A 57671-nucleotide genomic window follows, 5' to 3' on the forward strand; every position below is an offset into this window, starting at 1 on the left:
CCAACAGGTTGCTAACGTTTTAAGACGCGCAAACAAAAAAATCTTATTGGTTTCAAACAAAGTTGATAATACCTCTCGTATTCCTGATTCTAGTGTTTTTTACGGATTAGGTATAAGCGATGAAATATATAATGTATCTTCAGTTAGTGGAAGTGGAACAGGAGAATTACTAGACGAAGTCGTTAATAATTTGGAGGAAAAGCCTGAAGAAAATGATGACGATTTGTTAAGACTAGCAATTGTTGGACGTCCAAATGTTGGAAAATCATCTTTACTAAATGGTTTAATTGGTGTAGATAGAAATATTGTGACTAACATCGCAGGAACAACTAGAGATGCAATTTCAACTCGATATACAGCGTATGGTTTTGACATGAAGTTGATTGATACAGCTGGTCTTAGAAAGAAAGTAAAAGTAAATGAAGATTTAGAGTTTTATTCTGTGATGCGTACAATTCGCGCCATAGAAAACTCTGATGTTTGCCTATTAATGATTGAAGCTACCGAAGGTATCATGACTCAAGACATGAACATCTTTAGTTTGATTTTAAAAAATAAAAAAGGACTTGTTGTTCTTGTAAATAAGTGGGATTTAATAGATAAAGAAACGAACACTGCAAAAGAATTTGAAGCAGCTATTAGACAAAGAATGTCTCCATTTACAGATGTGCCTATTATATTTACTTCTGTAACCAATAAGCAACGTATTTTTAAAGCTTTAGAAGAGGTTGTAAAAGTTTATGAAAATAGAGTTAAAAAAATACCTACTTCAAAACTTAACGAAGTAATGTTAGATATAATAACAAGAAATCCACCACCAGCCGTAAAAGGAAAATACATTAAAATTAAGTTTGTAAGTCAACTACCTACTCACACTCCAACATTTGCTTTCTATTGTAATTTACCTCAATACATTAAAGAACCTTATAAACGGTTTTTAGAAAATAAATTGAGAGAAAATTTTGATTTTACTGGAGTTCCTATTCAGTTATTTATGAGGAAAAAATAAAAAAAGTCCAATCAAATGATTGGACTTTTTTTATGGAACCAGGTCTTAGTCTTTAATCACTTTTTTAGAAAATATAGAAAAATTAGTAGTAACCTGAAGAATATATATTCCTTTATTGAGTTCTGATATATCTATCGAATTTAAATTCCCAATTGCAGTTTTAATGAGTTTGCCTTGTAAATCGAATAATGAAATACTTTCTATCTCATCTTTAGCAGATATATTTAATAAAGCATTGGCAGGAATAGGATAAACCTTGAACTCTTCATAATTTGAATAGTTGTTTAATGAAGTAAAAATTCCACAATTATTTTCAAATTCAGCAACTGTATTAGGTTGGTTTGATGTGTTCGTTAAATTATTGGCTGCTTCATCATCGTTTTTGAATTCACTCAACATCCAGCTCACCAAAAAATGCCTAATTGTAGCTGTTGCATCGGCTCTCCCTATAGAACCAACGGGTTGGCTAGCTAGCACATAATCTCCAAATCCTCCGTGATCTAGACCATCGATATTTACATATGTTTTACAAGATGAACTCGAAAACTTATCCCATCCTTCTTTATTTGATGTTGGATCATTCTCTCCTGCAGCCATAGTTAATACTTTACCGGCATAATTGGAAACATTGTGAGCTCCCAAACCAAAAATACCTCCACTTGGATATGAATCCATAAAAACAATTCCACTTATTTCAGTAGGTCGGTTAACTAACAAAGCCGAAGCATTAACCCCTCCATTTGAATGGCCTCCAATAATAAGCGTTGTAGGATCTGCATAAGAACTAAGCCAATGACTTTGATTTGAAACTTCTGATTTAAACCAATCATGAGCAGCAGTAAAAGACCCTCCGTTTGGAAAACCCGCTTGAGAATCATCTATTACAATTACAACAAACCCATAAGAAGCTATATGCTTCATAAACAAGTCGTAAGTATGTCTATTAATAACTGAACTCCCAACTGAATTTGCTCCCAACTGAAACATAAATACAGGATAATTTCCTTGATTTTGAGGACGATATATTAATAAAGGTACTGAAATAGCCGTCATATCTGAATCTGATACAACTGTATAAGAACCATCAGCTAAATATGGGCTGCTTTGCGGGTTTATTTGGCCTTTTGAATTACTAAACCAAAAAGTAACGAGCATAATAATAAGTAAACATCTTTTCATCATTGAATATTTTTGAATTTAAACACCAATATTAAATATGTAAATACTCATAAAAAACGCTCGTATTTAGGCTTTAATCAGATAAAAAAACCAGCTTATTATCTCTTGACAGAAAGTGTTAATAATTGTCTGTATTGTAGTTTATAGTAATACTAAATTTTGGATTTGGCATCAACCCAAAAAATAAAACACACTAAAAAAATATAATCGAAACAATATTTTTTTGATTGGTGTCTATTAAGTTGTTAAATTTATCTGCTTTTAGCATATTTTAATTAAAAAAATATTCGTTCTTATGTTTAAAATTCTAATACCTATATTGTTACTTTTTACTTATTATACAAGTAATGCCCAAGAGATTGCTAAAGAAAGAGTTACAACTTACTCTTTTAACATTAACAAACTAAAAACTCAGGACCAAGTTACCGCTATTGAATCATCAGTTAAATTGCTGGACAACGTTACCAATTGCAATTTAGATTGGCTGAACTATAAAATGACTGTAAAAGTTTATGAGGGTGGAACAAAAGGATATTTTTCAATGGAAAAATTAAAAGCCATTCTACTTGAAAATAAAGCCGCTTTAAAATCATTCACTAAAGAATCTAAATAATTATGATAAAATATTTTACTCTTTTATCAATTGCGTTTTTATTCTCTATACTTCTATACTCACAATCAGACGAATGTTTAAATGCTGTTGTAATTAACCCTACTTTCACTACTTGTTCATTTCAAGCAGGCTCCTCTGCTAATGCAACTGAATCACTACCATCATGCTCTGGGGGAGGAAATGCAGATGATGATGTTTGGTATACGTTTGTTGCTAATAGTACAAACATGACTATTACAGTTGACCCTACTACAGGATATGACGCTGTAATTCAACTATATACTGGCACTTGTGGATCACTGACTTCAATTCAATGCGAAGATGTAAATGGCCCTAACGGAGATGAAGTTTTAAGTAATCAAACACTTACAATTGGAAACACATATTTTATTCGGGTTTATAATTATAGTGCAGGATGGGGCTCAGCAACCTTTAATATTTGTGTTACAGGACTAGCTCCTCCAATAAACGATACGCCATGTAATGCTTATGCTTTATCTACAGTTACACCTTCTTGTAATTTTGAAATTTACACCAATTCAGGAGCAGGTAATTCTTCAGTTCCAACTCCTTCTGGATGTGGAGGTTCAACTCCTTTTGATGGAGGTTATTTAGGAAGTGATGTTTGGTTCTCTGTTATAGTACCAGCAAGTGGAGAACTCGATATTCATACACTATCAGTTGATTTTGCAGACGGAGCAATGGCTTTATATTCTGGTGCTTGTGGTGCATTAACATTAGTAGAATGTGATGATGATGGCGAGCCTGGGGATGGCATTCTTATGCCTCATATTTATGCAACTGGATTAACCCCTGGAGCAACAATGTATATTCGCGTTTGGGAATATGACAACGATAATAATGGGCAGTTTGGTATTTGTGTATCAACTCCTGACAATGACGATTGTGCTAACTCTCAAGAGATTTGTGATTTAAATGGATATGGAGGAATTACAAGTAGTGCATATACAGTAGATTTTCCAAGTAACATGACTGGTACTGGTCAAAATGGTATTGCTAACTCCAATCCTACAGCTCCTTTCGGTCAAGGCTATGGAGGAGTTTCTCCAGTACAAATAGACAATAATAGTTGGTTAACTTTTACTGCTGATGCAACAACCGCTGAATTGTTTGTTCAAGTAAACTATTGCTCTAATGGAAATGGAATGCAAATGCAAATATTTAGCGGGACTAATTGTACCAATTTCACTGCAGTATCTACTTTTTTAGAAACAACAAATTCTCAAACTATTACAGCAAGTGGGTTAACTCCTGGCAACCAATATTATATTATGATTGATGGTTTTGCAGGAGACATCTGTTCATATACTATTTCCGCTACAAGCGGAGTACAAGTTGTCGAAATAACTTCAACAAAAACGAATATTTGTTTGGGAGATACTGCTTCACTTGATGCTGAAGTGACTGGTACTGGATCTTATACATATACATGGAGTTCAACTCCTGCTGGTTTAAGTAGTTCATCTCCCTCTGTTAACGTTAATCCTAGTCAAAACACGCTTTATACCGTTGACATTACAGGAGTTTGTGGCTCAGTTTCAACTGCAAATTTATATGTTACAGTAAACCCTTTACCTACTGTTAATATTACCGCTTCTGACACTGAAATATGTTTAAACCAAGTGATTAGTTTAAACGGAAATGTTTCGAGTGGAACAGCTCCTTTTACTCATCTTTGGTCAGGAAACGGACAACCTTTCTTAAATACATCATCAAGTGAAACGCCCAATTTTAATGGTAGTACCGATGGAGATTATACACTTTTATATGAATTAACCGACACAATTGGATGTACAACTTCGGATAGTATAATCCTAAAAGTAAATCCCATACCTTTTATTACTATTTCTGGTATAGATAGCATTTGTAATGGTGACACCACTTTACTTGTTGCTTCTGGCGGAACTTCATTTTTATGGAGCAACACCTCAACTAATGATTCTATTTTCGTGTCTCCAACAAGTGATACCAATTATAGTATAACTGTTACTGATAGTAATAGTTGTAATAATTCTGGCAATATTGACGTAATCGTAAATCCTTTACCAAATCCATCTATTTCAGGGACATTAATTATTTGCCAAGGAAATTCTACTTCATTAACTGCAAGTGGAGGAAATACTTACAGTTGGAGTACAGGAGATACTTCAGCTACTATAAATATTACTCCAATAACAGACAGCAGTTATACGGTTACAGCTATAAATGCAAATGGGTGTTTTGATACAACGAGCGTAACTGTTCAGGTTAATCCTAAACCAACAGCAAGCTTATCAGGTATTGATACGATTTGTATAGGAAATAGCACTACTCTATTTGCAAATGGTGGCAATTCTTATACTTGGAATAATGGTTCAACATTAGATTCTTTAATTGTTTCACCAACTAATGATTCAATTTTCTCAGTTGTTGCAAATATAAATAGCTGTTTAGATACGGCTTATTATACGGTTGTAGTAAATTCACTTCCTATTCCAATTATTACAGGAATTGATACGATTTGTAATGGCGAATTAACAACATTAACTGCTTCTGGCGGCATTTCTTATTCTTGGAATACAGGAAGTACAAATGATTCTATAATAGTTTCTCCATCTCTGGATTCTACTTATTCCGTTACAATTACTGATGTTAATAATTGTAGTAATTCTACCAATATCAATGTAGTTGTAAATACTTTACCAAATCCTACAATCAATGGCTCTTCATTAATTTGTAGTGGAAGCTCTACAACATTAACTGCATCAGGAGGAACTTCTTATTTATGGAATAATGGAGCTTCAACTCCAGACATTACAGTCTCTCCAATAATAGATTCAACGTATATAGTTACAGTTTCCAATGCAAACAATTGTTCTGATACGGTTTCTACAACAGTTCAAGTAGTAAGCAATCCTAACGGATTAATTACCTCAAGTAATGGTTCAAATTTCTTATGTATTGGAAATGCCACAACATTATCTGCTTCTGGTGGTGGAGCTTATACTTGGAACAATGGTTCTACACTCGATTCTTTAGTTGTTTCACCAATTTTAGATTCAACATACTCTGTAATAGTAAATATTGGTGGTTGTGTCGATACAGCTTATTTTGCAATAACTGTAAATTCATTACCTATAATTAATTTTAGTGGCGTTGATACTATTTGTGATGGTGAATCGACCACACTAACTGCTTCTGGAGGCACTTCTTATTTATGGAATACTGGAAGTACAAATGATTCCATAGTAGTTTCTCCAACAACAAATACAACTTATAATGTTGTTGCTACTGATGTAAACAATTGTTCAAATTCAGCGATTATTGATGTTGTTGTAAATAACTTACCGACAATAACTATTTCAAGCTCTCAAAACGATACCATTTGCGAAGGTCAAACTTCAACACTTGCAGCAAATGGTGCAAATAGTTATGAATGGAGTACAACAGAATTAACTCCATCAATAGATGTGAGTCCTACTGTAAATACAACTTATAATGTAGAGGGTACAAATACAAATGGGTGTAAAAACACTGCTAGTTTTACATTAAACGTAGCTACACAACCAACTGCTTCAATAATGGGTATAACAGAAATTTGTGAAAATGGAGAAACTACATTAACTGCTTCAGGAGGCTTAACCTATCTATGGAGTAACACTGAAATAACACCTTCAATAACTGTTTCTCCTTCAGATACGACTGTTTACTCGGTAGTTAGCATTATTAATTCATGTGTTAGTGATACTGCTAAAATCACAGTAAATGTAATTCTTAATCCTTCAATAAATGCTTATAGTGATACCCTGATTAATTTAGGTCAATCTGTACAACTATTAGTACAAGGAGATGCTCCTTTTTTATGGTCTCCTACAAATGATTTATCATGTATAACTTGTGAAAATCCAGTTGCTACACCAACAGAAACAACAGTTTATTGTGCTGAAGTTACTATAAATAATTGTTCTAGTTCAGCATGTGTAACGGTGGAAGTTGAAAATATTTGTGGGGAACTATTTGTACCAGATGCTTTTTCTCCTAATAATGATGGCAACAACGATTGCTTAAAAGTATATAGTAATTGTTTGGACGAAGTATTGTTTAGGGTATATTCTCGTTGGGGAGAATTAATTTATGAATCTACCGAAATTAATGGGTGCTGGGACGGAACATACCACGGCAAAGAATTAAATAGTGGTGCTTATGCATATACCGTAAAAGCTTTATTGGTTAATGGTGTGGAAGTTGATATTAAAGGAAATACAACATTATTTAAATAAGATGAGAAGGTTATTGGTGTTATGCATATTAATCTTTTCTTCTCAACTTATAGTTGGGCAAAATATTCCTTTTGATAAAAACAACTTCACTGATAAAGAAAGATTGAAAAGTGCTTTAAAAAACATACAAGAAGGAGATGCCTTTTATTTTTCTAATATCTATTCAAAAGCATTAGAAAAGTTTTCGGAAGCAAATACTTTTAACCCTAAAAATGCTGACTTAAACGCTAAAATAGGTGATTGTTATTTGCGCACTGGAGAATATAAAAAAGCACAACTTTCATTAGAAAAAGCATATCAATTAAATCCTGAAATGGATGGATATTTTCTCTATTTATTAGGAAAAACTTATCATATAAATAACAACTTTAAAAGTGCTATAGAGTTCTATAAAAAAGCAAAATCAAAAGGGTCAAACTTAAATTCATCTGCTATAGAAACAGCAGGTAAAAAAATAGAAGAATGTGAATTTGGAAAAGAGTTAGTGGCTTCATCTGTTAAAGTTGTAATTACAAATGTTGGCAACCTTATTAATAGTGCTGATCATGAATATGTTCCTGTAATTACTGCTGATGAATCGGAAATGTTTTTTACTTCTAGAAGAAAAAATACTACAGGAGGAAAAAGAGATTACTTAATTGACGACTACTACGAAGATATTTATTATTCAAAAAAAGAAAATGAGACTTGGAGTGAAGCTGTAAATATAAGCTCTCCAATTAATAGTGAATTTCATGATGCAACAGTTGGATTATCAATAGATGGACAGAAATTATTTATTTACAGAGACAATGCTAAAGGAGATGGAAATATCTTGGTAACAGAACGAACTGGTAATAGCTGGAGTGAACCTGAAGAACTTCCAAACCCAATAAATTCAAAACATCAAGAAACCTCTGCTTGTTTCTCTTATACTGGCAAAACAATTTATTTTGTTAGTGACAGACCAGGTGGATATGGAGGAAAAGACATTTATAAATCAGACTTAGATGAAAAAGGAAAATGGGGGAACGCACAAAACCTTGGAGCAACAATAAATACTCCTTTTGATGAAGACGCTATTTTTTTACATGCTGATGGCAAAACACTTTATTTTAGCTCAAAAGGACACCAAACTATGGGAGGGTATGATATTTTTAAAAGTGTTTTTGAAAAAAATAAATGGTCAACACCAATAAATCTAGGTTATCCTATAAATTCTGCAGATGATGATGTTTGCTTTGTATTATCTGCAAATGGAAAGTATGGTTATTACACTTCCGAAAAAGTAGAAGGACAAGGGAAAAAAGACATTTATAAATTAACTTTTGAAGTAAAAGATGATAAACCAAGACTTACATTATTGAAAGGGATTGTTTACGATAGTAAATCAAAAGAATTATTGAGCGCACAAATAGAAATTTTTGACAATACTGAAAACAAATTAGTTTCTACTTATCATTCAAACAGTGTTACAGGAAAATACATTGTTTCATTACCTGCAGGTCATGATTATGGAATTAGTGTTCGAAAAGAAGGTTATTTATTTTACTCTCAAAACATAAATATACCTGATACAGCAGCATTTCAAGAAATTAAAAAAGACATTGGTTTAGATAAAATTGAAGCTGGAAAGAAAGTGGTGTTAATGAATATTTTTTATGACTACAATAAATCTTCCTTAAGAACATCTTCTTTTAATGAATTAGATAAAGTTGTGGAATTATTAAACAAAAACCCTAAAATGAAAGTAGAACTAGGCGCACATTCTGATTCTAGAGGAAGCGATGGATATAATTTAAAACTGTCGCAAGACAGAGCTCAATCTTGTGTTGATTATTTAACCTCTAAAGGAATAGACAAAGTAAGACTAAACGCAAAAGGCTATGGGGAATCTAAACCAATAATTTTAGAAACCGAAATTAATAACCTTAAAACCGAAGATGAAAAAGAAAAAGCTCATCAACAAAACCGACGAACCGAATTTAAAATATTAGAACATTAATGAAAGTCAAACATCTATATATCATCCTTATTTTTAATATTCTTTCAGCATTCAGTCTAAATGCTCAAGATATTCATTTAACACAAACTAATATGACTCCACTATTAGTTAATCCTGCAAATGCTGGAGCAGAATATGAAATACGCGGAATACTAAATTACCGATCTCAATGGACAAGTTCTGATGCACCATTTAAAACTATGATGGCATCTTACGATATGAATTTTAAAAAAGGAAAACAATCTAAGTTTGGATATTTTGCAGGGGGTATTTATTTATTTAACGACAAAGCCGGCACAGCAAACATTACAACAAATCAAGCAAATTTAAGTATTGCTTACCATGTTAATCTTAATTCAAAAAACACACTTGGTGTTGGTATTCAAGGAGGTTATTTTCAACGCTCTACAAGTACTTCTGATTTAAAATGGGGAAGTCAATTTGATGGTTACTCTTATAACGCTGATTATTCAACTGGAGAAGCTGCAGGAGATAAATTTACTGTTGGTTCTACCGATTATAATACTGGATTAGTTTGGACTTATAGAAATGATGAAAAATATTTTTCTGGTGAAAAAATCATCATAACTTCAGGATTATCTTTTCACCATATAAATAAACCTAGCTATGAAAATCAAGGTTTAGTTACAGATAATCTATATAATAGATGGATTGGACACTCAAGTGCTACAATTGGTTTAAATACTAAAATATCTATACTTCCTTATATTTTTTATTCTTATCAAGGAGAAATTGATGAGGCTATGTTTGGATCTAATATGCTTTATTCTCTAAAAAATTCATCTACATACACCAATAATATTAAAGGAATGGCAATAGGTGGCGGGGCATTTTATAGATGGAATGATGCCGTAATTTTAACCATCCTTGCTCAATACTCTAATTATATGTTTGAGTTTAGTTACGACATAAACACCTCTTCTTACAGCAATGCAACAGGTGGTAACGGAGCTTTTGAACTATCAATACAATATGTTTATCCTAGTCCTTTTGGTGGTGTTAAAAGTAGATCAAGGTTCAATTAACTTATTGTATAATATTATGCTTTATTGCTTTTTGAACAGCTTCCATTTTGTTATGAACCTGTAATTTTTTATAAATATTCTCAATATGCTTACGAACTGTTGCTGGGCTAATAATTAAATTATCTGCTATTTGCTGGTAATTAAGTCCTTTTGACAATTGTTCTAAAATTTCTGTTTCACGACTGCTCAGCTTAATTTCTTCTTGCTGAACTTTGTCTCCTGTCATTTTCTCTGGATGACGTAAAATATTTAACGTTTTCAAAGCAACAGAAGGAGTCATAGCAGCCCCTCCCTCTAAAACATCTAAAATTGCTTTATGCAATTCTTCTGGATTGGTTTCTTTTAATAAATAACCATCTGCTCCTGCTTGTATTGCATTAAAAATATTATCATCATCATCATAAACAGTAAGCATTAATATTTTAATGTGAGGAAACTTATTTTTTACATATTCAGTAGTTGAAATACCATCCTTTTCTGGCATTTGAATATCCATTAAAATAACATCAACATTATGATCTTGTTCCAACTTACCTATAAACTCATTTCCATTTGCTCCTCTAAACTTAAATTTTAAGTCATCAAAAAAAGAAATTTTTTCTTCCACCGCTTTAGCTAAAAAGCCATTATCTTCTGCTACTGCTACTCTTATCATGTTTTTAGTTTTATGTTATTTCAAAGGTATTTAGCCTTTCAATAATAAACTATACGGCATTTGTCTTATTTCGTTCAATTAAATTCAGCTATAGGTATTTCTAAAATAATTTCTGTACCTTCTTTTGGTGTTGAGTTTATAGCGAAATTTGCATGAATAGCAGAAGCTCTATTTTTCATATTCTCCAATCCGTTTCCTAATTGTATTTCAGCCATTTTAAATCCAATTCCATCATCATTTATTGATAACACCAAAAAATCATTCTTTTCAGTGATTAATAAAGAAACATTTGTTGCTGCAGCATATTTCATCGCATTATTTATTGCTTCTTGCACAACCCGATATATACTAACTCCTTGAATTGAGTTTAAATGAAAATTATTACTCAACTCCACATTAAAGTTAAATACTGTTTGCTCTTGAGCTAGATTAGCATTTTCTATATACTTGTATAATCTAGACTTTAAATCTTCAAAAGAAATTTCATCTTTATTCAGTGCCCAAATGGTATCTCTCAATTGAGTAATTGTTGTCCTAGAGAAATTTGCAACATCAGTTAATTTGTCTGTTAATTTTTCATCAGCCGATTTAAAAAAGTGTTTCATGTTGTCAACTGATGAAATAATAAAAGTTAATTGAGCCCCAATATTATCATGTAAATCTCTAGATATTTTAAGTCGCTCTTCATGTAATTTACTTTGCAAAGTAATTTGAGCCAATTGGTCTTTTAATCTGTTTTCTTCAAAAAGTCGTTGTTGCTTTTGTTTTTGCTGTTTGTATATAAATGAAGCTATAACAAAAAATAATAATACGATTAACCCCAAAACAAGCATCATGTAATTTCGTTGCTTCACCTTTAGCTCTTGTGCCGATATTTCTGCTTTTTGTTCAGCAATTTCTTTTTCCTTTTTTTCGGTGTCAAACTGTACTTCTAATTTTGCAATAGCATTATTTGTTGATTCATTTAACAATGAATCTTTTAATGCTTGTTGAATTTTTAAAAATTTGACCGTATTTAAATTATCTCCTATTTTCTCATAACAAATTGCAGCATGCTCTGCAGCATATTGTCCTAAATGAATATATTTATTTGGTATGGCTTCATAGTAACACATTACAAACCATTTTAAAGCCTCTTTATAATTTTCTTGAGCATAATAAAAATCAGCATACAACACTAAACATTCTGCTATCCCATAGGTATCGTTTCGTTTTTTACGAATAGCATACGATTCATCTAAGTATTCTTTTGATTTATTATAGTCTTTTTTAACTAAATAAGCTCCCGATAAATGTCCTAACGCGAAAGGAATACCTATGCTATCGTTTTGATTTCTTTTTAAATCTAGTGCCATATTGTAATAATAAATTGCAGAGTCAACATTTCCTGCGATCTCTTGAACAATACCATAATTATCGTACACCGAATTTAAAGCTACCTCATCATTTATTTCTTTTAATAAATGAACCCCTTTTTGCATATATTCAATTGCTTTATCAATGTCCCTTCTTTTCATTGCAAAACCTAATTCGGCATAAGTTATCCCTGCATTAGATTTGTTATTGGTAGCTTCATAAATTTTAATGGCTTTTAAATTAAAATCTAATCGTTTATCATTATTTCCTAAAAAAGCATTTATTAAAGCCAATTGGTTATAAATATCTGCTTCTGCTTCTTTGTCCTTTAATTGTTTTGCTTGACCTAATGCGTCTAAATAGAGTTTTTCGGCAACAGAAGTGTTTGCAACCACCTTATCATAAGGAATAGCTAATAATAGTTCTATTTGCTGTTCTTCTGTATAATTTTGAATTGAAGAGGCAATACTGTCAATATAATTTTGTGCAGACATTACTATTGACGACGATAGAAGTACTACTAAAATTATATTTTTTAAAATTAAGCGCATAAAAAAAGTCCCGATAAAACGGGACTTTAAAAATAGTGTTTTTAAATCTTTTCTATATTAAAAAGCTGATTTAAACTGTTCCAAAAATCGAATATCCCCTTCAGAATACAAGCGCAAATCATTTACTTTATATTTTAACATAGCTATACGCTCAACTCCCATTCCAAATGCAAAACCTGAATATTTTTTGCTATCTATTCCACAATTTTCAAGCACACTTGGATCAACCATTCCACAGCCTAAAATTTCAAGAAAACCTGTGTATTTACATACATTGCACCCTTTACTATTACAAACTGAACATGAAACATCCATCTCAGCACTTGGCTCTGTGAATGGGAAATACGAAGGTCTTAATCTTATCTCTGTTTTTTCTCCAAACATTTCTTTTGCAAAGTATAATAGTGTTTGTTTTAAATCGGCAAACGAAACTTTCTCCGCGATGTATAAACCTTCTACTTGATGAAAAAAGCAATGCGCACGAGCAGAAATTGCTTCATTACGATAAACTCTTCCTGGCGACAATGTTCTAATTGGAGGTTTTGAATTTTCCATAATACGAACCTGAACAGAAGATGTATGCGTTCTTAATGCCATCTCCTTATCATCAGACTTAACAAAGAATGTATCTTGCATGTCTCTTGCAGGATGTTCTGGTGGAAAGTTCAATGCTGAAAAATTATGCCAATCGTCTTCAATTTCTGGTCCTTCAGAAACTGTAAAACCAATTCGAGAAAAAATATCTATTATTTCTTTTCTTACCAATGAAATTGGGTGACGACTACCTAATGGTGTTGGATAACCTGGTCTAGATAAATCAATATCATCAACTTTATCATTAGTAGTTATTAAATTACTTTTTAACTCATTAATTTTTTCTTGAGCTTTTTCTTTTAACTCGTTAATTAACTGCCCTACTTCTTTTTTTTGCTCATTAGGAACAATTTTAAAATCAGCAAACAAGTCTTTTAATACTCCTTTACTACCTAATATCTTAATTCTAAAAGCCTCAATTTGTTCTTGATTGTCGGCATTAAAATTTTCAACTTCATTTAAGAGTTCTGCTATCTTTCCTTTCATCTTATTTCTTAACTATTTTAATAGTCATTTTAATATCTTTTACAGGCCTATTTCTTTTATCTTTTTCAACCACAGCAATTTTCTCAACCACATCTAAGCCTTCTAAAACTTCTCCAAAAACAGTATAATCCATATCTAAAGATGGATAGCCCCCAATAGTTTCGTATGTTTTATATTGTTCTTCGGTATAAACTATCGGCTCTTTTCTTCGAGCATTTTTACCTTTTAGCATCTTGTCTATTTCTGCTCTTGTAAACGTTCTTCCTTCCACAATATAAAACTGGCAACCTGATGATGCTTTTGAGGGATTTATATTGTCTGGCTCACGAGCAGCGGCTAGCACTCCCTTTTTGTGAATAAGTGTAGAATTAAATTCTTCGGGAATAGTATAGCCAACATCTCCATCACCCAACATCGCTCCTGCTGGAGCAGTTTTAGAGTCAGGATCTCCTCCTTGAATCATAAAATCATTAATAACTCGATGAAACAATGTGCCATCATACATACCTTCTTTTACTAATTTTATAAAATTGTCTCGATGTTTAGGAGTTTCATTGTATAAAGCAATTTTAATATCCCCAAATTCAGTTGAAATTAAAACTTTAGCTTGCTTCGATTTATTCTGACCAACCACAACTCCGCTAAGTAACAGCGATACAGCAAATAAGGTTGTATAAAATAATTTCTTAATCAACATTTTATTATTATATTTGTTAATTACAAAACTAACAAATTAAACGAATAGCTTTTTTGAGATTCTAAAATTTTAACCCATGGTACGCAATTTTAACTTTAAAATAGTATTGTTTTTATCTTTCGTGATTGTTGCATTTTCATGTGCAAAAGAACGAACTCCTACCTTAAACATAACTGTGGTTGATGAGCAAGGTGTTCCTGCTCCTGGGGCTATTGTTCATGCTTGGCCAAGTGATGATGCAAGTGCTACAGGATCTACAGTAAATGAAATTGAAATGGATAAAACTGGAAGTACTGATGCTCTAGGTCAAATTAGTTTTGATTTTAAATTCTCGGCTGTTTTAGATGTAGATGTAAAATACTATAAAACTACTCAAGTATCAGATGGTATGGGTGGACTTACAACTCAAACAGATTCATTAAGTGGACATAAAGTTGTTAAAATAGAAACTGTAAGACAACGAAGTAAAGATAATGACTACAACGAATTAGTTGAAGTAAAATAACTACAAATCAAAATACTTTATAATTGCTCTTTTCATGAGTAATTCTTGTTCTTCTCCAACCATTGTGTTGGAGATTTTTTTTATGTTTTTGAAGTGTGGCCATCCTTCATTATCTAAGCCAATTTTTTTATAATAACCAAAAGGTAAAAGAACAGTGCAAACACCAATATGCATTATATCTAATTTTTGTTCTTTTTTAAACTCTTGGTAATTCATTCCCAACTCTTGTAAACCAATAATAAATAAAATGGATTGAATGTCTAATATTTCATCAAACTTCTTTCGTACCATTAACTGCACTTTTACCCATTCAATATTTAAGTCTATATCCATAATGCAAAACTAACAAGATTATTTATGGTATAAACATTTCATTTTTAATAAATATATCATGTCTGTTTGCTTGCCAACAAATAACTCAAGTAGATTTGAATAATGAATTATTTTGACATCATATTTATCATTCCTTTACTTTGGGGAGCTTACAAGGGCTATTCAAAAGGTTTTGTAATTGAAATTGCATCATTTATTGCATTGGGACTTGGTATTTGGGGTGGAGTAAAATTCTCTTCAGTATCTGCTGAATATTTAAGTCAACTTTTTGATATCTCAGAAAAATTAATGCCTTTAATTTCTTTTGCTGTAACATTTATTGTTATTGTAATAGCTGTATTTACAATCGCAAAACTACTACAAAGGGTTATAAAAATGGTAGCCTTGGGATTTGTAAATCGAATTGCAGGCTTATTGTTTGGTTGTTTAAAATTTGGACTTATTCTAAGTGTTGTAGTTAATTTAGTTGGTGTAATAAACGAGCAAGTTCCTTTTATTGATAAAGAAATGCAAAACTCTTCCCTTTTGTACAATCCAATTAAAAAAGTCGCTCAAATTTTTATTCCCGGATTAAAAGACTTACACATCAATACCGACGAGGTAACTAAAAGAATACTAAGTAATTAAATTTAATTGATGTAATTTGTTACCTTTATGAGAATGAAGTGTTTTTCTACATTTATACTTTTCATATTTATCTTTAGCTGCTCACCTAAAGGACCACAAACTTATTCCAGCCCATTTGTTGGAAAATCAAAAAATCAATTGATTGCTGAAAAAGGTATTGCAAAAACAATTAAGGTTTATGCTGATTATGAAATCTATATTTATACAATTAGAGAAGAATATTTTGGCGAAAAAAATCCAGAAATAAACAAAAGCACTACACCTAAGAAAGTATTTGATATTGAGCATATCTATTACATAGACTCCAGTCAAACGGTTTATAAATACCAAGTTTGGAAGAAAAAAGTATCTTATAAATAATTTTTTAGTTAATTTTTCGTTAAAATGTATAAACATTAGATGTATATACATATATTTGTATTGAATTTAAAATTTACAAAAATGAAAAAGATATTATTAAGTATTACAACTTTAGCTATTAGTTGTTTAACTGTTAGTGCACACAATCATGGTGAAAAGAAAATTAACACAAAAGTAAGTTCTGTTGAATGGATAGGTAAAAAAGTTACTGGCCAACACGAAGGTACAATTGCAATAAAAGAAGGTAATCTTTCTTTTCATGATGGAAATTTAGATAAAGGAACAATTGTAATTGATATGGCAAGTATTGCTGTTACAGATTTAGAAGGAGAATGGGCAGACAAACTAAAAGGCCACTTAGAAAGTGAAGATTTTTTTAATGTTGCAAAACACACTTCAGCAACATTTACTATCAAAAAAGTTACTGCAGAAGGAAATGGTAAATCAAAAGTTTCAGGTGATTTAACTATTAAAGGTATTACTCATCCAATTGAATTTACATCAACTAATGAAATGAAAGATGGAAAATTTGCAGCTTTTGCAGAAGTTAATATAGACAGAACTTTATATGATATTAAATACGGTTCAGGTAAGTTTTTTGAAGGATTAGGAGATAAAATGATTAGTGATGAATTCACAATTAAGTTTAAAATTGCTGCCGAATAGTATCAATAATATAAGACATTAAAAAAAGAGCCTCAAAATTGAGGCTCTTTTTTTAATTTATAACTACTTTTTTTGCAATGGAATTTTTGTCTGTTTTATACTTAAATATATATATTCCTTGAGGTAAATCTTTAACTATAATTTCTTTGGTATTTATTTGCTCATTTGAAAATTGATTAACCAGCACCCCATTAATAGCGTAAACAAATAATTCCTCATTTTTGGAAGTATTTTCGTTAAACTTCACTTTTACATCATCTGATGATGGATTAGGATAAACAATAAAATTAGTTGACAAATCATTCTCAGTAATAGTAGTTGTCATATCCCATTTATCTTGAGCAACCGTTCCGTTCCATATAATAGTTGCTAAATAAGGATTATCAATAAAAGGGTTTCTGTTTCCTTGTAGTCCTTCTAAAATATTATTACGATTTGTTTCATAAGCAGATACTGTATCTTCAGCATTCCAATCCAAAAAAAGTGTTATCATTGCTGGATCTATTGCTACAGAAGTACCAACACCAACATTGTTTGGCAAACATTGAGAAGGATATCTCAAATACATATACATCATCATTCTAGCAACATCTCCCTTCCACTCGTCACCAGGATACCAATTTAATCCGGTATTTCCGGCATTTCCAGAACCGGCAGCAAACAAACGGTTCCCTCTATTTCCATTCATTTGCACATCCGAAGCTCTTAAATGGTGGGCATCAGTTCCTGCATTTGGAGTTGAAGTATTCATCCCAGGTGTAGCTAAAGATTGAGCATAAGTATGCTCTCTATTCCAATCGCCTACAGCTCCTCCTGTACTATTTTTATTTCGAGTTCTATCGGTAATCGGATCACCATCACCATCATTATATCCATATAAAAGTAGCACGTTACTAGGGTTAGTTAGATCTAAATCTGTTTGTTGTAAAGCCGTCCATACTTCAGAATAATTTAACTCATTAGTGTGAGTAACGGTAATTTTATTAGCTAGTTCGGCTTTTAATAACATTCCAGTAAGAGTCAAATTAACATCGTTATAGTAAGTTGGTATCTGACCAAATACAGACACCACAAATAGTGTACATATTATCGAAAAAAGTCCTTTCATTTCATAAATTTTATCTGGTAAAACTAATTAAAATTGAATATAATAGTTGTTAAATGTTTTTAATAACTATATGTTATTCTATATTAAGGATGTAACTGTTTTTTATTACATTCGCTAATTATGAAATTAACAAAATATTTTTACTTTTTTTTGTCATTGCTACCACTTTTAAGTTGTTCAGACGAAACTAAAAATTCTTCAAGCCTTCTTGTTGAAGGTAATTGGCATCTAGAATTACAAATATCCGAAGAGAATTTTTTGCCTGTCGATTTCATATTAAATAAAAATGACTCTTCATTTTTAATAGATATTGTAAATGCAGAAGAAGTAATAAAAATTACAGATATAGAAATAAAAGGTTCCAAAATTATTTTTAAAGACCCTATTTTTAATTCATGGTTTGAGGGTAAAATTCTAAGTCCTACTAAAATAAATGGTTTTTGGTTTAAAGAAGATAAAAATTACAAAATACCATTTAAAGCAGAATATGGGATAAAAGACCGTTTTCCTGAACCCAAAAACCTGAATAATCATCAGGTAAATATTACTGGAAAATGGGAGGTCGATTTTAGTAAGGGAACGGATGAACACTACAAAGCAATTGGACAGTTCCAGCAAGTAGATAATTATGTTACAGGAACCTTTATGACAGAAACAGGTGATTATAGATTCTTAGAAGGAAATATGTATAATAACAATTTATACCTTTCTACATTTGATGGTACTCATGCTTTTTTATTTAAAGCTTCAATTATTAATGGTAACTTAGAAGGTGTTTTCTGGTCTGGAACACACTGGCAAGAGCCTTGGGTTGCTGTAAAAAATGAATCTTTTGAATTAACAAACCCCGATTCACTTACATATATAAAAAAAGGTTATGAAGGGTTAGCTTTTACATTCCCAAATATAAATGGCGATAGCATCTCATTAACCGATGAGAAATACACAAGCAAAGTTGTAATAGTTAACATTATGGGGCCTTGGTGTCCAAACTGTAAAGACGAAACTAAATACTTAGTTGAGCTTTACAATAAATACAACAAAGATGGACTTGAGGTAATTGCATTGTCTTTTGATAAAACAGATGATTTTGAGAAATCAAAAGAATCTATTTTAAGGGTAGCAGAATTTTATAACGCTAAATATGATTTTTTAATTGCTGGTTCAGCTAATAAAATTAATGCTGCTCAAGCGCTACCAATGTTAAATCAAATTATGTCATATCCTACCACTATTTTTATAGATAGAAAGGGTAAAATCAGAAAAATTAGAACTGGTTTTTATGGCCCTGGAACTGGAAATTACTATACAAGATATACTACTGAAACTAATATCTTTATTGAAAAATTGTTAGCTGAAAAAACAGATTAATTTAATTTTATTGATAAAATATAAGCTTCTAATTCTCTTAGGTATTCTCGCTTATCAAATCTTGGGCAATAAACATATCCATCGATTGTAATTACTTGATTGCGTTTTTCATCTACAAACGTGTAATTAATAAATGGACCACCCATAAAATCTCCTTTTACATGCCATAAACCACGCAATTCTTTTGCGTACATCCCATCTAAATTAATCTCTCTTTCTTTTGGAATAAACTCAACATAGCTTTGCATAAAAGTCCCTTCTGATGTTCCTTGTACATTTTTTGTGAATTCATTCCTTTTCTCTACCAAATTAGCAACCTCAAAAGTTGAGTCACTAACATAAGGGTAAGTATAAATAATTAAGCCCTGACTAACTGGATGCTCCCCAACCAATTTCTCCTTTCTTATCCATAAAAAATCATCTGTACGCTTAGCAACTCGATATAAATCATCAATTTTTAAATCGAAATGAAATTGTGTTTTAATTTGTTTTGAAACTGGATTAGGTTTGTTTTGACTATACTTTAACTGAAGCCTTTCGTTTTCTTTACTGTTAAAGTAATCTAATAGTGCAGTACTATTTTTACGAATTGTTTCAGCTGCTATACTATCATTTGGTGCTTCTATAGAAACAATTAATTGATCTTTTGACCAAACATCTGTATTTATAGCTAATTTATTTTTATACTCTGGTTTTATATCTACAATAACGATATTTCTATTTGTTTTAAATATTTGAGCAAAAGAGCGATGAGGCAAATGTATTATATTAAAAAGAGGTTCTTGTTGTGGCAAACCCTCTTGTGTTTGAGTAAAAGTTTCTTTTATTGCATCCCCTGTTTTGTTATTGAAGTAAACAGAATCAGAAACAATTATCATTTCTCCTGATTTACCTGAAGCTCTTGGTAAAACAGTTTCATTCATTTCGGCTATTTCTTCACATGAAAAAAGAGAAACTGAAACAATTAGTATGAGTATTTGTATTATTCTAGCCAACTGGTTTTATTTTAATTTTAGTTCCTAATTTTAAATTCTTTGTATCAACATCTTGATTGAGTTGCATAATTTGATCGATACTAACTCCATCATATTTATTTGCAATATCCCACAAATTATCACCCTCTTTTATTGTATAATAAACGTATTTATTATCAGAAATTGTGTTAGGTGATTTTTTTTCGGCATCAACTTCGGCTTTCTTTTTATTTTGAGCAGCATAACTTGGCTTAGCGTAGATGTATAATTTCTGACCAATATTAAGTCTATCACTATGTAAGTTATTCCAATCCTTAATTTGGCTGACTCTACAATGATATTTTGCTGCAATTTTCCCTAGTACATCCCCGCTTTTTACTCGATAAACAATAGCATTTCCTGGAGTTGGCTCAACAAACTTATTTTGAGCAACAGCAATACTATCTTTAATATCTTGTGCTGTTTTATGAGCATAAATTTCTTGTTCATTCGTCAAAAAATCACCCATCTTATCATAAGGCAAACACAATGTCATAGCCCCATCTGTTGCGGGTATAAATTTGTTTTTATAAGTAGGGTTCAAATACTCCAAATACTCCATTGGAATTTCGAGTGTTTCAGAAAGTTGAGCAAAAGACAAATGTTCTTTAACCCCAACCGTATCAACTTTAAAACAACTAATATCTGGTTTAACAGGGCTAATATTATGCTCGGCAGCATAATTCATCACATAATTTACAGCAATAAAAGCAGGAACATAGCCTCTTGTTTCTCTTGGTAAAAAATTTCTTATTTCCCAATATGATGTTTTTCCACCTGACCTTCTAATTGCTTTATTTACATTACCTGGACCACAATTATAAGCTGCTAAAGCTAAATCCCAATCATCGTACATACTGTGTAGCTTCTTTAAATACTGACAGGCTGCGTCGGTAGATTTATAAACGTCGCTTCTTTCATCATAATAAGAGGTAACTTCCAATCCATACATTTTTCCTGTTTGATACATAAACTGCCATAAACCTGTTGCTCCAACTCTAGATTTTGCTTTAGGATTTAATGCAGATTCTACAATAGCTAAATATTTCAACTCTAGTGGCAAATTGTATTTGTCTAGGTTTTCTTCAAATATGGGAAAATAAACAGGTGCTAATCCCAACATTTTAGCGGTAGTTTTTTTTCTTCGTTTTGCATATAAATTAACATAACCCTTTATATAAGAGTTATAAACTAAACTAAACGGTGAATTTGCATTTAATTTTGCAAATCGAGTAGCGTAGGTTAAACTATCAAATTCAGGAACTGAATCGATAGCATAATCGTAAATATTAGATTTTTCAAAATGATCGTGTAAACCCAATGTTTCAAAATAACCCGAAACAGTAATACTGTCAATCATTACTAAAACAGGGTCGTCATCTTGCAGCTCAAATTCTTGATTTTGTAACCTCTCATTAATTAAGCTATCTGATTGTGCAGACAGTAAAAAAGAAAAAAATAAGAACGTGATTAAGATATTAAATTTCATATGAAACAAAAAGGTTGTTTTGGAGAATAGTTTTATCCAAAAAAGGTAATTTGAAAATTTATTCAAAAACAAAAATGCTGATTTAGAATCAGCATTTTTGATACAATAGCAATTTAAAAACTATTTAATTTTATCTTGTTCTTTAGTATCGGCAGCTTCTTCACCCTCTTTCATTCCGTCTTTAAACTCTTTAATACCAGAACCCATTCCTCTCATTAATTGAGGTATTTTTTTTGCACCAAATAACAAAATTACAACTATAGCGATAATTATAATTTCTTGTGTTCCGAACATTCCCAATAATACTGTATTCATCTTATTTATTTTTACCCCAACAGTAGGGTTTAATTGATTGTAAAGTTACAAAAGATTTTAATTAATTGCCTGTTTCTATTTTTTGTGTATTAAGCTTCTTAAAAAGAAAAATTCCAACAGCGACTAAAATAAAACTTATTATGGTTGGCAACCATGTTTTACCATCTTCATTAAATACATTCAGTTCTGTATTTTCCATTAGCTCGGGATAAAAATAACTTAAAACAACAACACTCCCATTATTAATAAAGTGACCTAATATTGGCAACCATAATGAGCCAGTCCAAACCAATAAGTATCCAAAAAAAACACCCAACAGCATACGTGGTAAAAACCCATAAAACTGCATGTGTAATGCACTAAATAAAATAGCTGTTACCCATATCGCAATATGATGATTGTTTGTCCAGTTTGTAAATATTTTTTGAATAACCCCTCTAAACAATAACTCTTCTCCAATTGCAGGTACAACTGCCACAATTAATAAGATATAAAATAAACTAGCTAAGCCATTAAAACTAATAAATGCTTTAGTAAGCACTTCTGCACTAGCCTCGCTTTGTTTCATCCAATCTTCAATAGATGACATAAAACTAGGTAAAGACATTTGAGCGTTGACCTCAACCACCCAAGCCATTATTGGTGAAGCAACTACCATAATAAACAAAACCAACACCCAATTTATTGGTTTTGAAACCTGATTTAAATTTAATGCTGGTAATATTGATTTAGATGTAATTAAAGCATAAACAATCGGAGGTACAATAAATAATCCAATAGAGCTTAAAAGTTGGAATAGTTTTAATCCTTCAATTGTATTTGGATTTGAATAATCGTAAAAACTACTTATATCAAACCCATAAAATAAAATAACAGCCAACCCTCCCATCAAAGAAAAAATAAGTGCCGAAACTAAACACAACGCAACAATTAAAAACAATTGCATTGAAGGTTGATTAAAAACACTCGAATTAGATGTCATTTTAAATCTTAATTTTGAATTTCTAAAAATTACAATGGTAAAGATAGGAAATATAGAATTAGGTGAGTTCCCTTTGTTACTTGCTCCTATGGAAGACGTAAGCGATCCTCCATTTAGAGCTTTATGCAAAAAGCATGGAGCTGATTTAATGTATACCGAGTTTATTTCTTCTGAAGGGTTAATCCGCGATGCTGCTAAAAGTGTTAAAAAACTCGATATTTTTGAATACGAGCGACCAGTAGGAATACAAATTTTTGGAAACAACATTGAGTCGATGAAAGAAGCTACAGAAATTACTGCTCAAGCTAACCCTGATATAATTGATATAAATTACGGTTGCCCAGTAAAAAAAGTAGCTTGTAAGGGTGCTGGATCAGGTATTTTACAAGATATTCCAAAAATGGTAAGGATGACTGCCGAAATTGTAAAGTCAACTGATTTGCCCGTTACCGTAAAAACAAGATTAGGCTGGGATGAAAACACCAAATATATTGTTGAAGTTGCTGAACGCTTACAAGATGTTGGAATAAAAGCCATATCTATTCATGGAAGAACTCGTAAACAAATGTATAAAGGTGAAGCTGATTGGAGTTTAATTGCCGATGTAAAAAACAATCCAAGAATGCATATTCCTGTTTTTGGAAATGGAGATGTAACAACCCCTGAAAAAGCAAAAGAAAATAAAGAGCGATTTGGAGTTGATGGAATAATGATTGGTCGAGCGAGCATTGGATATCCATGGATTTTTAATGAAATGAAACATTTTTTAAAAACTGGTGAACATCTAGCTCCTCCATCTTTACAGGATAAATTTGACGCTGCTAAGGAGCACCTTATGATGTCAGTTGAATGGAAAGGAGAAAAACTAGGAGTTTTAGAAATGAGAAGACATTATACCAATTACTTTAAAGGTATTTCTCACTTTAAAGACCATAGAATGAAATTAGTTACTTCCGACCATCTTGAAGATTTACTAAAAGCTTTTGATGAGATAGAAGATAAGTTTATTTAAAGAAAACCCCCAAACATGTTTATGTTTGGGGGTTTTCTTTTTTTTGTAATGAATCTCTTATTATAATCTTCCTATTAATTCAACATACAATGCAGTTAATTGAGGTTCTGCAACTGCAGCTGCAGCTAAAATTTCAGATAGTGCTACAGGTGCTAAATTTTCTGGATCACATTCATCTGTTAAAACAGAAATTGCACAACACGGTAATCCCATATGGTTAGACACAATAACTTCTGGCACAGTACTCATTCCTACAGCATCTCCACCTAGTTTTGCTATCATTCTGTATTCTGCTCGCGTTTCTAAATTTGGACCTGTTACTGGCACATAAACTCCTTCATTCAGTAATATTCCTTTTTCTTTAGCAATTGCTCTTAACTCATTACTTAATTTATGAGAATAAGGCTCACTCATATCTGGAAATCTTGGCCCTAAATCTTCATAATTTTTACCAATTAATGGGTTTGCAGGGAACATATTAATATGATCAGTAATCAACATCAGCGTGCTTTTTTTGTAGTTTAGTTTAACTGCTCCAGCAGCGTTAGAAATCAATAAATTTTTAACACCTAAAAATTTCATTACACGAATAGGAAAAGTAATCTGCTCCATACTATAGCCTTCATAATAATGAAAACGACCTTGCATTGCCACTACATTTTTCCCTTTTACGGTTCCAAAAATTAATTTTCCATGATGAGATTCTACTGTAGAAACTGGGAAATGAGGAATTTTTCCATAATCCAATTCATATTTCACATCTATTTCAGAGACTAACCCTCCTAATCCTGTTCCTAATACAATTCCTACTTCTGGCAAATCTACTCCTTGGGATTTTATATAATTTACCGCTTCATTAATTTTTGCTATCATATTTTAAAACTAAAAAAAGGAGGTTATAAAACCTCCTTCAGTGCATTTTTTATTAATTGAATTATACTTTTCTACCTTTAACTTTAGTACTCGATTTTTTGTAATCTTTAATTTTTTTCATTTCAAATTTCAAATAAGCTCCAGCTCCTCCTGGCATAATATAATAAACTTTATCTCCGTAGTTAATTTTACCTCTTCCGTTGTTCCATTCTGCACCCATTATCTCATATCGACCTCTATTATTAGGGTCTCCAAATACTAAATACTTATTATCATCAGAAGGATCGAAACTAATTTTTAATTTATTACCAGGTAAAACACCTACACAAACTCCAGGAGTTTTAGCATCAATTGCAATATTGTCTAAACTTGCCGAAGTAGATACAATTAACTTACCATCTTCATCCAATTCTTGAGATTCTCCTGAACTTTCTCCTCTTTGAAGAGTTACTTCTTTTGAAATGTAATATTGTAATTTTTTTAACTTAGCCTCATCAAAATTATACTTTGTTCGTTCTACATTCGTAAAAGGAATTAACTTTTGACAAGAAGTTAATAGTGTTACAGAACCAATTAAGGCAATAACAAATAGTTTAGTTAAGTTTTTTATTTTCATCATAGTATGTTTTAAATCGTGCTTCGATTTACTCAAAAATCGAACCAAACAAAAATATTTATTTGTTAGCTGATTAACAAATTACAACCTCGTAAATCGCTGTTGTCAAATCTACCCAAAATTTCAAAGGTATTATCGTTATTTTTTTTACCTAAATCTTGTGTAGAAATAAAAGCACAAGAATCAATATTTGCAAGATCTATAACGTTTACTCCTCCAGTTTTTTCAGTGGGTAAAAATGTAAATGGATCGTTAATATCTCTTATCAATATCTTCATCCATTTTGGTGATTGATAAACACCTTCTCTAAAAGAATATGCTTGAGATAATAATTCTGTCATCCCATACTCAGAATGAATAGCTGTAACATTAAAGCTATCCTTGTATATCTGATGCAATTCTGCTCGAGTTAATTCTTTCCGCCTTCCTTTCATACCACCCGTTTCCATAATTATAACATCAGATAAGTCAACTTGATGTTTTTCAGCAAAATCTAATAATGCAAAAGAAACTCCCAATAAAATTATTTTTTGGTTCGTTTTCTTTAGTTGCTGTATAGTTTGAATTAATTTATCATATTCATCCAAATAAAATCCACTTAAAGAATTTTTGGAATGCTTGACCAAATATTCAGTCATATAAATTAGAGAAGAGCCTTCTCTTTCCATATATGATGGTAATAATGCTAAAAAACAATAATCTGATATCTCTCCATAAAATTGATTAAACCCTTTCACAAAACTCTCTTCATATACTTTTAAATCTTTAACCAAATGTTTACTCTGGTTTTGACCAGTTGTGCCACTACTTAAAAATGTTTGTGCAGGATTAAATTCACCAGTAATAACTTGATCGGTTTTAAATAATTCGATAGGTAAAAATGGAATCTTTTCAATGCTCGTAATTTCAGTTGTTTTAATGTTTAATAAATCACAAAATTTACGGTAAATTTTATTTTCATTATACTGTAAATGAAATACTTGGAGCGCTATTTGTGTAAACTCCTCGTCTGATTGAATTTTAAATATTTGTTTAATCAGGCTCATTTAAAATTATTGGTAATTTTAACTAATGAAAAAGTTTACAAACTTACTCATATTATCTGCCTTAGCATTATTTGCTTGCAAGAAAGAAGACAAGACTCCAGAGCCTCCTGTACTTACTTTTGTAAACGCTAGTTTATCGAGTGATAAAAGCTACGCTATTGTAAATTTTGAATTCTTTGATAATGATGGTGATTTAGGTCTTCGACAAAATGAATCAACTGGCGAACAGGAATATAATCTGTTTGTAGAATATTATGAAAAATTAAACGGCAGTTGGGCGAAAAAATCTCCAATTATTACTTACAATAGTGGAACTAACGAATACGACACTACTGTTTTTCATTTAAGAGTACCTTTTATAGAAAACGAAGCAGGAAAATCATTAAAAGGAGAAACTAATGTTCTTCTGCTATACAATCCGTTTACATTGTCTGATACTATTCGATATGAATTAATGTTAAAAGATAGGGCTTTGCGCTCAAGCAATGTTATTACTACTTCTGAAATCATTCTGAATTAGAACCAGAGGTTTAATAACTCACAATTCAATTACTTTAATGAAAAAACAACGCTATATTCCATTTATCTATTTAATAATTGGAGTCGTTATTCTTTTATTTTTAGAGTTATTCCCTCATCTTTTTTACTCTACTAGCTTTAATATAAAAGCTTTTAATGCTGTTTTACACCAAAAAGAAACTATTGCATTAAACAAGCTTAATGAACTTAAATCAGAACAAGACAACTTTTCATCTTTCAAAAATTTTAACTCTTTCGAAGAACAAGGAATTAGTTTTTATGTGTTAAAAGATGACAATATTGTCTTTTGGACAAGTGCCACAACTCCAATAGATAGTTTATCAAAATTTAGCGATGATGAAGGAATTATTCATTTAAAAAATGGATGGTATCATTATATTAAATCCAAAAATAAACAACACACTTATTTGGCATTAATATTAATTAAACATCAATATTCCATCTCAAATAATTACCTCTCTCCTTCCTTTCATAAAAGCTTTAATTTACACAGTGATATAGAATTATTATTTCATGAAGATTCAGAAGCACATAAAATATACTCACTAAAAGGGAAGTTTTTATTTGCTTTAAATGAACTTCAATTTAATTACAAATCAAGTAATTGGATAATGGTTTTACTCTTTTTGAGTGCATATGTCTTGCTCATTCTTTTTGTTTATTACTTTTCGCAACAAGTAAATTCTTTAAAAAAATATAATGCCATAATCGCTGCTATTTATGTTGCTTTAAGCTACTTCTTATTTACATTTTATAGTTTCCCGACAACTCTTTACCTACAAAAAATATTTAGCCCAAGTGTATATGCTCATTCTGCCATTTTACCTTCATTAGGTAATTTTTTATTGGCTGCAATTACACTTTTTGCCTTTTGCCTTTTTCTGATTAAATTGATTAAAATACAGCCTAAAAAAAATAAACTTTACCCACTTTTATATCTAATTCTAACCTCAACAATTTCTTTAGTAATCTCAAATTGGTTTGTTGGGTTAATTAACAATTCTAATATTAATTTCGATGTAAATTATATCCTCGAATTAAGTGCTTTTAGCTTTATTGGAATTTTCATTGTTATCCTTTTATTTATAAGTATTGTAGTTTTAATTAAAGCCACGATAGATTCTTTTAGGAACACATCTTTTACGCACAACCAGCTAGTTTCTATTTATTGGTGTATTGGCTTAATTACTGTAATTATAGGCGATTTTCTTTTTCAAATCGACTGGACAATAAGTTCTTGGTTTTTAATTTTAATCCTTATTTTTTCTGCATTTAAAACTAAAAAATATTCCCTCTACCAAAGCACTGTTGTAATTGCATTAATTGCTCTTTCAATTTCTTATGGATTTATAAAGTATAATGGGGAGAAAAACGAAACTACTAAAGTTTCATTGCTAAAAAAACTAGCTCAAGAAAAAGACCCTGTAACAGAATATTTATATGAAAATTTAAAACTAAAAATTGAGGCAGATACTGTTTTAACAAATTGGGCTGGTAATTATTGGGAAAATAAAAATGAACTTGATAAATATATCATTGATAAATACTTTAATGGATACTGGTCAAAATACGATGTAAATACTTACCTGTGTCAAAACGAAGACACATTAATCATTGAAGGTGAAAATGTTCAAGTTAGCTGTATCGATTTTTTTAATGAAAAAATAGAAGCGGAAAATAATTTCTCAGCTAATAAAGATATCACATTTCTTTACTCAGGAGAAAATATAAGCAGTTATTTAGCTAAAGCAACAATCAAATTAAACGGTTCTTTAATCGCCAATTTATTTATAGAACTATTACCTAAAGTACTTTCAAACACAGAAGGTTATCCTGAATTATTGTTAAACAAAAAAGAAATTGACATCTCTGTAAATTTAAATAAACAGTCTTTTGCAAAATATAAACAAGGGCAATTAACCAATCACGTCGGTAGGTTTAATTATAACACCTCAATAGTTGATAATAATTTTAGATTTAATGATGATGGAATTTTCGTTACAGAATCAGAAGGTTTTCATCATTTGTATTATCAAAGCAACAAAAACACTATCGTTGTGTTGAGTTCACCTATTAAAACATTGTTTAACCACGTTACTACCTTCTCTTACTTTTTCTTACTTACAGGTTTTATTGCTTTGTTAATTGGTTTATTATTTAACCTTGCTCCTTTTAATTGGCAAATTACGTCAACCAGTTTTAGTACTAAAGTTCAGTTATTTGTAACCATATCCACTTTTATCTCTTTTCTTCTTTTCGGTTGGGGAACTTCATACTACATCAAACAACAATATTCAGATAAAAATATAAAATCGATAAAAGAAAAAGTTCAATCTGTTTTAATTGAGCTAGAAAACAGTTTTGGTAATGAAGAAAAACTTGGAACGAACTTGACTGAATTTATTAATTATCAACTGATTAAATTTTCAAACATTTTTTATGTTGACATTAATTTATACGACATAAAAGGAAATTTAATTTCTACCTCTCGACCAGAAATTATTGAGCGAGGATTAATAAGCGATAAAATTAATCCTGATGCTTATTATGCATTAAACAACGAAAAAAAATCTGTGTTTATTCATGATGAAACGATTAGTTCATTAAATTATTTATCTGCCTATGTTCCTTTTAGAAACAAAAAAAACAAAATAATTGCCTACTTAAATCTGCCTTATTTTTCTAAACAAAACGAATTAGAAACTGAATTTTCAAGCTTCTTTACAACCTTAATAAATAGTTATACCCTCTTATTTTTAATTTCTGCGATAATTGCATTTGTTTTTGCAAATTACATTTCAGAACCTGTTCGATTAATTAAAGAAAAAATAAGTGCTTTACAGTTTGGTAAAACGAATGACCTTATTGATTGGCAATCAAATGATGAAATTGGGTCTTTAGTTCATGAATATAATAACAAAGTGCTAGAACTTGAAAAAAGTGCAAATTTATTAGCAAAATCGGAAAGAGAAAGTGCTTGGCGAGAAATGGCAAAACAAGTTGCTCATGAAATAAAAAACCCTTTAACACCAATGAAGTTAAGTATTCAGCACCTAGAACGGTCGATTACAGATAACCCTGATGATGTTGCAGAGCGTGTTAAAAGAACTGCAAAAACTTTAATTGAACAAATAGATACTTTGACAAATATTGCGAATGAATTTTCAAATTTTGCTAAAATGCCGACAGCAAAACAAGAAAAGGTAAACCTTTCGGAAATAATAGAAACTTGTATTGATTTATACCAAGATAAAAAAACTACAATTAGCTACATAAACAATATTAACCAAGCAATTATTGTAAATGCAGATAAAGACCAAATGAATAGAGCATTTTCTAACTTAATTAAAAATGCTATTCAAGCTATTCCTTTGGATAGAGATGGTGTTATTGAAATAATTTCTACTGAAAATACAAATATCTTCAAGCTTGAAATTAAAGATAATGGCAAGGGTATTCCTGAAGATGAACAAGGTAAAATATTCACTCCTAATTTTACAACTAAATCAACCGGAATGGGGTTAGGGTTGGCTATGGTTAAAAATATAATAGAAAATGCTAATGGTACAATTACATTTAATACAATCGAAAATGTTGGCACTTCATTTTTTATAGAACTTCCCAAAGTATAAAAAGCTTCCATTTAGCTTATTTTGAACCATTCTGAATTGCATCAAATTTAGTACATTTGGGTTTTTAATAAAATTATTGAATGTACGGATTAAAGGATTACGTAAGTAGGGCTAAAAAATTTGCCAACAATAAATCAAATATTGGGCCTAGAAAATTAGCTACTTTAATGATATATGCAACTGATCTTTGTGATTCACGTTGCAAGCATTGTAATATTTGGGCAAAACGACCTGTAAAATATCTTTCGTTTGAAAAGATAAAAGAAATAATGAAAAGCAAAGCAATATCTAAAGATACAGCTATTGGGCTTGAAGGGGGAGAGTTTTTACTTCATCCAGAAGCTTTGCAAATCATGGAATGGTTTACTAAAAATCACCCTAATTTCGATTTACTTTCTAATTGTTTAAAGCCAGACAATTTAATTGAAGCCGTTAAAAAATTCCCTCCAAAGCGTTTATACATTTCATTAGATGGAGATGTTGAAACATACAAACACATGAGAGGTAAAGATGGATATGATAGAGTAATAAAAGTAATTCAATCTTTAAAAGATGTTGTGCCAATTTCTACAATGTTTACGTTATCGCCTTACAACAACTTTGACGACATGAGACACGTTGCTGAAGTATGTAAAAGAGAAGGCGTTGATATGCGCGTTGGGGTATATAATGACATGAGCTTTTTTGATACTGATGATAAAGCACATGAAACAGGAATTGCTACAAAAACAGCTGAAAAGCAAGTTCCAAATTATGTAGATGGCGATACTGCTCTTGAAGTAAAGGAAGAAATTCACAGACCATTATCTACTGACTTAAAAGACGAACATTTTAAAGATAAAATACCAGCTATTATTAAAGAATTTAAAGAGAATTATGATTTCTTAGTATTATACGATGAATGGCGTAAGGGCGATTTAAAAATGTCGTGTAATAGTATTATCGATTCATTAAGTATTTTACCAAATGGAGATGTTCCGTTATGCCAAAATTTAGATGTAAAAATTGGAAACCTTTTTGAACGCTCTTTAGATGAGATCATAAACGATAAAGAAACTCAAAAAACTCAAAAACATTACCAACACAATTGTAATGGCTGTTGGGTAAACTTCCACAGAAAATATGATGTAGTTTTACATCGTATGTTTGAGAAGTACTTTGGTAAAGGAATTACAGGTAAAATGTTTGGTAACTACCAGTGGGAAGCCGATAAGAAAACCACTTATAAAGAATACATGAAAAGAGCAGATGAAATTGTATTGAAATAAATACTAAATATATAAAGCAAAGAAGCCCTTCAAATTTGAAGGGCCTCTTTGTTTTAATTAATTCCAGTTCTAATCCTTATAAGTTTTTAAACGAGCCTTAACCTCTTCTAAGCGAGCTTTTTTATTGTCTCTGCGTAATTCTATTGCTGTTTTGGTAAAATACCTGTGCTGCTCTAAAAACTTAACCTGAAGCTCATCCCATTGTTTGTCGGTTTGAACCATATCTCTTTCCATTAATTCTCTTTTTAACTTATCAGCAATTAAATGAAAATCATCACCGCCCAAATAATCTAAATCAGCATCACAAATAATTTCTTCTAATTTATTTTTAGGCTGCTGAGGAACCTTTGTAGCATTAATCAACTGATGAATTACTTCTATTTGCTCATCAGTATAACCAAATCGAGGTAAAACTTCTTTGGCTAAAGCGGCACCAATTTCTTCATTTTTGGAATATTGCTTTACAAATCCTGCATCGTGATATAAAGCTGCGGTTTTAAGCAAGAAAATATCATCTCCTTCAACACCTTCCATTAACGCAATACGTTCTACTGCAGCACAAACATCCAACGTGTGTCTTAAATCATGGTAATGTAAATTATCAGGCAACTCTTTTTCTAATCGATTCACAATATACTTTTCTGCTTTACGGTAATTAATTCCGCTATAAATATGTAAATCGACATACTTCTGGAAAAGTTCGTTTGGCTCATTTCCCTCTCCATTTATTGATAATTCTTTTCGAATTCGATGTACAAAATACATGTCAATTGTACCCTTATTTTTCGCTTTTACCTTTCCTCTATACTCACACTCAAAAAACTCTTTAACTAAATTATATGTAGCTCCCGAAATATTAACCATTCCTACTCCACTAGACGCTTCTACTCTACTTGCTATATTTACACTATCACCCCAAATATCATAAGCAAAACGTTTAATCCCCACTACTCCAGCAATAATTTCACCAGTGTGTATTCCTATTCTAAGACCCCAAGACTTTTCTCCAATTGCTTCCTTATCAATATGATCTTGGGCAACAAATCGTTGTATTTCTAACCCAGCTAAAACAATATCAATAGGATTACTCTTATTTCTTATCGGAATACCTCCAGCACACATATAAGAGTCTCCAATTGTTTTTATTTTTTCAATATCATACTTTTCAATAATCTCATCAAACTTAATAAAGTAACGATCTAACTCCGCAACAAGTTCTTGAGGATCAATTTTTTCAGCAATTTTAGTAAAGCTCTTAAAATCAGTAAACATAATGGAAGCTAATCGATACTGCCTAGCAGTAGCTTTTCCTTTTGCTTTTAGCTCTTCAACAGTTTCTTCAGGCAAAATATTTAAAAGTAATTTTTCTGCCTTTTCTTTCTCAATTTCAATTAGTTGCTTTTGACTTTCAATTTCTTCTTTTTGCTTGATTACTTCATAAGTACGCTCTCTAACCTGAACTTCTAGTAATAATTTTTGAGCTTTAACCCTATTAATTTTTGTGATATAATAAGCATAAATTATCGCTAAAATAACTAATATGCCTATAGATCTAAACCACCAAGTTCCCCATATTGGAGGTAAAACAACAACTCGAATTTGAGCGGGAGTTTCATTCCACACACCATCACTATTTGCAACTTTTACTTTAAAAATATATTCTCCTGGATCGAGATTAGTATAGTTTGCTATTCTATTGTTTCCAATATATACCCAATCTTCATTAAAATTTTCCAACATATAGGCATGTTGATTTTTTAATGGATAAGCATAATGCAAGGATGCAAACTCAAAAGAAATAACATTTTCTTTATACTTTAAAGTGATTTCATCTAACTCTGAAATCTGTTTTTTTAATATAGAGTTTGGTCCAATACTAACTGGCTTATTAAATAAATAAAAATTTGTAATTAAAGGTTTTGGTAGTGATTTGTTTTTATGAACGTCTTCAGGATAAAAGGAATTATATCCATTTACTCCTCCAAAAAATATTTCTCCTAAACTATTTTTATAATAGGCTCCCGTATTAAACTCATTACTTTGAAGCCCATCACTTTCTTCATAGTTATAAAACGTTTTTGTTTCCAAATTAAAAGCAGAAACACCTTTATTTGTTGATATCCATAGATAATTCCTATCATCAGCTATAATACCATAAATTACATTGTTACTAAGCCCTTCTTTTTCTGTAAATCTAGTAAACTCTTCTGTTTTAGTATTAAATTTATTTAATCCTCCCCCAAAAGTTCCGACCCAAAGTATATCCTCTTTTCCTTCAATAATTACTAATACACTATTTTGACTTAAAGAGTTAAGATAAGCAGGATTGTTTAAATAGGATTTAAAATAAATGCTATCGTTTTCTTCAATAACTTTTACCAATCCCCCTCCATCAGAACCTAACCAAATATTTCCTTTAGAATCTTCTAAAACAGATCGAACAACATCATTTTTTAAATTATATTCTTGATTAGAAGATGTATATAATTTAAATGTTTTTCGGTCAGCGCTTACAACAACCAAACCTTCTTTTGTACCTAACCATAGGCGATGTCTTTTATCTTCTTTGATAGTATAGGTTCTACTTTTGTTTTCCCCATTTAAATATTTTATTGGTATTAATTTACCATCTGTATACGTTAACAAACCACCATCAGAACCTAAGTATATAGTGCCTGTATGGTCTTTAAACACAGAATAAATACTATTGTTTTTTTGAATGTTAGATTTAGAAAAATCTGGTGCTAATGAAATCATTTCACCAGTTTCTTTATCAAAGATATTGACCCCTTCATTTGTACCTACCCAAAGAGTTGATTTAAAAGCATCATCTTGAAATATACACCAAACCATATTACTATTTATAGTATGTGTAGTGTTTGGCCAATGCTGATAATGTTTAAAATATTGTTTTTGCTTATCAAACTTGTCCACACCAGATTGTGTTCCAATCCAGATAATCCCTGTGTTATCTTCGTAAATTGTATTTATTTTATTACTACTTAAGCTTGTTCCAATTGTAGCATTGTATGAATAATGATCAACATTTTCTAAAAATTTAAACTTATATAGCCCACTATTTTCTGTTCCTATCCATATAATTCCAGATTTATCTTCAAAGATTGTACTTACGCTTGCATTACTAATTCGTGCATTTAAAATAGCATGTCGAGATATTTTATCTGACTTAGTATTATAAATACAAATCCCTCTATTTGTCGCTATCCATATTTGATTTTCGGCATGCTTATAGAAATCAAAAGTTGTATTACTATTCAACCCACTATTTTCTGAATAATAGTGAGTCGAAGAATTGTCTTTTGTATTAAGCTTTATTATTCCATTACCTTCTGTAGCAATAAACAAAGTTGTTTTCTCAATAAACTTTATTTTTCTAATTTTTAGGTTTTTTGCATTTGTGCTTAATGACAAAGGTATTGGTGTTATTTTTTTTGTAGATTTTTCAATTTTAATTAATTGGTTCTCAACTCCTGCCCAAATGTATTTTTCATCTTCTGCTATAGACCATACATTATTTTTAGATTTACCTAAAGTGTTCTTAGCAATAATGTTTTCAAACGATTGCTCTTCTATATTGTATATGTTTAATCCATTTTCTGTTGCGAGCCAAAGTAATCCACTACTATCTTGATAAACTTGGTGAATGAAGCTATTTGAAATGGTTGTTGAATCTGTAATATCACTAGAAAACACCTTAAACTCAAACCCATTATATTGGTTTAATCCATCTTGTGTTCCAAACCACATTAACCCTTTTTTATCTTGTAAAATGGTTAATACTTCACTTTGCGAAAGACCATCTTTTAAAGTTAGATGTGAAAATTTGATATTAGTTTGTTGTGCTTTACAAAAGAAAGTAATAAGTAAACAAACAATAAATGAGAATAATTGCTTCAATTTTTAACGGCTCTTAATTATTTTAAATTCTGTTCGTCTATTTTTTGCTCTTCCAGAAGGATTATCAGTTCCATCTTCATTTTCATTAGCAGCTACTGGTTGAGTTTCTCCTAATCCTTTAGCCGTAATTCTATTACTGTTAACTCCTTTTTGTAAAATATATTCTCTTGCTTTTTGAGCTCTCTCATGAGAAAGTCTTAAGTTATAATCGTCACTCCCTTTTGAATCGGTATGAGAAGTTAATTCAACGTTAACTCCTTTATTTTTATTTAAAATAACAACTAATTTATCCAATTCTTTCGCCGCCATGGCATTAACATCAGAAGATTTATAGTCATAAAATATTTTTGAAATTACAAAATTTTCGTTTTCAGCAATTTTAATTACCTCATCAAGTTCATTAATAAGGGTAATCATATTTTGCTCACTGTTAAGCCTTACATATCTATATTTTCCATCAATTAAACGTTTAGCAGCCTCTAACACTCTCCCATTTTCATCAACAATAATTAAATTCAGTTCTGAATCATCTTCAGCTAACTTAAACAAGTATTGCTCATCAGGTGATAGCTTATCAAAAACAAACTTACCATCCTTATCTGTTTTAGCTTTTCCAATAATATTTCCTTCATCATCAACCACCCAAACTTCCATTCCTCCTGAATAATCACCAGGTAATTTTTGATATAATTGACCAAAAACGCTAACTGTTAACAAGCTTTCATCTTCTTCTTCCAATAGTGGCAATTCATCATATTTATCATAAGGTAAGGCCTGAAAGTTATATTTTCCTTTACCAATATCGTTTGCTAAGAGTACTTTTTCTCCATTAGAGTTCGTTAAATAAAGTTTTGCTTTATCCAATAAGCTTTCATCTTCTTCATTTATTTTTAAGAAATAACTCTCATCCATTTTCAACTTATTGAACTTAAATTTTCCATTTTCATCTGTTGTTACAGATTGTAATAACTCGTCATTTTCGTCATATAAAGAAACTTCAGTGTTAGAAGCAGGTAATTTATCATATTCTAATAAACCTGTCATTGATGTTTGCTGTTCTATACTTTGGTAGTTAAATTTATAAATATCATCACTACCCATTCCACCCTCTCTATCAGATGAGAAATAACCATTTTCATCGTCTGTAAAAAAGATTCCGAAATCGTCTTTTGAAGAATTTAAAGGTGTTTTTAGGTTTTTAGGATTAGTCCAATTATCTGTTGAAAAAACTGAAAAAATATCCATTCCTCCATAACCCGAAAGTCCGTCAGATGAAAAATATAATACATCTTTTCTATAATAAGGAAACACTTCATTCTCAGGTGTATTTACTTCCTTACCTAAGTTAATAGGTTCTCCCCAGTCATCTCCCTCTCTATTGCAAACATAAATATCCATTTTCCCTTGCCCTCCAGGCATATCAGATGCGAAAAACAGTTTAGTTCCATCTTCAGAAACCCAAGGATGAGCTACAGAATACTTATTGCTACTGTATTTAAATTCTTTAATGTTTTTCCATTTTTTTCCTTCTAAATCAGCAGTAAAAATTTTTATTTTATTACTATAATCTTTCCCTCTTTCTTCCTTTTCAGCTCTTGTAAAATAAATTGTTTTATTATCACTTGTAATAGAAACTGGGCCATCGTGATAAACAGAATTTAATTGATGAGAAAACTGTTTTGCTTTCTTATAAGAATTTGAAGCTTTGGCATAAAATATAGATAAATAAGGCTTATTGTTTGCTCCAAAATTATTTTCATTTACCAAGTCGGCTCCTCTTTCAGAAACAAACACAATTCCATCTTGATAAATTAAAGGGCAAAAATCTGCGTTTTCTGAATTAATATTTTCTACCGTTGAAACAGTAAATTCTTTTGGATCAACTTCCCAGTCTTTTATGTCTAAGCATGATTGAACCATTAATTCTCCTATTAAACTTGATGGGTTTTTTTCTAAAAACTTTTCAAATTGAATTTTGGCCTCTCTTACTTTCTCATTGTTTTTTAATGATTGACCATAATAGAGATAATTTGCGCTTTCATCAGGATTTAGCTCTACTGCTTTAGCATAATATGTTTCAGCATTTGTATAGTCTTTAAGCTTACGGTATGAAAAAGCTATATTTTCTGTAGCCTCAATGTTATTCGCATCCTTTTTTAATGTCTTTGCATAATATACAATAGCATCAGCATATTTACCTTCCTCAAAATAGGTGTTTGCTTTACTTAGCTGTCCAAAAGCATAGTTTCCAAAAAAGAAACTTATAACACCAAATATTAAAACGTACTTAAAATTTTTACTTCTCATTCTTCACTAAAAATATCTTGGCGAAATTACTTTTGATTTAAATAAACTTAGGTCATATCCTATAAAAATTTCATGCGAACCAGATCCAGCGGTGCTGGTTAAGTCACTAAAATTATGATCATAGGCATATCCTACTCTAAAGTTTTTATTGATATTAAACTCGGTAAGCACAATAATGCTATTTCGAGTAGTTAGGGTTAACCCTGCTAAAAATGTTTGTTTGATTAAAACACTTCCGTTTAAATCAATATTGCCATTTCCTTGTCCGTCTCCTCTAATTAAAGCAGATGATTTTAGCACTAGGTTAGAATTTAATACAAATGCTTTTCCGACAGTAGCTGTAAGGTGAGAATAAACCTTTGCCGGATTATCTTCTGTACTTAAGGATGATGAAACTTTATATTGAGCTTGGTTTAGATGGTCTATTGCTACTCCTGCGTAAAATGTATTTGTATTGTAATAAATACCGAAATCGAATGTTGGTATTATAAAACTACCTGCAGCATTATTTGGAATTTCATCTTGTTCATCTTTATATTCTATTTTAGCCCAATCGTAACTATAATTTTGTATTCCTCCTTTTAAACCAAAAGCTAACTTTCCTCTTCCAATTTTTAAGCGGTAAGCGTATGTTCCTGTTGCTGTTAGTACATTTCTAGGCCCTATTGCATCATTAATAATTTGCAAACCAACACCCATACTTTTATTTTTTAATGGACTATTAACTGCAAATGCTTGAGTTGTAGGTGCTCCATCAAAACCAACCCATTGACTTCTATGAATTAAAACCCCACTTAATACTTCTCGGCTACCTGCATATGCAGGATTTACACCTAGAGGGTTAAACATATACAAACTATAAACGGGGTCTTGCTGAGCAAAACTTTGTAAACTAGTTAGCAATGTTAGTATTAATACTATTTTTTTCATTCGTTTTAAATTATCTTGTTATTTCTACCCAGCCTTTATAAGTTTCTCCATCTATCGTTCCCACATAAAAATAGGTGCCATCAGGCAAATCATTTCCACTATTATTTTTACCATTCCACACAACGTCATCATTATTATATCCTGAAGCTTCCCATACAATACTTCCCCATCGGTTAAATATTTTAATTTCATTTTCAGGAAATTGTTCAATATTATCTACTATCCATAAATCATTATTACCATCTCCGTTAGGTGTAATCCCTGAGTAAAATTTGATTTTACAATCCTCTTCACTATCCAATCCAACAGTAATTAATTGAAAGAAATAACAACCATTTAGACCTATAATTTTAACATTATAAGTTCCTGCTGGAAGTTGTGCTGGATTATCTTGATCTGAAGAGTCTGTAACATTTTTGATTAATAAACTATAAGTTCCATCTGCTTTAGGCGCACATCCAAGAACACTATTGATAAAAATTGATCCATTTGATGCTCCATTACAACTTTCATTTATTACCTCGTAGGTAACAATTGAATCAACATTCATGCTAGGTTGTTGAAACCCTTGAGTTAATATTCCATTAACTGAAAATAAAGTTTGCACAGCTGGTTCTCCAACAGTTGAAGATAGTGACATTGTTGTTCCCACTTGATAGCTACCCGTACTCCCTATAACTTGACGCGATATAGTAACTTGAGCATTAACAGTAAAGCTAAAGAGTATAAATATATATAGTAATTTTTTCATTTGTTTTTTAGCTTTTAATTATCTGATCTTGACAACTCCATCCATTTTGAACCATTCCATATTAGAGTCATCGTGTCTCCAGTATACAATAATGCGTTTCCAGCTAAGTTAGCATTCGCTTTATCATCATTAATTGTTAAAAGATAACTTCCTACATTTTCAATGATTAACATTTGTCCAGCTCTAAGACCATTATCAATACCTAACATCGTTGCACCTCCAAAACTTGTAGTAACACGAATAAAACTTCTATCTCCAACAGGGAGTGTAAATGAAGTAGCTCCTGCTGCATATGTAGTAGGAGCATAAGTAACACCTCCGTTTACTTCTAATGAAGTTCCAGGATTAGATTGTTTAATACCCAAATTACCACCAAAATAATTATAGTCTTCACCAGAACTATAAACTCCAAATTTGGTTCCATTACCACTAGTTGCTAAGCGTAATCCATATTTGGCACCAGTATGAGTACCACCAGTTGTAATACGCATACCATAGTTTGTTCCAAAATTACCCGCTGCAGTAACATCAACACCATAATTTGTTCCTGTACTATTTCTAGCTACAGCATTTAATCCTCTATTAAATCCTGAACCACTACCTTCTGATGCAAAATATCCACCAGTAACATTACTAGATGTAGTACCTGTTGCTGATGCTTGAATACCTGTAACTGATTGAGTACCTCCTGCAGAAACAGTTATTCTAGCACCAAGAGAGCCTGACAATATACCCGGAGCTCCATCTGTTTCATTCTGTATTGCTAAAGAAACACCTCCGTCAGTAGGGTCAAGTATATAAACTTTAGAGACATTTGTTGCAATAGAGCCTATTGATAAATGATCCTTCATATATACATTACCGTTTGCAAAGTATCCACCCCAATTAGTAGTAGCTCCAGCCGCACTAAAATAACCCGCCATATTAATACTTGATGGTCCAGTATTGGTAACACTACTTCTTACACCATAAGCAGTATGAGTACTACCTACATTGGCTCCTGTACGATTAATATTAATCATGTGACTACTATTATTTGCTGTTCCATCAGTTGAATTAGACCCCATATAAAGTAATGAACCATTTTTCAATCCTTCATCTTGAATATATACAGTGCTACCATTTGCATTTCCTAAAACATGAAGCATTGATGAAGAAGCAGGAGCTGCAGTACCAATACCTACATTGTTTGCAATTGTAGTAGGGTAAATATTATTTCCTGATTGTGACCAAAAAGTAGCTGGAGCAGTTGGTAATGGTTGCCATTCAGCATTTCCTTGCGCATCCATACTAGTTAATACTGCGCCAACTGCAGGGGCTGTTACTGATAAATTATCTAACCTTAAAGTTCCATCTAAATGTAGTTTAGCAGAAGGGTATGTTCCAACACCAATATCTCCAGAATTAGTTATAATCATTCTTTCAGTAAAATTGGTATTAAAACGTATTGCATCATTTGCTGCAATTTGTAAATAATCACCCGATCCTGGAACAGATATAGATGCTTGAGAGTTAAAAGACCCAGCACTAGTGTTTCCTAACTCTAATGAAGGATAAGCCGCTGACGTAGTTTGTGAATCTTGAATAAATAACGTTGGACTATTTCCATAAACATGAAGATTCCCTGTTGGAGAAGCTGTTCCAACACCGACAAAATTTGATAAAGTTGAAGGGTATATTTTCCCGGCACTTTCAGTCCATAAGGATGTTGCTACAGTTGGTGTTTGCCATGTTGCATTACCCGCAGCATCAGAAGTTAGAACAAATCCATTAGAAGCACCGCTAGGTAGTGTTAATCCATTTTGAATATATACATCACCATCTGCAAAGTATCCCGCATAATTAGTGTTACCTCCAGCAGCTCTTGCATAAACACCGTAGTTTGTACTCCCTGTATTTGATACAGTACTACTAAAATAACCTCCGTAACCGCTTTGACTTACACTTCCTCCTCCATTAACTTGACTATAAACTCCATATCTTATACCACTAAATGCATTGTTGTTATAAACCTCAAGGCCATAAGCACTATTAGTTCCATTGTAAGCATTATCAATATACATCCCTTTTTCTCCAGTGGTTTGTAAATGAACTTTGAATTGAGCGTTTGGGGTTGTTAAACCAATTCCAATAGGTTTTGAAATATCTGTAGCATAAATTTCTGTAGCTGTTTCAGTCCATGGAGTTGAACCACTCAGTCCACTCAAATCAATAGTTCCTCCACCATTAGAAAGAGATAAGTTCGGATTCGCAAAAGATAAAGTTTGAATTTCGTTTGTAGAACTAGCATCTGCATCATCAACAACTAGGGTTACTGAATTTCCTCCCGAAATTGATAAATTTTGAGATCCAGAAACATAAGTTAAACTTTGGTTATCACTGTCTGGAGGCGTTGGATTTGCAATCCAACTTACTCCATTATAGTATAATAAATCTCCTGTACTAGCAGTTGCAGGTAGCTCTATTTCATTTGTTGGATCATTATCTGCATCGTCAGGACTTGTTATAAATCCACTATCATTTGTTAAATCACTAGTATTGGTTGGTATGGTTGCTGCTAGTGTAATGGGTGAGCCTGCTGTACCATCTCCGGTAATACTAGTTCCATCTGTAATTGCTGTTTGTGAACCCCAATTGTCTGCTCCTGCACCTGGAGCTTGCGCTACCCATGCACTCCCATTCCATGTTAACACCTCATTAGTTCCTGCCGTAGCTGGTAATTCTATCTCGTTATTTGGATCATTATCTGCATCGTCAGCACTTGTTATAAATCCACTATCATTTGTTAAATCACTAGTATTGGTTGGTATAGTTGCTGCTAGTGTAATGGGTGAGCCTGCTGTACCATCTCCGGTAATACTAGTTCCATCTGTAATTGCTGTTTGTGAACCCCAGTTATCTGCTCCTGCTCCAGGGTTTTGTGCAACCCATGCAGTACCATTCCATGTCAGAACTTGGTTTAATATTGCTGTTGCTGGCAACTCAATTTCATTCAAAGGGTCTGAATCGGCATCGTTAATGTTTATTGCAGAAATAGGTTGTGCTATCCAATTTAAACCATTCCAGTATAACATATCTCCGGTTGTTGGAAAAGTACTTGAAATAGATGCTCCTGCTCCGTTAGAAATATTAATAGTATTTCCGGAAATAGTAAGGTCTTGTAATTCATTCGTTGATGATGTGTCATTATCAATTACTTGTAAAGGGTTTCCTGTCGTACCATTTCCTAAAAGATTTGGGCCAACTGTATTAACAGTATCTGTCCCCCAATTGTCTCCTGTAGCTCCTGGTGCTAGCCAAGTAGCATTACCTAATGCATCAGAAGTTAAAACATCTCCAATATTTCCTGCGCCATTTGTCACTCTTAAATTGGTAGTTGATGTAGTCCCTAATACATTAAATTCTGTTTGAGTTGGTCCTAATCCATGAACTTTAATAGATCCCGTATCCAGCACTAATTGAGTAAAATTTGATGGGTCAACTCCATTTGATCTAATGTTTAAAACTTTTTGTGAAGCAATGTCAGCAAATGCAGTATTAGGGCCAACAAATTGGATTTCAGGTGTTCCTACAGCTTTTTGAATTGTTAAAGGTGAAGTTGGCGTAGATGTTCCTATACCTACCATATCAGTTGTGTTATAGATAACTCCTGCACCTTGTGTCCAATCAGTATCACTCGAAGCAGGGGGTAATACTACTTGACCTCCATTGGATAAATAGATAGTATCTCCTACTATACTTAATACCTGCAACTCATTAGTTGAGTCTGCATCTCCATCTATCGTATTTATTACTTCTTGTAAACCTAGCTCATCAGTATAAGTATATGTTCCATCTCCATTATCTTGGATAGATGTTACAGTTTCTGAAATACTTGGTAACACCACACTATTACCATTACTTAAAAATAATGTGTCATTTGATATGCTTAATACTTGTAACTCATTGCTCGGATCAGCATCTGCATCTCCTAGGTTTGTAATTGTATCACCTGACAAACTTACTCCATTACCAGGAAAATAAGTCGTCCCACTTGCTCCTGCTGGTCCCATTGGCCCAGTTAAATTTGCAGTCGTAAATGTTGTTGCATCTGTATAAGTTATTGTAAAAGTACCATCTCCATTATCTACAGTTGAAGCTATACCTACTCCGTCATTTCCGTTTGTCCCATTTACACCATCAGTTCCATTACATATATAATAAGAAATTGGCGTTTCTCCTCCTGATAAAGCTCCATCATCATTTAAATCTAACCATGTTTGTATAAAGTATCCTCCATTTGGACAATTCGCTCCAGCAGGTTCTGCAACTGAGCTAATTAAACTATTATGACCATCAGCTCCAGGAACTCCACTTGTTGCAGTTTTTGCATGTAAGGCATAAGGCACAGATAATAACTGTGTTGCTGGCATTACATCTCCATCTACTGTTACTTGTAAGTAAAAGATAGAGCTACCCCAGTTAATCGTTGAAAAATTACCACTATTAACCGATCCTAATCCAATTTCTGATGTAAATAAACCAAATTGATTAGTTGTTTCAGCATGTGTTTCTGAATAGACAACAGTACCACTTGATGACCCTTGCAAAATAGCGTATTGTACCGAAATAGACTGATTTACCATTGGTACACCAGCTAAATTTCTAGCTACTGCCTGATAATTTATGGCCTCGGGTGGACTTTGTGCAAAAATGCTAAAACTAAAAAATAAGGCAATTATTAATAATACTTTTTTCATGAAACAACTTTTTTATTAATCTGCATAAACTAAATGACCACTAAACCAAGATTCATCTCCTGCTCCAGTCATTAAAAGTGGGCCACCTCCATTTAAAACATAAACGTTAACTTGTATTTTATCGTTTGCACTTAAACGAATTGTAGATGAAACAGTATTTGTTACTTTTTCACTATTTTTTATTGGCTGTTTAGAGGAATATAATGTAACCCCATTAACTAATAAGTCAACTACTGTTATTTCATCTGGACCTCCTCCTGTATCAGAAAATAGAACACTTGCATTAAAAGTATAAACCCCATTAACAGGAGCAGTAAAACTGTACTGGCCGGCTGAAGCATTAAAATTCCCTCCTTCATCAAAATTTACTGCATCAAATTGACATAAAATTGGATTAGTATCGACTGATATTGAAGCTCCTCTAGCTTCAAAAGCTACTGCATTTGGTTTCCATGTTGCATTACCAGCTGCATCAGATGTTAGTACTTTACCAGCTCCTTCAGTTCCGTCAGTCAATTTAAATGTTCCATTCACATCTAGTTTGGCAGTTGGTATAACTACACCGACACCAATATCTCCGTTAAAATAATTTCTATCCTCTCCAAAAGAATAAACACCATACTTTGTTCCTGTTCCATTGTTTTGTAAATATAAGCCATAAACAGTTCCTGCTGATGTACCTGCTGATGAAACATGAAGACCATACTTATTTCCTGTTCCTGTTCCTCCAGTGTTAACCTTAAGCCCATAGTTGTCTCCAGAGTTTCCTGTAGCTGTAAAATCTCCTGCAATATTTGAACTCGTACTATTTCTTGCATTAGCATTTACACCCCTATTAAAACCAGAACCTGCACCTTCAGCAGCAGCCCAAACACCAATTTGATTACCTGTTCCTGTCCCTGTAACTGCACCGTAAATTGCTGTTTTTGAAGTGTTTGTTGCAGAAACTAAAACTTGAGAGCCTACAGAACCACCAGGAGTTGATGGTGTTCCATCAGTTAAGTTTTCAACAGTAAAAGCAGTGTTATTAGCTACATTATTATCAATATTAAATCCAAAAGTTGATGTTGAATTAAATGTTAAGGTATTTGCTGCTTGTGAAACAGTAGTTGCTCCACTTAAATTTCCAGATCCTGTATAAAGGCTAGTTACAGAAGCAGGTGTTTGCCATGAAGTATTTCCAGCAGCGTCAGTTGTCATTACTTGACCAGAAGCAGTTCCGTCTGCTGATGGTAAATTATAAGGTTTTACACCATCATCAATTCTTATTGTACCATTTAATACATGAAGTTTTTGAGTTGGATTTGTAATTCCAATACCTACATTTCCAGTAGATGTTATTCTCATTAATTCAGCACTTGCAGTACTACTTGTAGCTGTGTAAAAAGCGTGATGACCGTTAGCCTGATACCTTAATAAACCTCCATTAATACCAAAACCAAAGAATTCATGGTCATTGTTGGCTGCTTCAAATAATACAATTTTTCGATTGGTTAACGCAGTACCAAATTGAAGAGGAGCATGAGGTGTTGATGTTCCTATCCCAACATTTTCATTAACAAAAACATCTCCTGCAGCGAAAAAACCAGCCCAATTGGTAGCTCCACCAGAAACATTTGAATAAACACCATACTGAGTTCCTGTTCCGTTAAGCACAACAGAATACAATCCATACTTTGCTCCCGAAGATGTTCCATTTACATCTGCTCTAAACCCGAATTGATCAGAAGTAGATGTTCCATTTACTTCAGAACGAACCCCATAAATTAAAGCTCCTTGTGTGTTTACGTTTCTAAAATAACCTCCATATGAAACACCTGTTGCAGAAGATGAATTTTGCCCATAAACTCCATAAGTAACTCCTGACCCTGCACCACCTACAGATGAAAATATACCTGTTCCATTAGATGTTCCTGATGCAGTAGCATTTGTAGAAATTGCAGTATTTGCAACACCTGCATTTGATGCTCCAGCATATATCCCTGTATTATTCCCCGTTGTATTTCCTCCTATTGCTTCTAAATAGGCACCATATTTATCACCCGTCCCAGTTCCAGCATTTTCTGCTTTTATAGCGTAAGTGAAATTTGAACTATTATTTGTATTAGAAATTTCAACAGAAATATCCTCTACGGTATTATCAACATCTAACCTAGCTGATGGAGACGTAGTTCCTATACCCATATTCCCTAACTCATTTATGTTTACAAAATCAAATAGTGAAGCGGTTGGGCCATCTGCACCACCTTTAATGTGAAAGCCTGTATTATCTACATTTAATTCCCAATCGTAAGCAGAAGTATTTGTTTTTTCCATTCGCAATGTTGTAGAAGATGCCGTAGATAACGTTAATAATTGAGATGGAGTTGCTGTTCCTATTCCTACATTTCCTGTACTATAATGAATATTAGGTGAAGCGTCTATCCATAAAGAAGAGCCTGAAGGTGCAATCCAGCTCATGTTTCCAGTTCCATCTGTACTCATTATTTCTCCAGGGTTTCCATGATCTACTGGCAGAGTGAACATTAAATTTGACGAAGGAGATGTTGATGCTCTTAATCCTGTGGATTGACCACCTCCATTAAAAATAATAGCAGGATTTCCAAATCCGGAATTATTTTGCAAATAAATCGATGTATCAGAACTTGAAGAAATGGTTAAACCATCCTTATTGGTTGTAATTCTAGCTCTAGAAGTATCAATTGAAAAAGAAGCTAGCGGTGAAGAAGCACTTGAACCTGCAGCTCCATTTCCATATATTTCAATCCCATACTCATAACCTCCCATATATGAAGCTACTCCTGTTCCATTTGTTGTACGAATCCAATCAGATCCATTAAATAATAAATTGTTAGTGTAAAGATTATAGTTAAACCCTCCTGGGCCAGTAATTGAATCTAAATGTAATTGAGGTCCAATTTGAATTTTTGATATAGGATTTATCGTCCCAATGCCAACCTTACTATTAATAGAAGTAGGATGTAATGTGTCGCCTACTTGAGTCCAAGGGCTAGCCGATGCAGCAGAACCCCAATAAGTGTTTCCTGCTGCATCTGTAGTTAATACTTCTCCAGGATTTACACCATCTGTAACTGGAAAAGAGTATGGACTTCCTGAACCGTTATCGATAGTTAATGTATCATGCAGTGTAGTTGTCCCAAAAACATCCATTAAAGAACTGTTCGCTGCTAAAATTCCTTTTCCTATTGCTAAGTTTCCATTTCCATAAGAAATAATATGGCTTCTATATGTAGTTCCGTCAAAATAATTTACACTCCATCCAGCAAAAGCATCTGATGAATTTGTTTGTGCTCCAATTTCCCAATACTTATTAGCAATGGAATTGTTTGACATTTTAACTCTGTTTAGGTTTCCTGTTGTTTCTCTTAAATGCATAGTTGGTTCTGCTGTTGAAGCAGAATGATTTACAACAAATTTACCGCCACCTGCTGGTAAGCCATTTATTCCAACATTACCTGTTGTGCTAATCGTCAGGTTATTAGAGTTAGTTCCTCCTCCTAGATTTAAACCTGTTGACCCTGCGCCTACATATCCATAATTAACAGGTGTTGTAGCTGTAGAACCTAAAAATTTAATTCCAGTGCCATTTGTACCAGTATGTTCTATATTAATATTAGTTCCTAAAAATCCACCATTAGAAAAAACAGCTGTAGAATTCATAGCTCCTCCACTAAACGTAAGCGTATTTGCATTTTGATAAACTGTTGTTGGTCCTGATAGCGTGTCAGAACCCGAGTAAATTCCATTACCATCTGAAGAACTTGGCAGTTGAACAAAGCCTCCATTGCTCAAAAATAAAGTATCGTTAGAAATAGATAAAACCTGTAGTTCATTTATTGCTGAAGTATCGTTATCTATTACCATTAACGGATTCAAAACTGTTCCACTTCCCGTAATATTTGCTCCAGTTACATTTACAGTATCATTTCCCCAGTTATCAGATGAATTTGGTAATTGCCACTCAGCATTACCAAAAGCATCCATTGCTGTAAGAACTGCTCCAGCTACAGCTCCATCACTTATTGTAATACTGTCCGTTTGTGTTCTTCCAATAATGTCAAGGCTTGTTGTTGGAATAGTTGTTCCTACTCCAATATTACCATTATTTAATATCGTTAATCTATCAGTTAAATTTGTTCTTAAATAAATATCTGAAGCGTCGATTAAAGTTGCTCCTGAAGCTTCAATGTTTAATTGCCCTGGTGCAACTATATCAGAGTTCCCTGTTCCAACAAATTCTATATCACTTGTATTTGCATTGTCTATTGTTAAAGGAGATGTTGGGGTTGATGTTCCTATTCCAACCATGTCAGTTGTGTTATAAACAACTCCTGATCCTTGTGTCCAATCTGTATCGCCAGTAGCTGATGGCAAAGCGACAAATCCACCATTAGTTAAAAAGATAGTATCGCTTGTTGCATTTAATGATAATAGTTGAATTTCATTAGTTGGATCAGCATCAGCATCTCCAATATTGATTATAGTATCGTTTGACAAACTAACCCCATTACCTGCAAAATAGGTTGTTCCTCCTGAACCTGCTGGCCCAGTTAAATCATTTGTTGTATAAGTTGTTGAATTAGAATAATAAATTGTTAACGTACCATCCGCGTTATGGATAGTTGAATCTATTCCTACTCCATCATTTCCGTTTAATCCGTTAGCTCCATCTGCTCCATTACATATATAATAACTTATTGGTGTTTCTCCTGATGACAATAACCCATCATCATTTAAGTCTAACCATGATTGTATAAAATAACCTCCATTAGTACAGTTTACTCCTGCAGGTTCTGCAACTGAACTAATTAAACTATTATGACCATCTACTCCTGGCACTCCACTTGTTGCTGTTTTTGCATGTAAGGCATAAGGCACAGATAATAACTGTGTTGCTGGCATAACATCTCCATCTACTGTTACTTGTAAGTAAAATATTGAGCTACCCCAGTTAATCGTTGAAAAATTACCACTATTAACCGATCCTAATCCAATTTCTGATGTAAATAAACCAAATTGATTAGTTGTTTCAGCATGTGTTTCTGAATAGACAACAGTACCACTTGATGACCCTTGCAAAACAGCATATTGTACCGAAATAGACTGATTTACCATTGGTACACCAGCTACATTTCTAGCTACTGCCTGATAATTTATGGCCTCGGGTGGACTTTGTGCAAAAATTGACAATGAAAATAACTGTACAAAAAGGATAAGTACAAGAATTGAAACTATTTTTTGCATTAATCGAAATTTTATTAGTGTTGAACTAACAAATGTAAGATTCTAACTAATACCAGTCAAATTTAAAAATGCTTAAAAACGATGTAATTTTTTGACCTTAAGAGATATGCATTCCTATCACGAGGATGTCATCAACTTGCTCAAGTGGACCTTTCCAAGTCTCAACTGTAGAATCCAAGTGATCTCTTTGTTTTGACATTGTTTTTCCAACTAATCCAAGCAAACAATCTCTAAATTGTTTATACATAAACTTCTTACCTTTTGGACCACCAAATTGATCTGCATAGCCATCAGAAAAAACATAAATATAATCGTCTTTTTCTAATTGAATAACGTGATTAGTATATGTTTTAGGCTCATCGTCAAAATAAGAACCTATAGGAAACTTATCAGCTTTAATCTGCTCGACATCATTGTTGCGGATTAAGTAAAGAGGATTAAATGCTCCAGCGTATTCTAGTTTTTTAGTTTTAGCATCATAACTACAAAGCGCTAAATCCATGCCATCTTTAGTTGTTGCTCCTGAAGAATTTCTGTGTAAAGTTTGGCTAATTTCTTTGTTTAAAGAATCTAATATAGTTGCAGGAGTATCAAATTGAGTTAACGCATTATTTAATGCATTATACCCAACAATACTCATAAATGCACCAGGAACGCCATGCCCAGTACAATCAACTGCAGCAAAATATGTTTTTCCATTCTTTTCTCCCATCCAGTAAAAATCTCCAGATACAATATCTTTAGGCTTATATAAAACAAATGAATTTGGTAAAATATTTTTTACCAATTCGTCTGGAGGTAAAATAGCTTCCTGCAAACGCTTAGCATATTTTATACTATCAGTTACTTCAGTATATAATTCACTAATTTTTTCATTTTGAACTTCAATTTCTTCCTTCTGCTTAACAACTTCTGCAGTTCTCTCAACAACTTTTTGTTCTAAAACTCTTTCATTTTCAGCTAAATCAACACGCATTTTTAAAAGTGCATGTCCTAACTCATCCTCAGAACTTAATGGCTCATAATTAGTAGAGAATTGACCACTACCAACATCGTTTGCAAAATCTTTTGTGCTTTTAAGTCCTAAAACCAACCTATTCAAAGCATTTGTCATTTCTCCAATCTCATCACTTCTTTCTTTTAACTTTTTGGTAGGAAAAACACCCCTACTTAAATCTAACAAAATATGTTTTAATCGATAAATTGGTTTAACAATTGTCCTTGTGGTAAATAGAGCAATTAACACACCTCCCACAACTAGGGCTATACCAAGGATTCTAAAGAGTTGTTTTAGAAAACTAAATGAAGTAAGCATTGTTGCAGTTACTTCATCTGATTGAAATTTTTGATTCGCAATTAAATCATTTAATTGAAAAAGAATCTCATTTGTTTTTAGATTGATATCCCCTCCTTCTCCAACCATAAAATTGGCTAAAAACTTACTTTGAGAATCTTCATAACTAACCCAATCAGGCAGAAGCATTTTCACTTCTTCATGAAGTTCAAATAGCTCATCTAAGTTAACAAATACTGCTTTTATTTTTTTTCGATCTTTTTCGGACCAATGAATTGCTAATTCTTTTATCCTTTTTTTAAGAAACGGATAATCCCGTGAACTTATTCTATTTAACTTTTGCTTTTCAGGATCATCAGCTTGAGATTGTTGGTAAATCCAATTAGAAATCAACATCTTTGACCTCACTGTTAAAAGCTTCAACTCTTCTAATGAAGCAACAGTTGGGTTGTTAACAGTAGTGATTTCTTCATTAATTTCAATACTAGCGTTTAACGTCTGGTAAGTTGTATAAAAAACTACCACTACACAAAACAGCAAAACCCCGAAACCTGTACCTATTTTTTTACCTATTGTAAACCTGAACGCCATTTTTAAGAATGATTTTTTACTTTTCATCAGTAGACTCAAGTTCTTCTAATTCTTTCTTATAAATTGTCTCCTTTTCTTCATCGTTCAGCCCATGAAAAATATTACCTAACCCTATCAAAGTCTCTCTTCGGTTATAGCCTAATTCATATGATTTTTTCATGTGAGGCAAAGCTTTTAAAAACAAATCAATACATACATCTTGTAATTCATTTAGTCGCTCTAAATCCATATCATAATCCATATTATTAATAATATCCGCTGCATCATTATAATATAATATTCCAACATTATAATGAGCACTTCCATTATTTGAATCTAAAGCTAATACCTCTTTATAGATTAATCGAATTTGGTCTTTTTTAGCTGAATCTAGTGCATTATTTTGCTGTGCGTATTGATTAAGCATTGACGCTAAAGCTAATTTAAATTTTACATCTTGAGATATTAATTCAGCATCAGGATTTGACAATTTCATTGTTTCTTTAAACTTATCAAAATTTCCTTCTGCTAACTCATAAGTTTCAGGTGTAAGAGAACGAGCAGCATCATTATATAATGTAGAAGCTAAATAGTTTAACATTTTAGAAGAACTTTCAGTAAATTCCTTGTCTTTATCAGTCTCCATTAATTTTTTCAAAGCATCAATTGCCTCTAGTCTGAAATTAGAATTTTTATCGTCTTTTTGTCTCTTTTTATATAACTCTTTGTAAATAAACCCTTTATAATAAAATGTTTTAGCTTGACTACTTATAGTTGAATCTACTGATGCTTCATCTATATATTTTTTTGCACTATCTAATTCCTCTTTTTGCAAATAAAACAATGCTTTAGACACACCGTCTTTACCTACAAACTGAGCAAAACTAATGTTACAAATTAGCAGTACTAGAGATAATATGTAAATTCCTTTTTTCATTTATTTAACAGTAAAAGCTAAAGCTTCTAAGCTAGAACTTACTTTTAATTTATATTTTTCTACATTTCCTTTGTTCAACTCAAATTTTTGACGATTATCTTTAATTATAAAATTAATTCCAGCACCTTTATCTACAAGTCCTGTTTGCTCAGTAACAATAAGTGTACTATTATTTTTTAACGATTTTAATAAGGATGATATTTCTCCACTTTTATCTTTACTTAAGTATAAAATATGGCACTTTGAAATTTCATCTACAGAGCTAAATTTTTTAACCTGGAGGGATTGATTTGCAACTTTTTTAGTTTGAGTCATTTTTGTTAACTCGCTATAAAGAGGCGATTCTCCTATCACACCTATTGTAAACTCTCCCTCCTTATATGAATTTGGCCATTCAATATATTTAGTAAAGTTATAGATAAATACAGCTTTGATTTTTGCATTAGTATCTATTGCTCCCGCTGGCTTAAATCCTGTATGGATAATAAGCAATGAGAATAATATAAATGCAATTTTTTTCACTGATTAGTTACTTGTCAAATATTAGACCAAAAATTAATTGAGGAAAGATACTAAAAAAAAATAAATGATAAAGTAATATAAAACCAAAGTAAAGATCTGGACTAGTCCTTCTTCCTTCCTTTACCCGACTTTCTTCCTCCGCTAGAAGTTTTAGCGCTGTTTTTATCGCTACTTTTTGGTTTAGCAGTAGCTGATTTATATCGGCGCTTACTAGATGAAAAAGCAGAATTATTTCTCAACTTAACAGGTTTTTTTGAAATAGAATGTTTGTATAATTTAGATTTAGATTTAGTTCTAGGACTTTTTGTTGAGGTAATATTCGGTCCTTTTTTTGATTTGCCAGAAAAAGCATCTCTATGTTTTGGAGCCTCATACGAACCAGATTTTGCGGAAGCTGAGCCAGAACTTTTTTTCTTCCAAAATTGCCCATAGGCATTAGAAGAACAAAAAATAAATAACCCAATTAATAATACAACTATATTTTTCATATGATAACTACCAACATCGAAAATAATCTATCTTAAAATAAATTAAGATAAAAATCCCTTCTACATTTTAAAGGGAGTAAATATAACAAGTTGCGTTTTGAATACACCAAATCAAGGGCGTGTTTTATTAACAATTTATGGTTTTTGTTAATAACCAGTTATTGAGAAACAGATCCTGTTGTTGCCATCGAAATAGATTCTATATCTCTATCAAAGAGATACAATCCTCCTTTATCAGCTCCGATCATCCTCAATTTATCCATAATAGTTCTTGCTAAAGCTTCCTCCTCAATTTGTTCAGCAACATACCATTGCATAAAATTATGAGTTGTATAATCTTTCTGTTGTAAACAAATCTCAACTAAATTGTTTATTTCATTAGAAACCATTACTTCATGATCAAGCAAAGTCTGAAACAAATTGTTTAAAGATTCATACTCTTCACCAGGTTTTGGTAGAGCTGGAACAACTGCTTTACCTCCTCGTTCATTTACATACTGAACAAGTTTAAGCATGTGTATTCTCTCTTCGTCTGAATGCTTATATAAAAATTGAGCAGTACCTCCTAAACCTTGAGTTTCAGCCCAAGAAGCCATTGCTAAATATATTTGTGATGATTCCGCTTCGATTAAAATTTGTGCGTTTAATGCACTCTCTATTTCTTTCTTTAACATAATTAGATTTCTTTTACTACAAACATAGGCAATTCCGTATGACAAGTCAATTTATTTGAAATGCTTTTATGAAATATTTTTTCAATAAACCCATGTTTTCTTGACAATACAGCCAACATATCGCACTTATTATTTTTAACAAAAGCATTAATCCCATCAACAATATCTTCATGTTTTTCAGAATGAAAACTACAATCAACTTCATTAAAAATTTGTTCTAATTTTGATTTTTGATTTTCAATTTTAGTTGAACTTATAACCTCATTATTTTGATTTATATTTACAAAAAGTGTTTCTGAATTATATTTTTTAGCAAAACTTATAAAAGAACCAAAAAAAGTTGATTCATTAATTTCCTCGAAATCTATTGCAAATGCAACTCTTTTTATTTGAAAAGTATTCGTGTTTTCTGGAACAATTAAAACCGATTTATCACTATGAGTAACAACTTCTTCAGCATTACTTCCAATTAAAACTTCTTTTAAACCAGAAGCTCCTTTTGTTCCCATCACTATTAAATCTATACCCATTTTGTTGGCATATAGGTCAATTGAATTAGCCACGTCTCCAGCTATAGCTTTGGTTTTAATCTCTACATCCTTGTATTCTGGGTTGTTACCAATTTCATTCACGCAACTTAACAAATCTTTTTCAGCAGATTTTTCTAATGTTTCCAATAGAGTTCTAGTCATTGGAGAAGAACTTGAATAAGGCATTTTATAAGCATTTAAAATATGGAGTTTAGCTCCAAAATCTTTAGCTATTTTTAATGCGAATTTCAATGCATGATTTGCATTTTCTGAAAAATCGGTAGGGAAAAGAATATTTTTCATTTGATTTATTTTACTCAAAAGTAAATTAATCGTTGGTTTTTTTGAATGACATTTATCACAATTCTATTCATGTACAAAAAAACGAAATCCTCTTCCATGAACATTCATAATTTCTATTCGCTCATCTTGGCTTAAGTGCTTTCTAAGTTTAGCAATATAAACATCCATACTTCGTGCATTAAAATAATTATCATCTCCCCATATTGCTTTTAAAGCATAGGTTCTTTCTAAAATTTTACCTTGATTTAATGCTAACAATCTTAACAAATCATTTTCCTTTGAAGTTAATTTCTGGGTTGTATCTCCAATCATTAACAACCTTTTTTGATAATCAAAATTGTAATTACCTATAGCAAAAATAGAAACCTCTTCTTCTTTAGCTTGTGGCTTTGACCTCCTTAAAACAGCAGTTATTCTAGCCAACAACTCCTCCATACTAAATGGCTTAGAAATATAATCATCTGCTCCGGATTCAAATCCTTGAAGGGTGTCTTCTTTCATTGATTTCGCGGTAAGGAAAACAATAGGAATATTTTCATTTATTTTTCGAATCTCTTTTGCTAATGTAAAGCCATCTTTAACAGGCATCATAACGTCAAATAAACATAAATCATAACTACCTTTTGCAAATAGAGTAAACGCCTCATCACCGTTTATTGCCAAATCTGTAGCATAGCCTTTAGCTTTTAAATAATCAGACAATAAATTGCCCAAGTTTACATCATCTTCTGCAAGTAATATTTTAATGTTTTTATTCATAATTAGTTGTTTTCATTGTTTTTAAAAGGCAAATAAACTTTAAACGTTGTTCCTACTCCAAACTCACTAACCACTTGTATTTCTCCTCCATGTTTATCTACCAATGCTTTTACATAGTTTAATCCTAAGCCAAATCCTTTTACATTATGTACATTGCCTGTTGGTACACGATAAAATTTCTCAAAAATTTTATTTACGTTTTCCTTCTTTATTCCAACTCCATTATCAGAAACGCTAACTAAAATACCCTGTTTGTAATTCTCTGTTGAGATAATAATATCTGGTTCTGTTGGGCTATATTTGTTAGCATTATCAAGCAAGTTATATATTAAGTTTGTTATGTGAACTTTATCTGCAGTAATTTCATACTCTTTTGCTGCTAAGTTTTTACTAATCTTTCCTTTCTTACTCTCTACTTGAATTAAAATGTTTGATGTAACTTGATTAATTACATCATGAAGATTAAATGTTTCTTTTTTCAATTTTAATTCTTTATCCCACATAGCACTTTTCAACACACTTTCTACCAACAATCCTAATCTTTTGTTTTCTTGACTAATCATATTTATATAATTAGAATTTATAGATGGATTAGCAGAAATATCTTTATCTGATAATGCTTCACAAGCTAAAGAAATTGTAGAAATTGGGGTTTTTAACTCATGAGTCATGTTGCTAATAAAATCATTTTTAACCTCAGACAACTTCTTCTGTTTAAAAATAGTTTGTATGGTATATGTAAAAGCTAATACAATTATAATCAACAATAAAACGGAAGTTAGTAACATCAACCACATCGTTTTTAGTAAATAACCTTTTTGATGAGGAAAATAAATACTTAAAAAATGAGGCGTTTCTAAAATGTCATTTGGAAACAATTGGGCATAATAATTTGATTGTCTGATTTTATTAATGTTTGATAAGGAATCTACTAGTAATACATTCCCATCATAGTCAAACACACCATATTGAAAAGTGGCCTTAATATCTCTATGAATAAGTTCAAGTTTCAATAAGGAATCTAAAATTTGTTTGTTAACACGTTCTAGTATAGGTCTGTACTGACTTGTTTGATATATACTTTTTAACATTTCATCCAGCATCATCAACTTTTCATTTTGCTGATAATTTAACAACGAATCTTCAAAAGAATAATTTGTAATAGGCAACCCACCTTGAACTCCAATACTCATTTGAAATTCGCTACCATTATCAGAAACTGACTCAACTGTTTTTTGATAAACTTTTCCATTTGCTGTTTGTTGATGCTGTTCATTTACTCGGTATTTCACCCCATCTTTCTCAAAATAGGCAGAGGTATCAAAAGTTGTTTGTTGCATAGAATATAACAACTTTGCTTTTTGATTAAATAGCTGTTGGCTCTTTTGGTGAATCTTAACTCGATTAAGTGCCTCAATCTTTTCAAGTTTACTTGTAACAGCAAATAAAGCCGATTTAACATCCCTACTAAACTCATC

At 31.8% G+C, this 57671-nt stretch carries 42 protein-coding genes (2 of these 42 running past the window's edge); 14 read left to right on the plus strand and 28 right to left on the minus strand.

The genetic code is table 11. The annotated features are described in order from the left end of the window. Positions 1-1009 carry the 3' portion of a ribosome biogenesis GTPase Der gene (gene der, locus FRY74_RS11155; RefSeq protein WP_147101623.1) on the plus strand. 299 nt of this gene lie to the left of the window's left edge, so only the last 1009 of its 1308 coding nucleotides appear in the window; its start codon lies off the left edge, out of view; it ends in the stop codon at positions 1007-1009. A 45-nt stretch (positions 1010-1054) separates the two neighbouring features. On the opposite strand, the gene FRY74_RS11160 is transcribed toward der, so the two are convergent. Then, a complete protein-coding gene (locus tag FRY74_RS11160; protein WP_170228018.1) occupies positions 1055-2164 on the minus strand; it encodes a T9SS type A sorting domain-containing protein in 1110 nt (369 codons plus the stop codon). Between the two features lie 319 nt (positions 2165-2483). Here FRY74_RS11160 and FRY74_RS11165 point away from each other — a divergent pair, with 319 nt between their 5' ends. From FRY74_RS11165 to FRY74_RS11180, 4 genes are read left to right on the plus strand one after another with little or no spacing between them, the layout of a single operon-like run. Then, a complete protein-coding gene (locus FRY74_RS11165; protein ID WP_147101629.1) occupies positions 2484-2801 on the plus strand; it encodes a hypothetical protein in 318 nt (105 codons plus the stop codon). Between the two features lie 2 nt (positions 2802-2803). Then, positions 2804-7081, plus strand: a complete 4278-nt coding sequence (locus FRY74_RS11170) for a T9SS type B sorting domain-containing protein (protein WP_147101631.1) — start codon at positions 2804-2806, stop codon at positions 7079-7081. 1 nt (position 7082) lies between these two features. Next, positions 7083-9065 carry an OmpA family protein gene (locus tag FRY74_RS11175; protein WP_170228019.1) on the plus strand — a complete coding sequence of 661 codons (1983 nt, stop codon included), beginning with the start codon at positions 7083-7085 and terminating at the stop codon, positions 9063-9065. Further along, positions 9065-10111, plus strand: a complete 1047-nt coding sequence (locus tag FRY74_RS11180; RefSeq protein ID WP_147101636.1) for a PorP/SprF family type IX secretion system membrane protein — start codon at positions 9065-9067, stop codon at positions 10109-10111. Before FRY74_RS11175 ends, FRY74_RS11180 begins: the two co-directional genes overlap by 1 nt. 1 nt (position 10112) lies before the next feature. Here the strand turns inward: FRY74_RS11180 and FRY74_RS11185 are convergent, their stop codons facing one another. From FRY74_RS11185 to FRY74_RS11200, 4 genes are all read right to left on the minus strand, one after another. Beyond that, complete coding sequence (locus FRY74_RS11185) at positions 10113-10766, minus strand: response regulator (protein WP_147101639.1); 654 nt, start codon at positions 10764-10766, stop codon at positions 10113-10115. Between the two features lie 74 nt (positions 10767-10840). Beyond that, positions 10841-12616: a tetratricopeptide repeat-containing sensor histidine kinase gene (locus tag FRY74_RS11190; protein ID WP_170228020.1), complete on the minus strand. Its 1776-nt coding sequence runs from the start codon at positions 12614-12616 to the stop codon at positions 10841-10843. 114 nt (positions 12617-12730) lie between these two features. Then, positions 12731-13753: a phenylalanine--tRNA ligase subunit alpha gene (pheS, locus tag FRY74_RS11195; RefSeq protein WP_147101644.1), complete on the minus strand. Its 1023-nt coding sequence runs from the start codon at positions 13751-13753 to the stop codon at positions 12731-12733. Position 13754: 1 nt separating this feature from the next. Continuing rightward, on the minus strand, positions 13755-14450 hold the full coding sequence (locus tag FRY74_RS11200; RefSeq protein ID WP_147101647.1) for a peptidylprolyl isomerase: 696 nt from the start codon (positions 14448-14450) through the stop codon (positions 13755-13757). 76 nt (positions 14451-14526) lie between these two features. Here FRY74_RS11200 and FRY74_RS11205 point away from each other — a divergent pair, with 76 nt between their 5' ends. Beyond that, positions 14527-14955, plus strand: a complete 429-nt coding sequence (locus tag FRY74_RS11205; protein WP_147101649.1) for a hypothetical protein — start codon at positions 14527-14529, stop codon at positions 14953-14955. On the opposite strand, the gene FRY74_RS11210 is transcribed toward FRY74_RS11205, so the two are convergent. After that, positions 14956-15288, minus strand: coding sequence for a hypothetical protein (locus tag FRY74_RS11210; RefSeq protein WP_147101652.1), 333 nt, complete (start codon positions 15286-15288; stop codon positions 14956-14958). It lies immediately after the preceding gene. A 102-nt stretch (positions 15289-15390) separates the two neighbouring features. On the opposite strand from FRY74_RS11210, the gene FRY74_RS11215 reads away from it, so the two are divergent. From FRY74_RS11215 to FRY74_RS11225, 3 genes are all read left to right on the plus strand, one after another. Next, positions 15391-15915: a CvpA family protein gene (locus FRY74_RS11215; RefSeq protein ID WP_147101654.1), complete on the plus strand. Its 525-nt coding sequence runs from the start codon at positions 15391-15393 to the stop codon at positions 15913-15915. Positions 15916-15948: 33 nt separating this feature from the next. Further along, positions 15949-16275, plus strand: coding sequence for a hypothetical protein (locus FRY74_RS11220; RefSeq protein ID WP_147101655.1), 327 nt, complete (start codon positions 15949-15951; stop codon positions 16273-16275). A gap of 81 nt (positions 16276-16356) precedes the next feature. Then, the gene (locus tag FRY74_RS11225) at positions 16357-16941 is read left to right on the plus strand and encodes a YceI family protein (protein ID WP_147101658.1); all 585 of its coding nucleotides are present in this window, start codon (positions 16357-16359) and stop codon (positions 16939-16941) included. A gap of 52 nt (positions 16942-16993) precedes the next feature. On the opposite strand, the gene FRY74_RS11230 is transcribed toward FRY74_RS11225, so the two are convergent. Beyond that, positions 16994-18049, minus strand: a complete 1056-nt coding sequence (locus FRY74_RS11230; RefSeq protein ID WP_147101660.1) for an endonuclease — start codon at positions 18047-18049, stop codon at positions 16994-16996. Positions 18050-18169: 120 nt separating this feature from the next. Here FRY74_RS11230 and FRY74_RS11235 point away from each other — a divergent pair, with 120 nt between their 5' ends. Next, on the plus strand, positions 18170-19420 hold the full coding sequence (locus FRY74_RS11235; protein WP_147101661.1) for a peroxiredoxin family protein: 1251 nt from the start codon (positions 18170-18172) through the stop codon (positions 19418-19420). Here FRY74_RS11235 and FRY74_RS11240 read toward each other — a convergent pair. The 4 genes from FRY74_RS11240 to FRY74_RS11255 all read right to left on the minus strand — a co-directional run bounded on the left by FRY74_RS11240 (position 19417) and on the right by FRY74_RS11255 (position 23219). Beyond that, entirely contained in the window at positions 19417-20415 is a 999-nt protein-coding gene (locus FRY74_RS11240; protein WP_147101663.1) for a DUF4837 family protein, read from the minus strand. The genes FRY74_RS11235 and FRY74_RS11240 overlap by 4 nt on opposite strands. Further along, positions 20408-21922 (minus strand): lytic transglycosylase domain-containing protein, encoded by a 1515-nt coding sequence (locus FRY74_RS11245; protein ID WP_147101665.1) that lies wholly within the window; start codon positions 21920-21922, stop codon positions 20408-20410. Before FRY74_RS11245 ends, FRY74_RS11240 begins: the two co-directional genes overlap by 8 nt. A 120-nt stretch (positions 21923-22042) precedes the next feature. Further along, on the minus strand, positions 22043-22237 hold the full coding sequence (locus tag FRY74_RS11250; RefSeq protein ID WP_147101667.1) for a twin-arginine translocase TatA/TatE family subunit: 195 nt from the start codon (positions 22235-22237) through the stop codon (positions 22043-22045). 61 nt (positions 22238-22298) lie between these two features. Continuing rightward, positions 22299-23219 carry a CPBP family intramembrane glutamic endopeptidase gene (locus FRY74_RS11255; protein WP_147101669.1) on the minus strand — a complete coding sequence of 307 codons (921 nt, stop codon included), beginning with the start codon at positions 23217-23219 and terminating at the stop codon, positions 22299-22301. A 34-nt stretch (positions 23220-23253) separates the two neighbouring features. Here FRY74_RS11255 and dusB point away from each other — a divergent pair, with 34 nt between their 5' ends. Continuing rightward, positions 23254-24231, plus strand: coding sequence for a tRNA dihydrouridine synthase DusB (gene dusB / locus FRY74_RS11260; RefSeq protein ID WP_147101671.1), 978 nt, complete (start codon positions 23254-23256; stop codon positions 24229-24231). Positions 24232-24291: 60 nt separating this feature from the next. On the opposite strand, the gene FRY74_RS11265 is transcribed toward dusB, so the two are convergent. The 3 genes from FRY74_RS11265 to FRY74_RS11275 all read right to left on the minus strand — a co-directional run bounded on the left by FRY74_RS11265 (position 24292) and on the right by FRY74_RS11275 (position 26766). Continuing rightward, entirely contained in the window at positions 24292-25104 is an 813-nt protein-coding gene (locus FRY74_RS11265) for a purine-nucleoside phosphorylase (RefSeq protein ID WP_147101672.1), read from the minus strand. 61 nt (positions 25105-25165) lie between these two features. After that, positions 25166-25720, minus strand: a complete 555-nt coding sequence (locus tag FRY74_RS11270; protein WP_147101674.1) for a hypothetical protein — start codon at positions 25718-25720, stop codon at positions 25166-25168. 65 nt (positions 25721-25785) lie between these two features. Next, positions 25786-26766, minus strand: coding sequence for a LuxE/PaaK family acyltransferase (locus FRY74_RS11275; RefSeq protein ID WP_147101676.1), 981 nt, complete (start codon positions 26764-26766; stop codon positions 25786-25788). 25 nt (positions 26767-26791) lie between these two features. Here FRY74_RS11275 and FRY74_RS11280 point away from each other — a divergent pair, with 25 nt between their 5' ends. The 3 genes from FRY74_RS11280 to FRY74_RS11290 all read left to right on the plus strand — a co-directional run bounded on the left by FRY74_RS11280 (position 26792) and on the right by FRY74_RS11290 (position 32206). Beyond that, positions 26792-27286, plus strand: coding sequence for a hypothetical protein (locus tag FRY74_RS11280; RefSeq protein ID WP_147101678.1), 495 nt, complete (start codon positions 26792-26794; stop codon positions 27284-27286). A 37-nt stretch (positions 27287-27323) separates the two neighbouring features. Beyond that, positions 27324-30938, plus strand: coding sequence for an ATP-binding protein (locus FRY74_RS11285; protein ID WP_147101680.1), 3615 nt, complete (start codon positions 27324-27326; stop codon positions 30936-30938). An 80-nt stretch (positions 30939-31018) separates the two neighbouring features. Next, on the plus strand, positions 31019-32206 hold the full coding sequence (locus FRY74_RS11290) for a radical SAM protein (RefSeq protein WP_147101682.1): 1188 nt from the start codon (positions 31019-31021) through the stop codon (positions 32204-32206). Between the two features lie 69 nt (positions 32207-32275). Here FRY74_RS11290 and FRY74_RS11295 read toward each other — a convergent pair whose 3' ends face one another. The 14 genes from FRY74_RS11295 to FRY74_RS11360 form a co-directional block, all read right to left on the minus strand. Next, entirely contained in the window at positions 32276-36124 is a 3849-nt protein-coding gene (locus FRY74_RS11295) for an adenylate/guanylate cyclase domain-containing protein (RefSeq protein WP_147101683.1), read from the minus strand. 3 nt (positions 36125-36127) lie between these two features. Beyond that, a complete protein-coding gene (locus FRY74_RS11300) occupies positions 36128-38431 on the minus strand; it encodes an OmpA family protein (protein WP_147101685.1) in 2304 nt (767 codons plus the stop codon). Positions 38432-38437: 6 nt separating this feature from the next. After that, entirely contained in the window at positions 38438-39361 is a 924-nt protein-coding gene (locus FRY74_RS11305) for a PorP/SprF family type IX secretion system membrane protein (protein WP_147101687.1), read from the minus strand. Between the two features lie 10 nt (positions 39362-39371). Further along, positions 39372-40112 carry a gliding motility-associated C-terminal domain-containing protein gene (locus tag FRY74_RS11310; RefSeq protein ID WP_147101689.1) on the minus strand — a complete coding sequence of 247 codons (741 nt, stop codon included), beginning with the start codon at positions 40110-40112 and terminating at the stop codon, positions 39372-39374. A gap of 14 nt (positions 40113-40126) precedes the next feature. Beyond that, a complete protein-coding gene (locus tag FRY74_RS11315) occupies positions 40127-44851 on the minus strand; it encodes a beta strand repeat-containing protein (RefSeq protein ID WP_147101691.1) in 4725 nt (1574 codons plus the stop codon). A 15-nt stretch (positions 44852-44866) separates the two neighbouring features. Next, a complete protein-coding gene (locus FRY74_RS11320) occupies positions 44867-50116 on the minus strand; it encodes a beta strand repeat-containing protein (RefSeq protein WP_147101693.1) in 5250 nt (1749 codons plus the stop codon). 97 nt (positions 50117-50213) lie between these two features. Further along, positions 50214-52001 carry a SpoIIE family protein phosphatase gene (locus FRY74_RS11325; protein WP_170228021.1) on the minus strand — a complete coding sequence of 596 codons (1788 nt, stop codon included), beginning with the start codon at positions 51999-52001 and terminating at the stop codon, positions 50214-50216. 16 nt (positions 52002-52017) lie between these two features. Next, positions 52018-52917: a hypothetical protein gene (locus FRY74_RS11330; protein WP_147101697.1), complete on the minus strand. Its 900-nt coding sequence runs from the start codon at positions 52915-52917 to the stop codon at positions 52018-52020. Continuing rightward, a complete protein-coding gene (locus FRY74_RS11335) occupies positions 52918-53439 on the minus strand; it encodes a YfiR family protein (RefSeq protein WP_147101699.1) in 522 nt (173 codons plus the stop codon). Between the two features lie 101 nt (positions 53440-53540). After that, complete coding sequence (locus FRY74_RS11340; RefSeq protein ID WP_147101701.1) at positions 53541-53927, minus strand: hypothetical protein; 387 nt, start codon at positions 53925-53927, stop codon at positions 53541-53543. Between the two features lie 158 nt (positions 53928-54085). Continuing rightward, positions 54086-54601, minus strand: a complete 516-nt coding sequence (locus tag FRY74_RS11345) for a ferritin (RefSeq protein ID WP_147101702.1) — start codon at positions 54599-54601, stop codon at positions 54086-54088. 2 nt (positions 54602-54603) lie between these two features. Continuing rightward, complete coding sequence (locus FRY74_RS11350; protein WP_147101704.1) at positions 54604-55434, minus strand: universal stress protein; 831 nt, start codon at positions 55432-55434, stop codon at positions 54604-54606. Between the two features lie 63 nt (positions 55435-55497). After that, the gene (locus FRY74_RS11355; protein ID WP_147101705.1) at positions 55498-56193 is read right to left on the minus strand and encodes a response regulator transcription factor; all 696 of its coding nucleotides are present in this window, start codon (positions 56191-56193) and stop codon (positions 55498-55500) included. 2 nt (positions 56194-56195) lie between these two features. Beyond that, a protein-coding gene (locus FRY74_RS11360) for a sensor histidine kinase (protein ID WP_147101707.1) crosses the window boundary here: on the minus strand, positions 56196-57671 show its 3' portion. 108 nt of this gene lie beyond the right edge of the window; only the last 1476 of its 1584 coding nucleotides appear in the window; the start codon falls outside the window, past its right edge — the gene reads right to left on this strand; its stop codon occupies positions 56196-56198.

The sequence above is a fragment of the Vicingus serpentipes genome (genome assembly GCF_007993035.1).
Taxonomy (GTDB): domain Bacteria; phylum Bacteroidota; class Bacteroidia; order Flavobacteriales_E; family Vicingaceae; genus Vicingus; species Vicingus serpentipes.

What these genes read in the sequence shown, in the direction of transcription:
- FRY74_RS11160 (WP_170228018.1), bottom strand. Translation starts at nt 2,164, where the DNA reads ATGCTCGTTACTTTTTGGTTTAGTAATTCAAAAGGCCAAATAAACCCG.
- FRY74_RS11165 (WP_147101629.1), top strand. Translation starts at nt 2,484, where the DNA reads ATGTTTAAAATTCTAATACCTATATTGTTACTTTTTACTTATTATACA.
- FRY74_RS11170 (WP_147101631.1), top strand. Translation starts at nt 2,804, where the DNA reads ATGATAAAATATTTTACTCTTTTATCAATTGCGTTTTTATTCTCTATA.
- FRY74_RS11175 (WP_170228019.1), top strand. Translation starts at nt 7,083, where the DNA reads ATGAGAAGGTTATTGGTGTTATGCATATTAATCTTTTCTTCTCAACTT.
- FRY74_RS11180 (WP_147101636.1), top strand. Translation starts at nt 9,065, where the DNA reads ATGAAAGTCAAACATCTATATATCATCCTTATTTTTAATATTCTTTCA.
- FRY74_RS11185 (WP_147101639.1), bottom strand. Translation starts at nt 10,766, where the DNA reads ATGATAAGAGTAGCAGTAGCAGAAGATAATGGCTTTTTAGCTAAAGCG.
- FRY74_RS11190 (WP_170228020.1), bottom strand. Translation starts at nt 12,616, where the DNA reads ATGTCTGCACAAAATTATATTGACAGTATTGCCTCTTCAATTCAAAAT.
- pheS (WP_147101644.1), bottom strand. Translation starts at nt 13,753, where the DNA reads ATGAAAGGAAAGATAGCAGAACTCTTAAATGAAGTTGAAAATTTTAAT.
- FRY74_RS11200 (WP_147101647.1), bottom strand. Translation starts at nt 14,450, where the DNA reads ATGTTGATTAAGAAATTATTTTATACAACCTTATTTGCTGTATCGCTG.
- FRY74_RS11205 (WP_147101649.1), top strand. Translation starts at nt 14,527, where the DNA reads ATGGTACGCAATTTTAACTTTAAAATAGTATTGTTTTTATCTTTCGTG.
- FRY74_RS11210 (WP_147101652.1), bottom strand. Translation starts at nt 15,288, where the DNA reads ATGGATATAGACTTAAATATTGAATGGGTAAAAGTGCAGTTAATGGTA.
- FRY74_RS11215 (WP_147101654.1), top strand. Translation starts at nt 15,391, where the DNA reads ATGAATTATTTTGACATCATATTTATCATTCCTTTACTTTGGGGAGCT.
- FRY74_RS11220 (WP_147101655.1), top strand. Translation starts at nt 15,949, where the DNA reads ATGAAGTGTTTTTCTACATTTATACTTTTCATATTTATCTTTAGCTGC.
- FRY74_RS11225 (WP_147101658.1), top strand. Translation starts at nt 16,357, where the DNA reads ATGAAAAAGATATTATTAAGTATTACAACTTTAGCTATTAGTTGTTTA.
- FRY74_RS11230 (WP_147101660.1), bottom strand. Translation starts at nt 18,049, where the DNA reads ATGAAAGGACTTTTTTCGATAATATGTACACTATTTGTGGTGTCTGTA.
- FRY74_RS11235 (WP_147101661.1), top strand. Translation starts at nt 18,170, where the DNA reads ATGAAATTAACAAAATATTTTTACTTTTTTTTGTCATTGCTACCACTT.
- FRY74_RS11245 (WP_147101665.1), bottom strand. Translation starts at nt 21,922, where the DNA reads ATGAAATTTAATATCTTAATCACGTTCTTATTTTTTTCTTTTTTACTG.
- FRY74_RS11250 (WP_147101667.1), bottom strand. Translation starts at nt 22,237, where the DNA reads ATGAATACAGTATTATTGGGAATGTTCGGAACACAAGAAATTATAATT.
- FRY74_RS11255 (WP_147101669.1), bottom strand. Translation starts at nt 23,219, where the DNA reads ATGACATCTAATTCGAGTGTTTTTAATCAACCTTCAATGCAATTGTTT.
- dusB (WP_147101671.1), top strand. Translation starts at nt 23,254, where the DNA reads ATGGTAAAGATAGGAAATATAGAATTAGGTGAGTTCCCTTTGTTACTT.
- FRY74_RS11265 (WP_147101672.1), bottom strand. Translation starts at nt 25,104, where the DNA reads ATGATAGCAAAAATTAATGAAGCGGTAAATTATATAAAATCCCAAGGA.
- FRY74_RS11270 (WP_147101674.1), bottom strand. Translation starts at nt 25,720, where the DNA reads ATGAAAATAAAAAACTTAACTAAACTATTTGTTATTGCCTTAATTGGT.
- FRY74_RS11275 (WP_147101676.1), bottom strand. Translation starts at nt 26,766, where the DNA reads ATGAGCCTGATTAAACAAATATTTAAAATTCAATCAGACGAGGAGTTT.
- FRY74_RS11280 (WP_147101678.1), top strand. Translation starts at nt 26,792, where the DNA reads ATGAAAAAGTTTACAAACTTACTCATATTATCTGCCTTAGCATTATTT.
- FRY74_RS11285 (WP_147101680.1), top strand. Translation starts at nt 27,324, where the DNA reads ATGAAAAAACAACGCTATATTCCATTTATCTATTTAATAATTGGAGTC.
- FRY74_RS11290 (WP_147101682.1), top strand. Translation starts at nt 31,019, where the DNA reads ATGTACGGATTAAAGGATTACGTAAGTAGGGCTAAAAAATTTGCCAAC.
- FRY74_RS11300 (WP_147101685.1), bottom strand. Translation starts at nt 38,431, where the DNA reads ATGAGAAGTAAAAATTTTAAGTACGTTTTAATATTTGGTGTTATAAGT.
- FRY74_RS11305 (WP_147101687.1), bottom strand. Translation starts at nt 39,361, where the DNA reads ATGAAAAAAATAGTATTAATACTAACATTGCTAACTAGTTTACAAAGT.
- FRY74_RS11310 (WP_147101689.1), bottom strand. Translation starts at nt 40,112, where the DNA reads ATGAAAAAATTACTATATATATTTATACTCTTTAGCTTTACTGTTAAT.
- FRY74_RS11315 (WP_147101691.1), bottom strand. Translation starts at nt 44,851, where the DNA reads ATGAAAAAAGTATTATTAATAATTGCCTTATTTTTTAGTTTTAGCATT.
- FRY74_RS11320 (WP_147101693.1), bottom strand. Translation starts at nt 50,116, where the DNA reads ATGCAAAAAATAGTTTCAATTCTTGTACTTATCCTTTTTGTACAGTTA.
- FRY74_RS11325 (WP_170228021.1), bottom strand. Translation starts at nt 52,001, where the DNA reads ATGGCGTTCAGGTTTACAATAGGTAAAAAAATAGGTACAGGTTTCGGG.
- FRY74_RS11330 (WP_147101697.1), bottom strand. Translation starts at nt 52,917, where the DNA reads ATGAAAAAAGGAATTTACATATTATCTCTAGTACTGCTAATTTGTAAC.
- FRY74_RS11340 (WP_147101701.1), bottom strand. Translation starts at nt 53,927, where the DNA reads ATGAAAAATATAGTTGTATTATTAATTGGGTTATTTATTTTTTGTTCT.
- FRY74_RS11345 (WP_147101702.1), bottom strand. Translation starts at nt 54,601, where the DNA reads ATGTTAAAGAAAGAAATAGAGAGTGCATTAAACGCACAAATTTTAATC.
- FRY74_RS11350 (WP_147101704.1), bottom strand. Translation starts at nt 55,434, where the DNA reads ATGAAAAATATTCTTTTCCCTACCGATTTTTCAGAAAATGCAAATCAT.
- FRY74_RS11355 (WP_147101705.1), bottom strand. Translation starts at nt 56,193, where the DNA reads ATGAATAAAAACATTAAAATATTACTTGCAGAAGATGATGTAAACTTG.